Raw genomic sequence first — 48199 nt, forward strand, 5'->3', positions numbered from 1 at the left:
GCGAGGGGTCACTGGTTCGAACCCAGTACCGCCCACCTGGTAAAACGGCCCTCACGGGGAGATCGCGGAGACGGTTGCGGGGACGAGACGGGGACGATCTTCAGAAAGGATCTTCCTCGCGGGCGCCAGAAGCTCATCCAGAAGCGGCACCGGAGAACGGCCGCCGCCGATCTTCGCCCGCTCCACGAGAGACGCCTCCCACAACCGCTGTAGCCCCTCCGTGGTCTGAGCCACCATCGCCGGGGACGTGTGCGAGTACTGGCCGACGATCCCCGGCAGCCGATGCCCCAGCCGCTCCTCGCTCGCCACCGCGGGCACGCCGAGCTCGTCCATCCAGACCTTGTGCCCGTGCCGCAACCCATGGATCTTCAAGCCGGGCTTGACCGGCAGCCACGACACCACGTGATGCCGCTCCTCGTCGTAGCGCCAGAACCCACGCCTCCGAGGAGGCTCGAACTCCTCGCCGGGGACGGCGGCAGGCCACGAGCGGCGCACCACGCCCGGCCACGGCACGCCCGCCAGGTCGGCCAGCACCGGATAGCCGGGTCGGTCCTTCGCGTCGCCGTGCCGCCCGTCCGCCGCAGGCCGCCACCGCCTGCGCCCGAAGTTGCTGCGCCGCTCGTGCGCTCCGTCCTCGCCGAGGAACACATACCGTCCGCCGCCGCACCCCGCGAGGCCCCGGCACGAGCAGTGGCCCGGCTCGGAGTGCTGCAGCTGCCGGGAGAGCAGGTCCGCCAGGAAAGGCGGCAGGTGGATGTCGCGGTAGCTGTTGTCCTTCGGCGGCTTCTTCACCCACGAGCCCTTCCGCTCGTACACCTGCTGGTCGATTCGGACCTTCGACAGGTGGAAGTGCTGCCGTTCCAGGCCGACACTCTCGCCCCAGCGCATCCCCGTGTAGGCGATCGTGACCGCGCGGATGAAGTCGTCCGGCCGGCCGGACAGCAGGGCGAGGCGTTCGGCGATCAGCAGCGCCTCCAAGGGTGACGCCCACACCTCTTCTATACGGCGGCGCGTGCGGCCCGTCTTCCGCCCGCGATTGCGCCGCCTCTCGGCGGGGTTGGCGGCGATGAGGCCGGCGTCCACGGCGTCGGCGAGGATCGTGTGCAGCAGGGTCCGGGCGGAGGCGGCGGAGGTCTCGCCGCACACGCCGTCACGGTGAAGGCCGAGCTCCCACGCGTTGATGTCGAGGGTGTTCAGGCGCCGCAGCGGCTCCTGGCCGAAGGCGGGCAGGATGTGCGTCTCGATGTGCCAGCTATAGCCGTCGCGGGTGGTGTCCTCGATGTCCTGTGCCGGATACCAGCGGTTGACCCAGTCGAGGAGGAGGATGTCGCCGGACTTGGGGTCCTTCCACAGGTCGCGGCGGATGTCGGCTTCGATCTCCTCGGCGAACTTCAGCGCCGCGGTCTTGGTGGTGAACCGCCTGCCGTCTGCCCCGTGCCGGAAGCTGCCCTTGCTGCCGTCCGCGAGGACGGGGCGGGCGCGATAGTAGGTGGTGTTTCCCAGCTTGTACGGTTCGGTGGACGCCATGCGGGGACCTCGGGGGGTTGCGGGGGTCGGTGGTTCGACAGCATAGGCGGGAGCGGCGTTGGGTGCCCGCGATCCCGCGAGTGCTGCGTGGGCCGCACGGCCGGTACCTGCTCCTGGGGGGACGCGGTTTCCGGCCGTGCGGCGACTTGGCGGCCCGTGCACAGGCGATATGCCTGATCGTAAGCGATCGCATGCGGGCCGTTAAGGGGCGCGTGAGGGTCGCACCACTACTTTGTGTAAGGGCTTGCTTGCGGAAGTGATGGACGTTGCGCAAGTTCACGTCACATCCGCACCAATTCGGACAATTGCGTGTCACGCACGGGGCATATCGGACACGAACACACCCGAAAGAGGTGACACAAAGTAGCCGAAAATAGATGTATCAGATCAGTAAAGAATCCGGTCATGCAAAGTCAGGTGATAAGGGTATTCCCCAATCGGCCATCCCTGCCTAGAGTGCAAGAACCTGTCTGCCTGGGGGGCATACCGGACCGGAATTGGCCGTCACCGAGACGACGGCTACACAGGGAGGTCAATATATGGGTCACCAAGCGCGGCAGCCCGCGTCCACACTGACCCGGGGGGCGTCCGAACCCAAGCACCACCCCGCCACTATCACGCTCACGGCCAGCGCGATCTTCGCCTGGCTGGCCGTAGGCCACACCCTCGCCACGGGAGCCGAAGACCGCTGGGTCATCGCAGCGGTCGGAGCCGCGTCCAGCCTGCTCCTCGCCGCCGCCGTCGTCTTCGGAACCACACGCCTGGAGGCAGCTACCCGCGCCCACTGCGAAGACATGCGCCAGCAGGTCATCGACCTCAACTGGCTGATGCAAGCGAAATACGCCGGCGAAACGCGGGCGAAAATAGAAGCCCGACGCGCCTATGGCGTGCTCGACATCGACCCGTCCGACTCCGGCCCGTTCACCGCGCTGCGCAAATTCGGCTGACCGAAACTTAAGGGCACCGCGAAACTGTCAGTTTCGCGGTGTCCTTTTTTGTTTCTCCGTGGCCTCGAAGATCTGCCGCCGCATCGTCGAATACGACGACAGCCAGTGGTCCTTGAAGTCCTCATCGAACGCCGTGGATGAGAGCAGCTCCTCCACCAGTGGATCCACCACGTCGTCGCTGAGTACCAGTTCGTCGGGGCGGCGCAGGCCGCGCGCCACCAGGACGTCGCCGAGGGTCTTGCGTACCGGCGTTGGAGGGTGTGGCTCCTCGGGCGGGAGCTGGCCGGCCGGCAGGGGGGTTGGGTCGCCTCCCCGGAGTATCGCGTCCACGCTTCCGCGTTCCCATCCGAGGGCATCCTCCAACTGGGTGAAGGTGCTTCCGCGGTATCGCTCTGCGGTGGCGGCTTCGATGTTCCGGACAGTCGCCACGGAGGGACCGCCGCGTACCGTCACCGCGTGCTGGGTGAGGCGGAGTTGCTCGCGGCGCTCCTTTACGTAGCGTCCCAGGCGCTGCCAGTCACCTGTCTTGGTGTCCACGACGGACAGCATGCCTGACAGCAGGAGACAGGTCTACCTTCCTAGCGCAGTTGTAGCGCTTGTAAAGGTGCACGTCGGCGCAGCTTTCTCCTTGACACCATCAGCAACAAGCGCCAACTTAGCGATTATTTAGCGCTAAGCCCTTGTGTGCTGTCATCCGCCGTCATAAGTTAGCGCCATGACAGCGCCAGATCCGAAAGGGCCGTACGTCCAGATCCGAGACCTTCGCAAGGCGTACGGACTCAGCATCCCCGGGCTTGTCGCCCGCATCCGCAAGTTCGGCGTGAGCGTCCACAAGGACCACATCAGCAACGTCGAACGCGGCGAGCGCCGCGCCAGCAACGAGTTGATGACCGCCTGGGCGAAGGCCCTCGGCGTCCACCCTCTCGACGTCTACCAGCCGCCCGCCGGCGACCAGGCCAGCGACAAGGACGAGGCTGGCGACGCGGAGACGGACGCGGCATGAACGCTCTCGTCTTCACTGCCGCCCAGGTCGCCGCCATGTTCCCGCCCGAGCTCAAGGTGACCGAGCACTGGGTGAACAAGACCGCACGCAGGCATGGCATCGGCACGCTGATCCGCCGCAAGCGCGTCTTCACGCAGGCGCAGGTGGATCGGCTGATCGAACTTCAGGCAGTCGAGGCGTCCACACCCAAGCCCGCCCGCAAGACTGCGGCCCCGGCGGCACGGCAGACGGCGCAGGCAAAGAAGCCCAAGCAGAAGCGCCCTGACGCGACCGTGACTCCCCTCCAGGCGAGGCCGGATCGCGCCCGCTCCTACGGGAGGTCAGCATCATGAGCCTGCCCCAAGCCGTCCCTCATTCCCTGGTCCTGCTCGCCCGTGACGGAGATCGCGCCCCGTACTGGAGCAAAGGCATGCTCGTACGCCCAGTCGCCTCCGAGACCGGGATCGCAGCCTCGCGTAGCCGCATGATCCCCCACATGGTCGCCCGCGCCGGCGTCGCCGGGGACGACGACAAGCCGATCCTCGTCGCGCGGTGGGTGTGCGGCGACGGCGCTCAGGACGCAGTGTTCCTGGCCTCGGCAGAGGAGTACGGCGGCGTGTGCGAGCGGTGCGCGTCCGTCGCGGCAGGCCCGTGCGTGTATCGCGCCTTCGACTCCGATGGGGCGCTGCTCTACGTCGGCAGCACCGACCATCGGCACACGCGCTTCAAGGGCCACGAGAAGAGGTCCGCATGGTGGCCCCTGATGGCCGAGATCAGGTGCGAGGACTTGCCCACGATCGACCAGGCGCGCGCTGCAGAGATGACGGCCATTCGCACCGAGCACCCGATGCACAACCGGATCGGCCGACGCTCGCGCAGGGTCGGTGAGGCGGCATGACCGAGATCCAGCGCCTCGCCGCCGCCTACGCCATCTGCGGCTTCTCCCAGCGCATCAGCGAGCTGCACAAGCTCGACCGCGAGGACTTTTTCGACGCGTTCGTCCCGCCGCAGCGCCGCCCCTCCTGACACGGGTGGGGCTCCAGCCGAGCCAACGACTGGAGCCCGCGAACACCCGCTCACGACCGACTGATTCAGACAAGAGAGCAGGAGTCCCTGTGGACAAGAGTACGACGCTCGCCCCCGAGGCGACGACCGAGCAGCCCGTTCTGGGCGTGATCGAGTACCGGGTCCGGTACACGTGCCGCGACGAAGGCGGCGACCAGCAGCGCACCGAGGACTGGGCGGACGGCATCCACGACGCCCACCTGATGCTGGCGGAGAGGCTCGCCTATCAGGAGCGGTGGGATCTGCCGGAGGACGCGCACATCGTGTTCCGGATCGGCGGTCAGGGTCCGTGGCTGCGGTGGGGCGGTGAGTCCCGATGAACACTCCCCCCGTCACGGCGTTCGCTGAGACCGCCGCGCTCTACTACCTCATCACCGAGGACCTGGACGAGGCTCGCCGCGTCATCGGCGACATGCTCCCCGGCGAGCGGCGAATGTACGCCGAGCAGCTTGAGCGGCTGCGGGCGATGGTCGGCGAGTCGTGCGAGGAGTGCGGGGAGCTGACCACGGCGGCCGAGAGCGTGATGGTTCGGCCCCTCGGACCGGATCGGCTCTACTTCTGCCGAGCGTGCGCGAACGTGCCCGCCAAGGGCGGTGAGTCCCGATGACCGGCCTCGACACCCTCGCCGCTGCCGCCCACCTGTTCGGGCTGGAGATCGGCGGCCCCCGCTGGAAGACCGGCCTCGTCGCTGTCCTGCTGACCGAGCGGTACGCGGTGCCGCCGCAGGAGGCGCTGGAGCGCGCCATGTACGGCTACGACCCGGAGGTTGAGGCGGCGAGCGACGAAGCGGACCGGCTGATCAAGCAGGCCGAGCGTGCCGCTCTCGCCCGCGACTACCAGACGACAGGAGACGCGGCATGAGCGACTACCGCTACACCGACCTGAACGGCTCTGGCCTCTACGCCGGCGCGTCTAGCAACCCCGGCGCTGACGTTTACCTCGACGCGGACGTGCACATCCTCGCCGCCGATCTGCCCGAGGTCGTCGCAGGGCTGTACCGGGCCGCCGGGCAGGAGCCGCCAATCCTGCTGCCCCGCTACGCGCCCGAGCCGCAGATGACGCGGGACGGCAAGGTGCAGGCGGGAATCCGGCCGTCCGGCGAGGACATGACGCCCGCCGACGCGCTCGACATGGCGTCCTGGTACGCGACCGCTGCCGGGATCGCCGCCGCCGAGGCGCTCTCTCAGCCGGACCCCGCACAGGTCGAGGACCTCGCCACGCTGATCTACGAAGCCGATGTCTTCACCGACAGCATCTCGGACGCGGGCAAGGGTGAGGCGCTCGCCCGCGCCATCCTCGCCGCCGGATACGCCCGGATGGAGGACAAGGCGTGAGCGACCTGCCCGACTACGACCAGACCCGCGTCTCGCTGGAAGCCCTCCACCACTACGGCTTCACCGTCACCATCCACTCCCCGAAAACCTCCCGCGCCGGTCTGTACGACGTGACCGCGTACGGGCTGCGGGACGAGCAGTACACCGGGAAGGCCGTCCATCTGACGGACGCGATCCAGAAGGTAGCCGCCCAGCTCGGGACGGACCGGCTGGCCCGGTTCATGTACGACCGCAACCTGGTCGCCCGGATCGTCGCCGCGGGCGGTGGCCTGTGACCGCGCCCGCCCTGCACACCGAGAACGGCGGCTACTTCCAGGTGGCCAAGATCCTGCCCCGTCCGGGCGGCGCCGTGGATCTGGTCGTCGCCTACCGCAAGCGGGGCATCTCGCCCCGCTACTCGGCCTACCGCCGCGAACTCGACGGCCTTTGGAAGTGCCTGCACGGGGCGTGGTCCGACCTGGACGAGGCCATCGCCGACACACCCCGCACCGATCGGTACGCGCTCCTCGGCTACGACCCGCTGCAGCGGTTCCTCAACCGGGCCGTCGCGGGAGCGTGCGGCATCCCCGTAGGCGAAGGGCCCGAGATCGGGCCGGACGCCGAGCGCGAGTTCCGGCACAGCCAAGCCGACTACGACGACACCCCCAACGACGAGGGAGACGAGCACTGATGGGCTTCACCAGAGCGCAGGTCGAACAGCTTCTACAGCCGATCAACACCGTGCGGGTCCTCCGCGACGGCAAGGGCCACTCGCACGTCTCCCAACAAGATGTGCTCGCCCACCTGATCAGGGTGTTCGGGTTCGGCAACTGGGACATCGACATCGTCCGCGTCGAGTGCGTCTTCGAGACCGAGCGCGTCAAGGACGACAAGCCGGCCAACCGGTGGGACGTCTGCTACCGGGCGATGGCGCGGCTGACGATCCGCGACCCAGAAGGCAACGAGATCTGCCACTACGAGGACGGCTCGACCGCCACGGCACAGAACCAGACTCGCGGCGATGGCCATGACCTCGCCTACAAGTCGGCGATCAGCCTGGCCAAGAAGCGGGCGGCGATCCACTTGGGCGACCAGTTCGGCTTGTCCCTCTACAACAAGGGCCAGACGTCGGCCCTGGTGCGCGGCACGTACGTCATGCCCGAGGGCGAGTCCGCCGGAAAGGACGTGCAAGAGGGCGTCGAGAGGCAGGTGTCGTTGGGCAACGACGAGATCGAGCGCGACCTGGACGCTTCCGTACCGGAGCCCGAGCGACCCGTTCCGACCGTCAAGGTCGACCCCAACTGGGTGGCCAACTTCGAGCGACGCATCGACGACGCGAGCGCCGACCAGATCAACGCCTTGAGGCAGGAGGTGCTCAACGGGTTCAAGCATCAGCGTCTGGACTCGGACACCGGCAACCGGCTGATGGAGGCCATCCAGCAGCGGCAGGCCGAGCTCGGCGGGCAGGAGGCGGCGTGAACGCCAAGACTCACGCCCTCAAGGTCGCCGCCGCCAAGGTGCTGTCCGAGATCGTCAATGACGGCTACGAGCAGCTCCGCAAGGACGCCGAGCCCGAGTTCGCCGAGCTGCGGATCGAGACGGACTGCAAGTCGCTGGCGGTGAAACTGCCGGACGGCACCGAGCTGGGCACCATCGCCATCTTCGACGGGCCGCCGCACACGCAGGTCAACATGAAGACGATCGCCGCGATCGTCGCCAACGACGACCCGGACATGTTCGTCGAGGAACTCGTCCCGGAGGCGCTGGAAGACGAGAACCTGCTGGCGTTCGTCCGCGACCAGATGCCGCACCTGCTGAAGAAAAAGATCCGCGACGACTACCTGAAGAAGCTGTACAAGCGGATCGACGCCAACGGCTACCTGAAGGACCGCGCCGGCACTCGCATCAAGGTGGCGGAGGTGACCCGCGGGGAGCCGACCGGGAAGTTCGCGTTCACCGCGGGTCCGGGGGCGCGGGAACTGGTGTGGGAGGCGTGGCAGCGGGACGAGCTGAAACCGCTGCTGGGTGACCTGCTGAAGCCCGCGATCGAGGCGGGTGAGCAGTCGTGAGCGAGCAGACAGAGTCAGGCTTCCGGATCCTCGACGAGGACGCCGCCCTCACCCCTCCCGAGGCGGAGCGGTACCTGAAGCAGGTCAGCAACGAGCTGGCCCGCGCCCAGGTGTCGCTGCGCCGCCTCAGGTACGAGGAGTTGCGGCTGAAGAAGCAGTACACCGAGGCGAGGACGGAGCTGCTGTTCTCGGAGGACTGCCCGCAGGCTGGCCGCGGCGAGGGTCAGGTGACGGTCGCCGAGCGGGATGCGTGGATCGATGCGCGTATCGCCTGCCATTGGCAGTACGAGTCGCTGCAGGTGCAGGTGAAGAACGCCGAGGACTACCTGCGGACGGTCGGCAAGCAGGTGTCAATCGCCCAGTCGCTGAACAACACAGCGAAAGAGCTGTACGGCTCGTTCAAGGGTGACGGCCGATGAAGAGGTCGCCGATGCCTCCACGCCGTGCCCCGCTGAAGCAGGGCAAGCCGCCCGAGCGGAGGACGCCCCTCAAGCAGGGGCAGCCTCCCGCCCGCCAGTCGCCCATCCAGCAGCGCAAGCCGCTGACGCCGGGCAAGAGCGCCGGGCAGCCGAACCCGCCGGCGCGTAAGTCGTCCCGGCCGAAGCCCGTCCCCGCCGAGGTGAAGGACCTGCTGAAGGCGCGCAGCAGCGGCGTGTGCGAGGTCGGCCTGACGTGCGGAGGATTCGCCGCTGGCACTGACCCGGCGCACCGGGAGGGCAAGAAGGCGGGCGGCACCCGTAAGCCGTGGTCGAACACGGCCAGCAATCTGCTCTGGTCGTGCCGCCCGTGTCATGACCTGATCGATCAGAAGCAGCCCGCCAACGCCGAAAAGCTCGGGCTGAAGGTGCGGGAGGGCGTGGCCCGGCCGTGGGAGGTCCCCGGTTTGCACGCCCATCTCGGGTGGGTGCTGCTGGACGACCGGGGCGGGTATCGGCCCGCCCCGGCGGGCTCCCACCAGAACGGGAAGCGACCCGTCCCCGTGGTGCCGGTCGCCGCGCTGGACGAGGCGGCGGCCCGGTACGGGCACGGCTCCTGCCCTCCTGGCGGGGTGCAGGCGGGACCTTACGTGTGCGGGTGCGGCGACATCCCGTTCTGGCTGGAGGCGGCGTCATGACCGTCACCCTGTTCTGCCTGACGTGCCAGCGCCGCCGCCCTCACGCCGTCGTCTCCGACTCCTCGGCCGCCTGTGAGACGTGCCGGACAGTGCGCCCGGTGGAGGGGGATCTCCTCCCCGCCGAGCCGCACCTGCCGCCCGTCGAGGACATCCAGCGCTGCGACTGGTGCCGCGCTTGGCTCCCCGCGGACCACGTGTGCCCGGCCGGCGCGGTCGGGTGCACCGAGCGCCCGCCCGATCAGACGCCGTGTGGCGCGTGCGGCTCCTGCCTCGACGCGATGACGGCGGATCTGAGGCGGCGAGAGCACCCCTTCACGGATGACCCGTACGGGTCGCCGACCGACCTCGATTGGGACCCCCGATGAAGCATCTCGTGCAGTACTCGACCGGCGCGGCATCCGCCGAGGTCGCTTGGCGAGTCGTGGAAGAGCACGGCCCGGAGAACGTGGTCCTGCTCACCGCTGACACCAAGAAGGAGCACGCCGACAACTGGCGGTTCGCCCGCCAGGTGCAGGAACGACTGGGCTGCGAATGGGTCGTCGTGGCGGATGGCCGAACCCCGATGCAGGTTGGCCGTGATGCGCGGGTGGTGCCGAACAATCGGATGGCCGTCTGCTCTCGCGTGCTCAAGCGCGAGCTGCTCGACAAGTACCGTGCCGAGCACTTCGACCCGGCCGACACGATCGTCTACCTCGGTTATGACTGGACCGAGCCGCACCGGGTGGAAGCTGCGCGCGAGCACTGGGCTCCGTGGACAGTGGACTGTCCACTCACCCGGCCGCCCTACCTGTTCAAGCAGCAGATCTTCGAGCTGTTCCGCGAGCGCGGCATCGAACCGCCGCTGCTCTACAAGCAGGGCTTCCAGCACGCCAACTGCTCTGGCGGATGCGTGCGCGGAGGCCAGGCGCAATGGTCACTCCTGCTCCAGGTGAACCGTGGCGAGTACCTGGATTGGGAGCGCGAGGAGAACGAGACCCGCGCCCTGCTCGGCAAGGACGTGTCGATCCTGCGTGACCGCACGGGCGGCGGTGTTCGGGCGTTGACGTTGACCGAGTTTCGCGAGCGGTTAGAGCGCCAGCCTGCACTCTTCGACGCCGACGACTGGGGCGCCTGCGGGTGCTTCATGGACGGCTCTCCGTCCGATCTCGACTACCCCCGAACCCCCTGAGAGGGGCAACCGATGCCTGTTTCCAAGACCGTCGTCCGCGTGGCCGCCGCCGTGCTGTTCGGGGTGGCCTCCGCCGTCCTGGTCGCCGCCGCTGTCGTCGCTGTCTTCGCCTAACCCCCAGCTTCCCGTCCTGTGCTCGACCACCGGGGGCGAGCACAGGACGGGACACCCCCCCTAGCCCTTCACAGACAGACAGGGAGGAGGACCGGTGTCAGTCTTTGACTCGCTTGCGGATCTCCGCCAGAAGGTCATCGATCGGGATCGACGACAGATCGGCCGCGACCTCCCGGACGCCGGCCTCTTCCGCCGTGACCACACCGGCCGCGATCAGCGCTTCAATGACGGGCCGACCATAGGCGCGGGCGAACGCTGCGGCGGTCTCAGGCTTGGGTGTCGAGATCTGCCATCGGGTGACGCTCGACGGCGTAAGGCCGACTCGCCGAGCGATCTCGCTCGGCGTGGCCGTCGCTCCGGCTACTCGCGACACGTAATCCCACCAACGCACAGAGCACAGCCTATGCGCACAAGCTACGTGACTCCAATGACTGTTGCTTGTGGTGCTTGTGAGGCCGAAGAAACGATTGCATGGCTTAGCCCGTACGCATAGACTGTGCGTGCGGGCTAAACGCTTTGAAGCCCAGAGTCAACGAGAAGTGGAAGGGAGGACACGTTGATTGCGACCCTGAAGCTCCGCCGCGACGAGCTGGCCAAGCACCGCGAACGGGCCGCGCTCCGCACTGACAGCGACCTCGCGAAAGCGATGAACGTCAACCCCGTCACGGTGTCGAAGTTCCTCAACGGTCACCGGCAGCCGAGCGCCGACCTCATCGCCAGCCTGCTCGCCGCCCTCAGCGAGGACGTGACGTTCCACGACCTGTTCGAGGTCGTGCGTGAGGAGACAGCGGCGTGAACGAACTGGCCCTCACCGAGTCGAGCGCTCTTCGACGGGAGTACGTGGATCGCACGGACGCCCTCGACAAGGTCAAGTTCCTGCGCATGATGCCGGACGACCTCCACGTCACCACCGAGATGGTTGCCGCCTACTTCGAGGTGGGGGTCAAGACCATTGAATCCCTCGCCCTCGACCACCGCGAAGAGCTTGAGGGCAACGAGCACCGCGTGATCAGCGGAGACGAACTGACCTCCTTCAAGAAGGTCTGTGGGATCCACTCCCGCGCGCGTTCCCTCGCCCTCTTCACGCGCCGCACGGTGCTCAACGTCGGCATGCTGCTGCGCGACTCCAAGGTGGCGAAAGACGTCCGCACCTACCTACTGAACGCCGAGCGGCAGCAGATCGCGATCCCCCAGGACTACCCGTCTGCGCTCCGTGCGCTCGCCGACGAGGTCGACGCCCGCAAGGTCGCCGAGCAGCAGCGGGACGCCCTGAAGCCGCTCGCCGAGGCGTACGCCGACCTGATGGAAGCGGACGGCACCTTCGACTGGGCCGCCGTCGCGCAGATCTTCTCCCGCATCACGGGCGGTCTGGGCCGCAACAACTTCCTGGACCTGCTGCGCTCCGACGACCTGAAGATCCTCAAGGCGAACAACACGCCCTACCAGGTCAAGCCCCTGGACCGCTACTTCAAGGTCATCCCGACCAAGGCGGGCAACGACTCGACGCCCACCACCCGCGTCACCCCCGAAGGTCTCGACTGGCTGCGCAAGCGCCTGGTCAAGCACTTCAACCACCAGTCCGCCCTCTTCGTCATCGGGGAGATCGCATGAGCACCTTCGAGCCCTTCAAGACCAAGACCCACGCGGGTGGCCCCCAGCGCCTCTACCGCTTCGAGAACGGCTACGGCGCATCCGTCGTGCAGAACATGTACAGCCGTGGCACGGAGATGGCCGTCATCAAGTGGAGCGGCAACGACTTCCGCCTGGTCTACGACACGCCGATCACGGACGACGTCATCAACTGGATGGACGAGGACGAGGTGGAGGAGACGCTCCGCCGCATCTCCTCGCTGACGGCTGACGGACAGGAGCCCTCCTCGATCCCCTCCGGAGGTGAGTCGTGAGCGCCGGACCCATCCAGGTGATCATGCCTGCCGAGATCCAGTCACGCATGGCGAACTGGCTCGCCACTGCAGGGATGCGCCTCTATCGCGTCCCGGTCAAGGACGACGTGCCCACCTACATGGTCGGCGTCGACATGTCGGAGTACAGCCAGCCCGGCCCTCACGGCGTGTGGCCGGTGCATGAGGTGGTCGAAGCGTACGGCGATGCCATCGCCTACCTCGAAGAGCAGAAGGCCGCCCCGAAGCCCAGCAGGAAGAAGCGGAGTCGTAAGGCGACTCCCGCCGCCCCCTCTTCCCCGTAACCCCCGCCTTGCCGCCCCCTCGTGGCGGGCGGCACGGCTCAAGCAGACCACTTCAGACCCAGGAGATCACCAATGGCTCACCCGTACACCACCGCCGCCGACAACCCGAACCTGCGCACCCTCACCGACGCCGGTATCGCCCACCTGAGGAAGCTGAACGAACGCGACCAGCAGGAACTCGAACTGCTGCGCGCCGAGCGGGCCCGCCACCAGGCCGAGATCAACAGCATCGACGATGTGATGGCCGACCTGTACGACTCGATCGGCCGGCGCGAGGCGAAGATGCGCGGGGATCACATCTCGCTGCTGCCGCCCGTGCCGCCGCCCGCCTCGGAGCCGTTCCCGGTGGCGAGCATGTTCGAGCCCGGCCTGACCCCGGAGCGGGAGGCGGCTGCGGAGCGGTTCAACGCCGCCCATGACGAGCTGACGAGGCAGGGCGACTCGTGACCCGCCGCCACCTGAAGAGGAAGCCGCCCGCGCCTTTCGCCCGTCACGAGGGCCGCCACCGCCGCCGCTGGCTGGACGAGCTGCGCAAGCGCAAGCCGGAGCCTGCCGCCGCGCCCGTGGATGACTTCTCCCGCCCCCGCACCGTCCCGCTCGGCATGTGGCCTCTCGCCGGGACCGACCCGTTCTTCACCGACAACCCCCTGAAGGAAGCCTCATGAGCATCCCCGAGACGACGACGAACCCGTACAAGCTCCGCGCCCTGGCGATCGACCGCGCCGTCAAGGCGTGGCAGGAGCAGGACAAGACGGAAGTTCCGCTCCCGGACGGCAGCCGTCTGGTGCCCTCCACGCTGGAGGACTGCCTGAACGGCGAAGGGTTGATCCTGCTGCCGCGTTCGACCGGCCACGGCAAGTGGCGGGTCCTCGTGGACGGCCAGCCCGCCCCTTACCCCGGCCAGGAAGGGCCGTCGCACCCGATGGGCGCCGAGGAGGCGGCCGACGTGTTCTTGACCGTCACGGCGGCCGACCACTACGGCGAGCGGCAGATCGTGGTCCGGCCGGCGACGAGCGACGAGATGGTGACGTCGGCCGTCATCGGCGACACCACGGTCCGGGAGGAGCCCGTGAAGATCGCGCCCACGGTGTTCGACATGGAGACCGACGAGATCACCGGCGCGACCCTCATCCGGATGCTCGACAAGGACGGGCGAGCGGTGCATGTCGGGCTCGACGACAACATGCGGAACCTGCTCGCGTCGATGCTCGACACCGAGGACGGTGTCGCGTGAAGACCTGGATCGAGCCCACCCCGGAGAACGTCGCCGACCTGCTGGCGTCGGCGGCCAAAAGTGGTGGCCGCTACCACCACGGCAACGACTGGGAGTTGACCGTGGCCGCCAACAGCGGCGCGGTCCGCCTCGACGTCACCCCGTGCGACCTGGACACAGGCAAGGCGCTGCCCGTGAGGCACTTCCGGGCGGTCGTCGTCGAGGGCGAGCGGGCCCCGATCGTGCTGGAGCGCCCCGAGGAGCTTGACATCCAGTGGGACGACGGCGGAGACCTGCTCACGCTCACCTCTGACGGCATCCTGTTCAACCCGCGCGGCGTGGATGAGTGGGACCTGGATCCGGAAGGCGCGCGGGAGCTTGCCGCACACCTGGCCGCGATGGCGGACGCCTACGAGGCCGCCCGGAACGGCGGTGCGGCATGACCGACATCTCCCCGGAGAGGATCGCCGCCCACCTGTACGGCAGCGAGGTCCGCGACGAGGTCCGGCGCATCGGCTGGGTGGACGTGGCCAGCGAGGGCAACGTCCTGCGGATCGAGTTCACGCCGAAGGGCAAGCCCGGCCACACCCAGCACTTCCGCGCGGTCGTGGTCCCGGCTGACGCTGGCCCGGTCGTCGTCGCCTCCCCGACCCTGCTGGCCGCCGCACGAGCCCTGTACCGGGTGCACGTGATCAGCGCAGCCCTCCCCGCCGAGGAGTCCGTCCAGCTCATCCACGAGCTGGGGGACGCGCTGGAGGCCCTGACGCCCGAGCAGGTGGCGGTACTCGCCGGAGACGAGCAGGACGGAGACGGCGATGTCTGAGCCGCTGAAGGTGACCGTCCACGACCCGAACACCGGCGAGACGGCAACGACTGAGATCCCGCCCGGCTCCTACCTGCTGCTGTGCGCGGAGCCATGCCACAGGACCGCACTGAACGCGTGGGCGTCCGGAACCCACCAGATCACCGTCAAGGGCGTCACCGACCCGATGGCGGGCGTGTACAGGACCGGGAGGGACGATGCCTGAGCCGCTTACCCCCGAGCAACCGATCGAGCTGCCCTCGCACGACGAGCTTGACGAGCTCGTGGACACGGACCCGATCCGGCTGCGAGACGTGGCCTTCGAACTGCGGGCCGAGGTCGAGCGGCTGCGCCGCGAACTCTCCGACCTTGAAGGGCAGAACGCCCTCACGGAATCCCACTTCAGCAGCCACGTGGCCGAGACGATCATCGAGCAGGACGCCCTCAAGAAGCGCGCTGAGAAGGCGGAGGCCGAACTCGCCGCGCTGCGAGAGAAGGCCGAGACCCGCCTCGCCGAGCTGGCCGAGGCGGAGCACGCCTACCGCAAGGTCGGCAACAAGGCGGGGGCGGCACGCCAGGACTACGCCGCCGGAGAGATCCGCGCCCTGTTCGGCATCGAGTGGAAGCCGGGCGGGGGTGAGCCCGGTGACTGACCAGACCGCCATCGCGCTCGTGTGCTGCGCCGCCATCCTCATTGTCGTCGCAGGCGGCGCCGCCCTGTGGATCTCCGAGCTGAAGGACACCATCCGCCGGCTGCGTGCCGATAAGGCCGACCTGATGGAGACCGCCACCTCCCTGCAGGCGGACAACTCCCGCCTGGCCGTCGAGCTCGACCAGGCCAAGCGGAGCGGCACCACCGCCCTGCTGCACGAGCGGATGGGGGACAGGCCGTGACGTTCTTCGAGCAGCTGACGTTCTGGATCCTGCTGATCAACGGCAAGTGGAACGGTCTGTTCCTGCCCGCCGTCGCGGTCGTGGCCATCGTCCTCGCCGTGTGCGCCCACCTGGCGGTGTGGGACCGGATACGAGGCCGGCGTGATTGACGTGATCGTGCGGGCGCTGGCCGTCGTCGGCGCCCTCGTCATGGCCGCCCTCGCCTGGTTCTCGGCGATGTGGGCGCTGTCGCGCCGCGCCGACCGGAAGGCGCGTGCGGCTCTCACGGAGGTGCCGCCGCTCGACAGTCCCGTCTGGGACCGCCTGATCGCCGCCCTGATCGAGGAAGAGCGGAGGGACGGGTCATGAACCTCCCTGCTGGCCCGCGCCGCCGTCTGGGGCGCTGTGAGCCTCGCCGAGATCCCTTTCCGAGTCCTGCGGGCCGCCGCTCTTGCGGTGTGCCCGCCCGACACCCACGACGTGTTCCCCGAGGAGCGTGACTGATGGCCCGAGACCACGGCTACGCCCGCTACAAGCTCGACGGCTGCCGCTGCTACACCTGCGGCTACGCCAACGCCACCTACCACGAGCGGCGGACACTCGCCATGCGCCGCGGACAGTGGCAGCCGTTCGTCGACGCCGAACCCGTCCGCCAGCACATCCGCGACCTTCAGGCGTGCGATCTCGGACTGCGCACGATCGCAGCCGCCGCCGGCATCGACCGGAAGCGGCTGCAGGCCATCCTGCACGGGCGCACCGAGCGCGGCACCCAGCCCCAGACGAAGATCCGGCCCGCGCTGGCCGCCGCCATCCTGGCCGTCGAGCCCTCCCTCGACATCCTGCCTGGCAGGACCATCATCGACGGGGCGGGCACCCGTCGCCGCCTCCAAGCGCTCGTCACGATCGGCTGGTCACAGGCGAAGCTCGCCGACCGGATCGGCTGGACGCGCAGCAACTTCAGCAACCTCATCGGCGACGGGCCGGTCACCGCAGCCTCGGCCCGCCTGGTGCGGGACCTGTACGACCAGCTGTGGGACCAGGCGCCCCCCGAAGACGACCACCACGACCGGATCGCCGCCAGTCGTGCCCGCCGTTACGCCGCGGACCGCGGCTGGTTGCCGCCGATGGCTTGGGATGACGACCTGATCGACGTGCCGGACTCGCAGCTCGACGCCGTGATCGCCGAGCGCGTCGCCGCGATGGACGACGACGAGGTGAACGCCTGCTGGAACGCCCACTACCGGGCCGGGGATCGTTCGCCGCTGATCGTGGCAGGCATGCGCGAAGCCCGGCGCAGGAGGCAAGCGCGGGCGGTGGCGTCGTGACCGGCCTCCCGTACTGCTGCACCCTCGCCGAGTTCGACGGCTTCACCCCGGAGGAGCACGCCCGGTGGTGCCGTGAGCCGAGACCCGGCACCGCCCCCCTTCCCGCCCCTGAGCCTGAGACAGGAGAGCGCCCGTGAGCGCCTACCCTCGCGCCGAGTGCCGCGTCTGCGGACGCGACTCGGCTCTGAACGCCGACGAGCAGGTGCGACCCCACAAGGGCCGCACAGGGACCGGCCTGCTCGTGTCGGGCCGCTGCCCCGGCTCTGGCCGCCCGCCGAAGGGCGAGCCTCCGTGTGATGAGGACTGCGGGCGCAAGGCGGGCCGGATGTGCTGGCCGGAGGTGTACGACCCGGCCCTGCCGCACGCCTCCGCCTACGTGTGCTACGACCCCGAGCATCAGGCCGAGGCCGCCGCCTGGGTGAAGTCCAAGACCGGGCACGAGGGCGTGTTCGTCGGACGTCAGGCGGTGGCCCGTGTCTAGCGCCTCGGAGTGGACGGAGATCCGCCTGATCGGCTCCGAGAAGGCCGTAGAGGGCGCGGTACGCATCCTGCGGGAGTGCGGCGCCGAGATCGGCGTCGACTCCGGCACGCAGAAGGCCAGGAAGGGCGGCGACGGGAAGGTTCGGCGCCACCTGACCGCCCGCCTGGCCGACGAGCCCGGCAGCGGTAACACGATGGGGCAGGCCGGCTGTGCCTGAGACGACCACTACCGACCCCGTCCTGCGCCTCCCCGAGGACCTTCCACGAGTGCAGGAGATCGTGGCCGACGAGTTCCGCCTCCACGAGGCCCACGCCCACTCCCGAGCCCGTGAGGCCGCCGCGGAGATGCTGCGGGATCGCGCCCGGCACCTGCGCGCCACCCACGGGCCGGACCCGCTCACAGACGCTCTCACCCGCCGCTGCCACACACAGGCAGGACTGATCCACGCCGCGCCCTCGGTGGTGGCGGCAGTCGCCCTGGAAGAGATCGCCCGCCAGCTCGACCCGAGAGAGGAGACCCCTGATGCGTGACTGGTCCTGGCAGGACTCCGCCGCGTGCCAAGGCCAAGACGTCCGCCTGTTCGTCGGCCGTGACGGAGAGCGCTCCACCGAGAAGAGCTATCGCGAGCAGGCGGTCAAGCAGGAGTTCTGCTCCTGGTGCCCGATCGTCAACGCCTGCCTCGATCACGCCATCTCCGTCGGCGAGCACGGCGTGTGGGGCGGCATGACCGACGAAGAACGCGCCAAGGAGCGTCGGCGGCGGATGCGCCGCGCCGCCCACACCGAGCAGCCCACCCCTGTTGCCGCCGACGACAAGCGCTGCCGGTGCTGCGACGAGGTCAAGCCCGCCACCGACTTCCATAAGGACCGCCGCAACAGTGACGGCCTGAACCCCTACTGCAAGCCCTGCACCAACACCCAGAAGCGCATCTTCCGCGACCGCAAGCGCCGCACCCGGAAGAAGGTGGCGTAGATGGCGGGCAGCAAAATCACCCCCGACCGGGACCGGGACGCCTCCCACCTGCTGCAGCAGACCCTCGTCGCCAACGACCGGGCCGTGGAGCGCAGCCGCCGCGACAAGCAGCCCACCGGATTGGAACTGCGCACCCTCACCGTGGGCGCCGCTTACGACGCCGACGCCGCCGAGCAGGACGCCGCCCGCCGCTTCGTCCAGCGGACCGCGGCCGAGCTCGGCGACGACGCGATAGCGGAACTGCTCGACATCCTCGGGTTGGGGGCGTGATGGCCCGCCGCAAGCCGCAGCACGGCGACTACGGCCGCTACACCGCGGGCTGCCGCTGCACCGCATGCACGGCCGCGTGCAGCCGCTACGTCAAGCGCCGGCTGCTGCTCATCGAGCGAGGCGAGTGGCAGCCGTGGCAGGACGCCGCCCCGGTGCGCGAGCATCTCCTGCGGCTGCGGGCGGCGGGCATGTCGTGGAAGGCGATAGCGGAGCAGACCGGCGTCGGCACCCCCAACCTGGTCAGGGCCACCAGACCGGACCGGGTGCGCGTGCGTGCCGCGTTCGCCCGCAAGGTCCTGGCGGCGCGGATCACCACCGACGACCTGCCCGACCGCAGGAGGGTCGACAGCACCGGCACCCGCCGGCGCCTCCAAGCCCTCATCTATGCCGGGTGGAGCGTCCAGCACGTCGCCGAGTGTGCGGGCTTGGGCCGGGCGACCGTCTTCGAGGTGCTGCGCCGGCCGAAGGTGCAGGCGTCCACGGCGCGGGCGATACGCGGCGCGTTCGAGCAACTCGCCCGCCAGTTGCCTCCCGAGGCGACCCGGTACGAGCGGGTGACGGCAGCCCGGAGCCGGCGCAACGCGATCGAGCGGGGCTGGGTTCCGGCGATGGCGTGGGACGACATCGACGACCCGGACGAGAAGCCCAAGGGTGTGCGTCGGGAGGCGTCATGACCTGCCGGCCCGGGTCGGTGAACCCGTCAGGAGTCGGAGGAGGCCGCTTCCTTGGCCTTCGTGATTCGGGCGCGGCGAATCCACTCGCGGTCGAACCCGATCTCGCGGGCGACCTCGCCGACAGGTTCATTGCGCTCGTCCACGGCCTTGAGAGCGGCGTCAGCGAGCGCCTTACGCGCCTTCTCTTCCGCAGCCATGGCCGCCCTGTAGGCACGGCCGAGCCGTCGCAGATGCCGTCGCAGCTCGTCGTCCATGCCCACATGGTGCCACAGGGCATGCGGCATTACCTGGTGGCCTATGTCCATGGCGACCAGTCTCGCACATTGCGCGCCTCAGCGCATGCCCCATAGTGTGCCTCAGGGTGAGGCATAATGAGAATCGAACACCTGAGTGACCAGGGGGACTGAAGTGGAACGACCCCGAAGACAGGTCCCGCTCCGCACCTGACCAAGAACTACTCACCAACTGGAGCAAGGCACGTGGCAATCGGGGTCATGGAGTGGGTCTGGACTCACTCGAAGGCGAAGAAGGGCTCCCGCCTGACGCTGCTCGCTATCGCGGACTGCGCCAGCGCTGACGGGTCCAACGCCTTCCCCAGCATGGCTGAGCTGATGCGCAAGACCGGGCTGTCGGAGCGGGGCGTACAGGCCGCGGTTTCCGACCTCGAACGGCTGGGAGAACTGGCCGTCGAACGGATCTCCGGCAAGGGCAACCGCTACCGCGTCGTGATGACCTCGGAAGTCAGCCGACCCCCCCAGAATCCGACCCCCGCAGAATCTGCACCCCCGCAGAATCTGCGGGGGGCAGAAGATGCACCCCCGCAGAATTCGCACCCCGCAGAATCTGCCCCGACCCCCGCAGAATCTGCGGGCGTAACCGTCACAGAACCGTCAGGTTGTTCTCTTCCTACGGAAGAGAACAAAGACGCGCGTACGCGTGATAGCACCTCCGGCGACTCCTCGAAGCCGAAACGCAAAAGAGCGACCAAGTCCGAGATGGACGAGCGGGAGCGGCAAGCGCAAGACCTCACGACGAAGTTCTTCGAGCGCTACGAGACCGCTCAGCAGTTCATCGCGATCCGGCAGGTGCTCCGCGGCGCGCTCGGCAACGGCATCAGCCGCGACAACCTAGCCCGCGCCATCGACCGTCTCGGACGCGAAGGCAAGCCCATCTCCGGCGCGAGCATCCAGTTCGTGCTCGGCCAATTCGCCGAAGAACAGCAGCGGCGCAACGGGCACCCGCGCGGCGCATCCCACGGTCAACGCGTCACCACACCCCCCAGGACCAGCCCCCGTAACCGATGGATGGAGCGAGAATGATCGACGACGAAAGCCAGCTCGAACCGCACGACATCCAAGCCGAGATGTCGGTCCTCGGTGCCATGCTGTGGTCGCAGGCCGCCACCGAGAAGTGCCTGGCTACCCTGTCGACGGGCGACTTCTACCGCGGCGGACACAAGGTCATCCACGAGGCGATCCTGGCGATCGTCCGCGACGGCAGGCCGGTCGACGCCACGACGGTGCTGGCCCACCTCATGGACAGCGGCCTGCTGGACAAGGCGGGAGGCGCCGCCTACCTGCACACCGTCATGGCCGCCTGCCCCACCCCGGCCAACGTCACCCACTACGCGCGGATCGTCCGCGGCCACGCCGTCCGCCGCCGCCTCATGACCGCCGGCAGGCGGATCGTGCAGCGCGCGATGGGCACGAATGGCGAGGACGCCCACGGCTTGACCGAGGCCGCTCTGCGAGAGCTCGAAGAGGTCCGCGACTTCGAGCTCGGCGAAGACGACATCGACACGCAGACGATCGGCCAGTTCCTCGCCGTTGAGGATGAGGCGTACGACTGGATCGTGCCCGGCCTGCTGGAGCGCGGCGACCGCATGATCCTTACTGGGACGGAAGGGCTCGGCAAGTCGACCCTGTTCAGGCAGCTCGCTGTCACGATTTCCGCGGGCATCCACCCGTTCAAGCACACGCCGATCCAGCCTCACCGAGTGCTGGTCCTTGACGTCGAGAACACCGCCACCCAGGTCCGGCGCAAACTGCGCCCGATGGTCGCCCAGGCGAACCTTCAAGGGCACCCCATCGAAGAGACGAACCTGTGGCTGGAGATCCGCCCGGAAGGTCTCGACCTCGCCAACGACCGGGACCTGTCGTGGCTGATGCGCCGTATCGCGCTCATCCAGCCCGACGTGGTGTTCCTCGGCCCGCTCTACCGGCTCGCCCCGCGGGCGCTCAACAGCGACGACGAGGTGGCGCCGATCCTCGCCGCCTTGAACATGATCCGCGCCCGCGGCGCCTGCGTCCTCCTCGAAGCTCACGCCGGCCACGCGCTCGGCGCGGGCGGTCGGCGCGACCTGCGCCCCCGCGGCTCGTCGGCACTGCTCGGCTGGCCCGAGTTCGGCTACGGCATCCGGCGCGCGGACCTGAAGGACGCGACCGCGAGCCGGGTGGTGGATGTCGAGTCGTGGCGCGGCGACCGTGACGAGCGTGACTGGCCGGAGCGGCTGACCGCGGGCGGGGCGTGGCCGTGGACGGAAGCGCTCATCGGTTTCGACGAGCAGAAGAACTGGACCCCGACCAGCGCATTGGAGAAGACGGCATGAGCATCTACCCGCCCGAGACCACGGCCGCGCTGCTGAAAATGCGGGAGGAGTGGCTCCGAGTCGTCGCCATCCCGAGTAAGCACGGCGGCTTCGACATCGCCGTGGTGATCGACGGCTCCTATGACGCCACCTACTACGACCCGACCGACGTGGCGAAGGGCTGGCTGAATCGAATCGGCGAAGCGCTGGCCAGGGACGGCCTGCCACTCGGCGTGCCGATCAACGCCTGCTCTGGCCGGGCCACGGTGTTCGGCGGCGACGAGGCGGAGGCGGCGTTGTGACTATCAAACCGATCGAGACTCATTACGCCGGCTGCCGCTTCAGGTCTCGCCTGGAGGCCCGATGGGCGGTGTTCTTCGACAAACTCGGTATCGCCTGGGAGTACGAACCTCAAGGGTTCATGATCGATGCCGTTCTGTACTTGCCTGACTTCTACCTCCCAGAACAGAAGCTCTGGATCGAAGTGAAGGGTGCCGACCCGGCCAAATCCGACCCAGAAGGCTATGAGCGGTGGTACGCCTTCGCCGAGAAGATCGTTCATTTCGGCGATCGGGCGGCCCTGTTCTCGGGCAGCATCCCCACAGCTCACAGCCTTGAGAGGCTCGTCGACAACCCCGGCAATCGGGGGCTGAAGATCGAAGTCTTCGGCGATGAGGGTTACGAGTGGTGTGTGTGTAGCTCTGGGCGCCACTTCGACATTCAGCACGGGGGGCGTAACGAGCGGATCGAATGCGGATGCCCTGGATTTGTCCAGGGGGGCCGCTGGCTGCCAGGGACGGATCGCTATGAGCCCGTGATCGAAGAGGCCTACCGCGCCGCCCGCTCTGCCCGTTTCGAGCATGGCGAGTCCGGATGACCTCGCCGGCTTCCCCTCCACCCCCTGACTCCCGACCCGAGGAGGACCCCGTGCCCGTCCCTGTCCTGTCCGACACCACCGAAGAGACCGACACCACCGAGGAGAAGATCCGTGACTGACACCAAGATCGCCACCGCTGTGGACGTGATCCGCCGCGCCATCGCCGACCCCGGCACGCACACCCCGCGCGGAGACAACTACAGCGAGCCGCTGCCGTCGTGGCAGGCGCGAGAGATCCTCGCCGCGCTGGAAGCGCACGGCCTGGCCGTCGTGAACCGCGCCGCCGCCGACGATGCCCACGCGGCGGAACGCGCCCAGTCCATGGCCGAACTGCGCGCCATGGTCGCCGAGGTGCGCGACATCCACACCGAGTTCAAGATCTACGAGGAGTGCAGGCACGCCGAGCACGACGACGGCACGCCCACGGTCGTGGTGAACGACCTGGGCGAGGTGTGCGCGTCCGGCTACCTGTACTCGATCTGCCGGGCGTGCTGCGCTCCGGGCGACTCCCAGACCGAGGACTGCGCCGACAACCACGACCACGCCGAGTGCTGGCCGTGCGTGACCCGGCAGGCCGTGGACGAGCCCGTGACCGGCTCCGGGCGTGGGGGCGAGGTGTTCGCCCGATGAGCACCGAAGACGTATGCGGAGCGGTTAGCGAGCACGGGGACGTGTGCGGGCTCCCACCCCACGACGCGGGCCTGTGCCGGTCCAAAGAGCCCCGCAAGCACGTGTCCTCCCCGGAGAAGGAGGGCAGGTCGTGGCGCTGGTACCGGAACGCCGCCGTCGCCTGGAACGCCGCCCACCCGGTCGGCACACCGGTCCTGGCGTGGCCTGGGACCCGAGACGACGAGCCGCTGGTGACTCGTACCCGCACCCCGGCGTGGACGCTCGGCCATGGTGCCGCCGTGGTGTCGGTCGAAGGCCGGACGGGTGGCATCGCCCTGACCCACATCGAGCCCGTCGAGGAGGTGCCCCGTGCCTGACCTGATCGGCTACGTGGTGATCGAGTACAACCAGGCTTCCCGCCTGCCGGGCCTGACCGACGCCCCGACCTTGCACACGAGCGAGGAGTCCGCAGCGGTCGAGATGCGGGGCCTCGCCGGTGAGGCCGCCGCGACGGGCCGCCGGGAGCGGTACGCGCTGGCCGAGGTCCACCTGATCGAACGGGAGGGCGACGGCGATGTGGCGTAGGTCGAGCTTCTGTAATGGGGCGTCCTCCTGCGTGGAGGTGAAGACCCTCCCGGACGGCAGCGTCCTGATGCGGGACGGCAAAGACCCTGACGGGCCGACGCTGCGATTCACGTACGGCGAGTGGTGCGCGTTCGTGGCGGGAGTGGTGGCCGGCGAATTCGACCTCGACGCGCTCTTCCCGGATGGGGCTGGAGAGCGCCCAGCGTCCACGGTGGCGGGAGAGAAGCCCGTCCGGCTCCCCGGCTAAGGGGCGGGCTCTCTGGACTCGTTAGCGGCTCTCTGGGCCTCTCGGGTCGCTCTGGAGTTCGGGGAACCCGCCTGTAACACCCCATGAAGATCCATCACCGACAGGAAAGGCAAACCAGTGTTCGACCTTCGCATGGCAGATCTACGCAAGATCAACTCGCTGACGAAGTACCCGTCCATCCCCACCCACCACGCTCTCGATCCGAAGAACGGCGGGCTCTTCGAAGAGCCCGCCGCCTACACCGGGACCGTGATCGGCACCGAGAAGGTCGACGGCACCAACGGGCGGATCATCCTCCTGCCGGACGGAGAATGGCTGATCGGCTCCCGCGAAGACCTGCTCACCGCTTCCGGCGACATCGTCCACAACCCGGCCCTCGGGATTGTGGACGCGCTCCGTCCCGTCGCCGAGAAGGCGGCCACGATCGGCGTAGGCGGATTCGGCGAGATGCTGGTGTTCTACCTGGAGGTGTACGGCTCCAAGCAGCTCCCGGCATGGAAGCACTACGGCGCCGGCGAGCCCGCCCACCGGCTGTTCGATGTGGCGTCCATCCCGGACGACATGTTCGCGTGGGACATCGACCGCATCGCCTCTTGGCGGCAGCATGGCGGACAGGACTTCGCCTCGGAGCGGGTCCTCAACGAACTCGCCGAGCGGATCGGCGTGGACGTGACGCCCCGCCTGTTCGAGATTGACGGCGCCGACCTGCCCGCCGACATCGAGGGCATGCGCCGCTTCATGGACGGCTACCGGTCCACGCTGGTTGCCACCTCGGGAGAGCCGGGCCTCAACGAGGGCATCGTCCTGCGCGCCCCCGACCGAAGTGTGATCTCCAAGGCCCGCTTCCAGGACTACGACCGCACCCTGAAGCGGCGCAGCCAGGCGGCGAAGCGGCCCGAGAAGGTGTCCCGGTGAGCGGTCCCATCGTGCCCGGCCCTACACGCCAAACAAGATCGATTCTCGAAGGAGTCTCCACCATGCACAAGATCGTCATCCTCCGCTGGGACGGCCGCATCACCACCGCCAGCGGCAGCGCCCTCCCTGACGCCGCCGCCCGGATCGTCGACCACGCCGTCAACGCCGACGACCACGCGGAGGGCGAGACCGAGACCGTGTGGATCGCCCACGGCGAGCTCGACGTCGAGCCCTACGAGGTGGCGCGCGAGGACGCCGACCACCTGATCAGGATGCTGTGGGACGCCGACAAGGAAGCCCACGGGGCGGGCCAGGAGTGAGCGGGGTGGTGCCGTCCGGGCGGGCTACTCGGCGGAGGGTTGGCCTTTCTTGAACGCCGGGATCTTGTGCTCCTCGCGGATGCGCCTGATGTATGCGCCCTTGAACGGCGAATCCTCTTCGGCCTCCGCTGGGCGTACGCCGCCGCGCAATCCCGTGACGATGGCCTCGATCAGCTCGTCTCGGGCTTGTTTGTGCGCCCGCTCGGTGCGCCGGTACTTGCGCGTGGCTGCGCGGATCTCCTCGCGCAGCGCCTCAGTTGCGTCGTCGTTCATACGCACCAATGTAGCGCAAACCCCTTGCGCTACACCAGAGATAGCGCTAGTGTGTAGCGCATAAGGAAAGCGCAACGCAGGGAGACGAAATGACCGCCACCGACACGATCACCGTCGAGGACCGGATCCGCTCCGCCTACCGGATCATGAGCGACTACACCCCCGGCACCTACGTCTCCCTGGTCAACATCCGCCTCTGGCTGCAGGACCTGCCCGTCGAGGAGCAGGACGCGGCGCTGCGCCGGCTGGAGCGCTGCCCGGACGTGGACCTGGTCCCGGAGTCGAACCAGAAGACCCTCACCCCGGCCCGGCGGGCGGCGGCGGTGGTGATCGGGATGCAGGACAAGCACCTGATCTGGATCGCCGCCTAGCAGTCCCCAGGGCCCCCGATAAGGGGCCCAGCCCCACCCCCCCTCTCGATGACCAGGAGTCACCGATGAACATCCCCGTACGTAGAGCGCGCCTCGCGTTGATCGCCCGCGCCGTCGCCTGGCTTGACGGCACGCCCAGAGATGAGGTTGCCCGTCAACTCGTCTCCGACCCGTCCATCAGGCTCCGCAACGAGTGGCGCACCGACCCTGCCGCACTGGCGGACCACCTGCGGGCGTGCGACATGGATTCGGAGCCCGCCGCCTTCTTTGGCGCGTTCAAGGCTGCCCAGAACGTCCTCCTGACCGCCGGTCTGCCGTACATGCCCGACGACGACACCTGACCCTCCCGGCCCCGGCCCACCACGCCGGGGCCACCCCTCTCCCCAGCCCGACCGGCAGTCACCCGGGTTCGAGACCCGGGACGGGCGCGAGCAACAACCCGACCCCCTGTGAACGGAGCACACGATGCCGAACACCTCCGACACCCAGCACCCCGAGCCTGTCGTGCCCCTGCCCGGCGAGGACTTCGCCGACTGGGCTGCGTCCCTGTCCGACGCCCAGCGTGGCCGTGTGACTTCCGCCGAGCGTGCGGAGCGGTTGATCGAGTCGGCGCGGCACCAGCGGCAGCGCGAGCGGGAGTTGGCCGACCGGTTCGGCTGGCGCTGACCCACCCCGACCTCCCGAACGGAGCACACGATGAGCCACCTGATCCCCCGCACGCCCCGCCAGTTCGTGGCCGCGTTCTTCGAGGGCCTTCGGGTCATCGCCGCCACGGTCCGACCCGCCTGACCCCCGCCGACCCCCGAACGGAGAACACCCGAGATGAAGGCCAAGGACATCAAGCCCGGCACGGTCTACGCCTACCGCCGCAGCCAGTACCAGGAGTTCAAGCCGATCGTCTTCCTCGCCCCGCTCGACTCCGAACACCTCTACACCAGCGCGGCGGACCGGGACGCGACCCGGTTCAAGCCCGTACCGAACGCTGGCAAGCCCAGCAAGGGTTCCTGGAGTATGCCCGCGACCGGGTACGCCGCCGTGTCCACGGCAACGCGGCGCATCGGTGAGGACGCCGCAGGCGCGGATGTCTTCGACGGCGTGACGCTGGACGACTTCCTCCTCGCCGAGTCGAGCACGGACTACGAGCGCGGCCTGGAGTTTGTCGTGGTGTTCAACCTTGGCCACGTCCACGGCCTGTACGCCGACATCATGGCCGCAGAGGAGGAGGAGCGAGCGCGCGATAAAGCCGCCCGCGATGAGATGGACCGCCGTAGGCGCGCCGCCCAGAAGCGCGCGACCGCTCTGGTATCGGCCCTGAAAAGCCACGGTGCGACCGCCCACTGGAACGACCCCGAGCAGCCCGCCTCGCTGGTGCTTTCGTTCGACGAGGTGGACAAGCTTCTCGCCCTGCTGAACCGCTGACCTTCCCTTCCCGGCCCGGTTCTCACCGGGCCGGACCAAACCCCCGAACCGCAAGACCTCAACGACAAGGAGAAGCCCGATGGCCCGCCCTCCCGACGACTACGACCCCGCCGCCGACTTCGCCGCCACCGGGAGCGTCCTGTGCGGCGACTGCGGGACGCGGGTTCGCCCCCGCACTCTGGAATCACTCCCGCCGCACCGATGCGCGGAACGGCAGCGACAGAACCGCGCCGACGCCCCCGAGGAGGACTGACCGATGCCCGAGACCCCCAACGTCCGCCCCGGCCAGGTGTGGATGGACAACGACAAGCGCAGCGAAGGCCGTCGCGTCCGCGTGATCGAGGTGGACGACACCCACGCCACCGTCGTGGGCGTGGACATCCGGGGACTGCCCGACAGCAGGAACCGGGTCGCCGCGCGCCGGACCCGGATCCGGCTCGACCGCTTCCGCCCCACGTCCACCGGCTACCGGCTGGTGGCCGACGCCCCCGAGGAGGACTGACCCATGGGCGACGTGGAAGTCCCCGACTGGCTGCTGCGCACCGCCGTCCGGACATGGCAGAACAACCCGACCCGCGACCTCTCCGAGCGGATGCGCGCCGTCCTGGTCGAGACGCTCACCGAGTACCGCATCGCCTACTGGCCCGAGAAGGACTGACCGATGCCGAAGATCGAAGCGCCGCCCGTCAAGGTAGGCCAAGTGTGGGCCTGCAACAGCATCCGCGAGCAGGGCCGCTCCGTCGAAGTGGTCGCCATCCGCGATGACTGCGCCGTCGTCAAGACCCTCACCGACTCTGAAACCGTCCGGCGCGAGCTGGACGCCAACGAACGGTGCCGGCTCGCGGGCTCTGAGGCGCTGCCGTTCCCGAACGCCCGCAGCAGGGTCGGCCAGGTGACGCACATCCGCCTGAGCCGGATGCGGCCCACCATGAACGGCTACCGGCTTGCAGCGGACGCGGCAGTGGTGACGGACGACGCTCTCGCGAACCTGATCGCCTCACAAGCCGAGGAGGGCTGAGCTGTGGCTGACACCCCGAAGCGCATCCAGAGGCGCCGCACGAAGGGCTACCGCCTCCCCGAGGGTGCGGTGATCGAGCAACCTCACCTGATACTCAACCTCGGCGAGCTGGCCGGTAAGGACCTGGCGTGCTTCTGCCCGCTTCCCGCCGAGGGGGAGCCGGACCGTTGCCACGCCGCTCTACTGCTGAGCCTCGCGAACGGAGACCCCGATGCCTGACCAGGAGCACCCCCTCACCTGCCAGTGGTGCCGCAACCAGCCCGCCGCTCAGGTCATCGTCGCGGACTGGCCTGCCATCGGACGGCACACGTCTCTCGTCTGTGATCCGTGCGGAGACAAGGCTGCGTCCGACGTTCGGGGCTCTGCCGTGCTGCTGTTCCGCTACCGCCTCGCCCCGATCAAGGAGAAGGCCGATGCCCGACCTTCCTCCTGAGGCTCTACAGGCTGCCGATGCCGCCTACGGGTGCGCGTACATGTCAGGTGTCCCTCACGAGGAGATGGCCCGCGTGGTGGCCGAAGCCGCTGCACCGTTCATCGCCGCACAGGCATTGATCCAAGAGCGTCGCCGGGCGATCCGCCTCGTCCGCCTCACTCTGGTCCCGTCCGGCTGTGAGCCGACGAAGGACGCCGCCGACCTCATCGACGCCATCAAGGGAGACCTCGATGTCTGAGCCCATGACCCCCGAGGAGTTCGCCTCCTGGCAGGACGACATGAGGTCCTGTCGTGGCCCATCCGAGGAGGAGATCCGCGCCGACGAACGCCGCAAGGTAGCCGAGGAGATCGCCGCCGCGCTGGAAGAGAAGGCCGCCAAGGTCCGGGACGAAGCGCTCGCCTTCTCCGAGGTGCGCGGCATCTCAGAGACGCTGCTCACCCGTTCCGGAGCCCTCACGAACGCAGCCGTGATCGCCCGCGAGATCGGAGAAGCCCGTGACCCCCGCTGAGCTGATCGAGACCGCCCTCCGGGAGCACCTCCGCATCCACCCCCAGGAGCGCGCCACCGCCGCACTCAAGGCCGGAGACCCCATCCCCCCGTCCGGAGGAGAGGCCGCGTACGCCGCCCAGATCGTCCTGGACACGCTGGCCGGCGCAGGCATGGTCGTCCTGCCTGCCCAACTCCTTGACGACCTCACCGACGCCGATCCCTGCTGGTTCGACTTTCGCGGAATCTGCCGGGCTCACGAATTTGCGTCGCTAGAGCCAGGGGAGCGCTGCCCCCATGCTGTGGCTCAAGAGATGCTCGCCGCCCTACCCGAGAGGACCGACCATGCCGACCGTGACTAGCGATCTCCGGGCAGCGCTCCGGACGCATCGCCGCCGCCGGATGGCGAACGTCAGGCGGCTCGAAGCTCTACGGGACCGCCTCGCTCTGGTGGTCGCGGAGCGTCGCGCGACTTTGCTGGACATCCTCTATGGGCGAGACGAGGCCGAGGAGGACGACCATGACTGATCTGACCTCTTGCGTGTTCTGCGACATCCTCGCAGGGGAAGCGCCCGCGACGATCGTCCGCTCCTGGTCTACCGCCATCGCCATCAAGCCGCTCAACCCGGTGACCGAAGGCCACACGCTGGTGATCCCCGCCACCCACGTACGGGACGTGACGGAGGACCCGGAAGTGTCGGCGATGACGATGGAGGTCGCCGCCGAGTACGCCGCTGGGGTCGGCCCCTGCAACGTGATCACCTCTGTAGGGCGTGAGGCCACCCAAACCGTGTTCCACCTGCACATTCACGTGGTCCCCAGAAGGGCAGAAGACGGGCTGGCGCTGCCGTGGAGCCCTTCCGTCCCTTCCGGCATGCTGCCGGTCCCCAGGTGGGCCGTGAAGATCCTCACTGGCCCCGCGACGATCCAGGAGAAGTGCTTAGCCCAAGACGCGCTGAGAGACGCCCTCAACGCCCAGGAGGCGGGCCGTGGCTGACGCTCCCGCCCCCTGCCCTCGCGCGGACCTCCACACCGCCGCCCCATCCGGCTACCTGGCGTGGCACGAGTGGGCTGAGGCAATGTCCCGCACCCACCGTCAGCGCCCCTGCCCCGGCTGCCATCGGGTGTCCGTCTGGGTTCCGACCATGCCCACGTGCGCTCTGCCTCCCACGGAGCGGGCGTGCGTGGCGGTTCGGGGGATGGTCGTATGAGCGACGACCTCCGCGCCGCCCTAGACGTCCACACGGGACACGAGCCGGCGCGACCGCGCCACACTGGACCAGAGGAGGTCCCCCATGTCGAACCCTGACGGTGTGCTGGAAGCGATCGACGCCTGCCTGAACGACTCGCTCTCACCGGACGCGATGAGGTGGGCGCCAGACGAGCCGGACCCGACACCGGAAGACCGGATGCCGGATGACGTCGCGCTGGCGCATCTCCTCTCGCGCGGGTGGCCCATCCTCGACCCGCGCCCCGTCCACGTCGTTCCTGCTGATGGGGAGAGCTATTGGAGCCCGATCACCGGCGAGACGGCGGTGTGGCCCGAGGGTGCGTGCCCGCGCTGTGGGCGCTGCATGCCGGAGAGCCTCTATCAGTCGCTTCACGAGGGTGAGCCGATCGGCCCCGCCAGGGTCACCTACATGTGCGGGTACGAGGAGCGCGTGTGGAGGAACCGCCGATGACGTGGGTGACCTACCTCGACTTGTTCATGATCGCCCTGTGGGTGCTGGTCGGCTTCCCGGTGCTGGCGTGGGGCTTCTGCTCCCTCCGCACCTACAACCGCGACCTGAAGAGGCTCGAAGCACTCCTGGATGCGCGCCGGGAGCGGTCGTGAACCTGCTCATCCTCGCCGACCCCGCCCCCGACCCCTCCGCAGGGGAGACGCCCACGACGGGCCGCTGCCGCTGCTGCCGTCACAAGCTGGAAGATCCCGTCTCTCTCGCCTACGGGATAGGCCCGGACTGCCGGAAGCGTCTCGGCATCGTCCCGCGCAGGCCCGTACGGGTGACCGGGGTGGAGATGTGGCGGGACTGTGAAGGACAGACTGACCTACTGGAGACCCCTGATGATGAATGAACTGGTGGCGTTCTGCGAGGGGAGACTTGCCGAGGCCGAGCGGTGGGCGCTCGAATCGATCGAGACAATGCCCGGCAGGGCTACGACCTGGCGGGCCATCAAGGTGCGCGACGACGCGGAAGACCACCTCGGCGGCTGGATGCTCTGTTCGACTAACGGGATAGCCCACGTGCTGGGAGCGGGCTCCTACGACGACGACGGCAAGCCCCTCGGCTTCGATCGCGGCACGGTTGAGCACATCGCCGCAAACGATCCCGCGAGCGTGCTCCGCGACATCGAGACCGACCGGAAGCTGATCGCCCGCTACAAGGCAGCCGTAAAGAGCCACGAGGAAGCCCTGAAGGCGCTCCAGGACGCCCGGAAGGCCGGAGCCGAGCCGGGCGAACTTGGGGTCGCAGGAGAGGATCTGGCCGCCGCTCACGCCCGCGCGAGCGCCTACCTGACCGTGCTCGAAGACCGCGCCGCGCGCTTCTTCGACCACCCCGACTACCAGCCCCACTGGAGGCAGCCGTGACCGATGCCCGCGCGCAACTCCAGTACCGCCCCGAAGCGTTCGTCAGGATGCGCCTGGACGAGGCCGAGACGGTCGCTCGCGAGCTGCTGGCCGAGAACCAGGAGGCACGAAGCGGCCTCTCCTCGACGCTCTGGGACGAGGAAGACGCCGAAGCCCGCGCCACCCTCGCCGACGTCGCTTCGAAGCGCAGGGTGCTCGACATCATCCAGCCCGACCTGGACACGGGCGTGCAGGTGTTCAGCCCCGAGCGCGACGGGTTCGAGCAGTGGGGCAAGGCGTACCTGATCGCGTGCGCTCTCGCGTCCAGATGGGCCGACCACGAGGACTACAGCCACAAGTGGGAGAGCCCATGACCCACGCCTACCTGTCGTCCGCCTGCCACCATGAGCAGGCGGACGACGACCCTGCCCTGCACGGCGCATGTCGGGCCACGTGCAAGCACTGTTCGGCGCGATGCTCGTGTCCGCGCCACCCGGACGCTGACGACGCCCCGGCCGTCTCCTGGGTCGACCAGGCCCGCGAGATAGCCGGCGCACTGCACGCCGCGATCCGGCCGGGGGATATGCCGCCTGTGCTCGCTGAGCGGATCACCACCGACCCTGCCCTGTTCTGGCTGCGCGGAGAGGTGCAGCCGCCCGGACAGTGGACTCCTGACCCCCTGGAGGAGACGTGACCGACCCCGTAGACGAGCTTCTCGAACAGGCGCGGCAAGCCGGCGTGACCCTGGACCCGCCCCAGCTCGAATGGCTCGACCGGATGCGGCGAGAGCATGGCGAGGAAGTCCAGTTCGAACTGTGGAAGCTCCCGAAGGAGGGCCAGTGACCATGGACATGCTGTCCTGGCTACGGCAGCAGATCGAGACCAGAAAGGCGCTCGCCGAGTCCGCCTCGCCGTGGCCCTGGTCCGCCAACGCTGAGCATGACGAGGTGCTGGCCGTGGACGGCGAGCGGGTCGCTGACGGATTCGCGTTGAGCGGCAACCAGCTCCGCAACACCGTGGACCACATCGTGTTCAACGACCCGCAGCAGATCATCGCCGACTGCAAAGCGGCCATGGCGATCTTGGAGGAGTGTGCGAAGTACTTCGGCGGCGAGCACCACGAACTGATGTGGCGCGCCTCCAACCTCGCGCGCCGGGTGGTCGCCGATCTCGCCAAGGCGTACGGGTGGACTCCCGAGAGGACCGCGTCATGCCCTTCGTAGCGCCGATCCGCATTTACACGCTCGATGATGGCTCGACAGACGCCCTGCTCGTCCTCGAAGATCCGGGCGTGTGCGTGGTGGATGGGGAGACCGGCACCTACCGTCCAGCGGGACCGGACGACTACCCCCTGATCATGCTCGACCTTGGCGAGCCCTACGAGACCCCGGACGGGCCATGACCCAGATTGCTAAGCGAGAGCCCGAGCCGCTCACGGGCCGCATCATGGCTGCCGGTGACCACTACCGGGGCAGGTTCGCCGCCTACGAAGCGCCGGCCGACGCGATCCCGATCCGCTGCCCCATCCTCGAAGAGGACAACTACTGCCAGTGGGCGCAAGCGTGGGATACGCCAGACGAGTGCCGAGACGCTCAGGTGACACACGCCCGCGATGGGCACAACCACCCGAACCCGGAAGCGGTCGCGCATGATCAGTGGGGCCGCTGGTGAAAGCGCAGGTGGCTAGAATGCGACCTGCGACGATAGAGATAGATCGGTCTTGAATGCGAGAGCGGCCTCCCGCACCACCGGGAGACCGTCCCTGCCACCGCAAACCCTCCGCCACCACCAGCCTCAGGTCTCCCGACCAGCGTAGTCCTCGGGGGAGGCCGACATGTCCAGGTATTGGGTACATTCCGATCCGACCAGCGGCAGCATCGACGAAGGCCAGCGGGAGTGCGCCCGCGCCGAAAGGTGCTCTGACCCTCGCCTCGCCACCGAGAGCGGCAAGACGGTCCGCCGCCCGGCTCTCACCTACCAGCCGTTCTGCCCCGTAGACCGCCAAGCCGTCGCCAAGGCCCTCCACGACCTTCCCGAACTGTGGGTGCGCGTCCACCAGCGCCTCGACAAGTCGTTCGCCACCGCCATGGGCGGCCCCGTCGTCGCCGTCTCCAAGACCGCGCCCGTCCCCATCCACCTCGGTGCCGACGAGCTCCTGCGGCTCGTCCTGGCCGTGCTCGTCTCGTGGGAGGAGCGGGTGAGGGACGTGGCCCGCCTCGCCCCGCTCGACACCCACAAGAGCCGCTACCGCCGCGACGGGGCGGTCCTCACGCAGGCGTGGACGATCCTCGCCGCCCACCTCGACGCCCTGTTGGCGTTGCCGGCCGACATGATGGCCCGCGGCGACACCCTCGAAGAACTCGACGGCGCGGGTGCCGGCCTGGAACTGCTCGACCTGGCGCACCGCTGTCGCCGTCTGCTGACCGATAACCGCCAGCCTGCCCGTCACTTGTCCGGGGTGTACTGCGACTGCGGCTTCCCGGAGCTGTATGAGGCGCTGGACGACGACGGGCAGATGTCGGGGGCGGAGTGCCGCCAGTGCCGCAGCGGCTACGACATGGACGCCTACAGGGCTCTGCTCGCTGACCGGGCCGAGCCGGTCAAGTCGTACCGGCGGCGGACGTTGCAGCCCGCCGTAGGGGACGACTGGACGGCCCGCAGGGCGTGATCGTGGGGGAGACTGGGAGGGTCATGTGCGCCACTGTCCCTCCCGCTCCTGTCCACGTGTACCCGAGAGAGGGAGGCGTGGACGTGGTGCCGCATGTCCTGCCGCTGTGGGTGCCCGAAGAGGCGTACGGGCTCACCGTGGGGGAGTGGCTGGGGATCGATCGCCGCGACGGTGACGACTTCCGGAGTGTCTGAGTGGACAAACCGCTGACCAGCGTGTATCAAATGAGGTGATCGTGGTACTTCCAGCCCTCGAACGCGTCTGCGTCGGGGGCTTTCGCGTGTCCGGGAGGTGTTCCGGCGTGCGGTATGAGCCCATCACGATCGACGAGGCGGCCGAACGCCTTGACCGGCTGCCGCGAACCGTTCGGACGTGGGCATCCCGCTACCGCGCTCGCCATCTGCGGAAGGTCGGGAAGACGTCGTACTACGACTGGCTCGACCTCGCGACCATCGCCCGCCACCTCCATGTCGGCGAGTCTGTGCCGCCGACTCCTGAGGCTCGTGACGCGATGCGCCGGCGAACCGCGGCCTAGACACCGCTAGACATCCCAAGAGCGGCGCACCCCTGTGCCCCCGTGTGGGGGTGCGCCTCGGCTCCGCAGGCGTCCCCTGTCGCCGCGTCGAGCCCCACCCTGGTCCGGCTGGTGGCTGGCGAGGTTGCCAGCCGGACCTCAAAATCGTGCGCGCCTCGCGCTGAAGCTGGGGGGTTGCAGCGTGAGGCGCGCACATTCAACCCCCTGCAACCCCCTTGGAGATCCCGTGTCGATCAGAACTGAGACCCGCTTCTTCGTCGCCTGCGACGGAGTGTGCGGGATGGAGTACCACGTCCAGACTGATGACTCCGCCCTCGCTGCCCGCATTTCCGCTGGGATGGCAGGCTGGCGTCACATCTCAGCGAGGCCCGGCGGCAAGAGCGGCAAGGGCAAGCGCCTTGCGTCCGATCTGTGCCCGGACTGCGCCGAAGCCAAGGGGCAGGGCTGATGGTCAGCGACGACGCCTACGAGGCGCTACGCAGGGACGTGCAGGCCATGTACGCCAGGGTCGGGGAGGCGCTCGCCGCGCTACGCCCCACCTCCCCGGACCCGCGAGACGAGCAGATCGACGCCCAACGCTTGGAGATCGCCCGCTTGCGCGCGATCGTCACCCGCATCATCTACATCCCGCGAGAGCCTCACGCCAGCGAGCAGGAAGGCGAGCTAGGGCGGGCGTACCTGCGTGGCTGGCAGTCGGTGAGGGCTCTCATCGACAAGGCGCTGCTGCCGGAAGAGGAGCAGGGCTGATGGGCGGCGAGACGAGACCGAAGTGGGTCACCGTCCTGCACGGCTTCTGGCTGATCTTCGCTCTCCCGGCGCAGAGCTACGCGGCGAAGTTCTGCAAGTTCTGGATCGTGGCCGGGTGCGTGTTCCTTGTCCTGGAGGCTGCGGCTCCCGGAGTTGGCGAATCGTACCTGTCGCGGGCGTATCTGGCGGACGTCGCCGATGCGGTCGTGGACGTCATGGTCTGGTATCTGGCGCTGTGGTTCGTGCGAGAGCGGGACGAGGCTCGCGCTGAGGTGAAGGCGCTAGACGCCGCCCACCGCTGATCAAGACTTCCGCGTAACGCGGATTGCCCTGCTGCCGGGATGGCAGCAACCGAGCCGCTGACCGCCTGGTCGGCGGCTTTCGCATGTCCCCTGATCTCGCGGTCGGCACCCAGACGGCCACCGCGACCCTAGTCCCGGCCTGGCGCGTTTCCGCGTCTGGGGAGATGGGGGGGACGGGTCAGGCCGGGCTGTCCCATCTCCCCAAGAGAAAGGCTGCTTCGGCATGCCCGAAGACAAGCACGTCCAGTCCCTTCCGGTCGGGAAGCTCGTCAACCACCCGGACAACCCGCGCCTGCAACTCCGCGAAGACGTGATCGAACGTCTCGTGGCAGAGATGAAGGCGAGCGGGTTCGGCCCCGAGCACGCGATCCTCGTCCGGCCGCACAGCGGCGAGTACCAGATCATCAGCGGCCACCACCGCGCCGAGGCGGCGAAGCGGGCAGGGCTCGCCGAGGTGCCCGCGTGGGTCAAGGACATGGACGACGACGAAGCGTTCATGCAGCTTGTGCTGTCCAACGCCCAGGGTGAACTGACGCCGCTGGAGATCGGCATGCACGCGCGGATGGCGAAGCGTTGGAGCAGCGCCGAGCATTCGCTGAAGGCATACGCCGAGCGGGTCGGCATGACGGGTGCCTACCTTGGCCAACTCCGCAACGCCGCCGAAGTCCTCTCCAAGATCGATAACACTAAACTCAAGTTTAGTGTTATCGATCTTGGAGACAAGGCGAAGCACCTCTACGAGATCTCCAAGTCCCCCCGCGAGTGCTGGCCGACGCTCGTTAGCGAACTCGTGGCGAACGGCTGGACTGTCGCGGACACCGCCGACTCGGTGAAGCGTCTCGCCGAGTTCGTCATCCCCGACCAGTGGGCCGAATGGCTCCCGCTCGGGAAGGTCATCGAGCGCTACCTCGCCACCCGCGAGTTCTCCCCGAGGACCGTCGCCCGCCTCGTCGCTGCCGCCGACCAGACGGCGGAGTGGATCGACTCCCACGCGGTCGATCCCGAGCTTCAGCACGCCCGCTTCCGCGAGTGGCTCATCGCCGGATCTGCCGGTCCCGAGCACCGCTCGTGGCAGCCCCGCGCGGTTGCCGAGTACCTGCAGAAGCTCATCGCCTCCCAGTTCGTCGTCGAGGGCTGGCATCACGGCAACTGGCGGGAGCACCTGGACACCCTCGACGACGGATCGGTGGGTCTGCTGCTCACGGATCCGCCGTACGGGCAGGGTTTCCAGTCGGACAGGCGCATAGACCGCAGGCAGCCGCGCAAGCACGACACGATCGCGTCGGACGGCTCCGCCGAAGACGCCGAGGCCGAAGTGCTCGCCGCGCTCGAAGCGTTCGCGCCCAAGCTGGCCGACAACGCACACGTCCTGATCTTCTGCTCATGGTCCGGCGAGCCCGGCATGCGCGAGATCGTCGCCAAGGCGGGCTACACGCTGCGCGGGTCGCTGATCTGGGACAAGCAGACCCGAGGCATGGGCGACCCCGAAACCACGTTCGCCCCGTCCCATGAGCGCATCCTCCATGCGGTCAAGGGCTCCCCGCTCCTGTACCGCAGGGCACCGGACCTGCTCAGTCACGCCCGGTGCGACTCGACCCGGCATCCCACCGAAAAGCCCGTGTCGCTGCTACGGGAACTGATCGAAGCCACCACCGCCGAGGGCCAACTCGTAGCCGACCCGTTCGGAGGGGTCGCCTCCGTCCCCGTCGCAGCGAAAGACTCCGGTCGCCGCTGGTGGGGCAGCGAACTCGAAGAGAAGTACTGGCAGGCAGGCGAGGAACGCCTGTCGTGACCGTCTACGACTTCGCCGAGCGCCTCGCCTTCAGCAAGGCGCTCCGCCAGCAGTCCGACGAGGCCACGCTAAAAGTCCTGTTCCCGCAGAGCGTGAGCGTCGCCAAGACGGACACCGACACTGACCGCATGGGCGTCGATTACGTGGTGACCTTGCGGCGAGGGGCTCGCCTCCTGGTCGATGCGAAGGCTCGCGACTCCGGTTGCTGCCGCTACTGGCGGTCAGGGCCAGAAGTCGCACTCGAAACGTGGTCGGTGAGGCCAGGCGGCAAGTACGCGATGCCCCAGCACAAGGCGAAAGTCGGCTGGACACTGGACGAGTCCAAGGACGTGGACCTGATCCTCTTCACCTTCCACCCGGACGACCACAAGTTCGCCTACGTGCGCCCCCTGCCGCTGCTACGTCAGGCGTTCCACCACAACTACCTCCCGTGGCTGGAGCGCTTCAAGGCGGACGTGCAGGACTCCCGTGAATGGGAAAGCGCCTGCGTGTTCGTCCCGCTCCGCGTTGTCGATCAGGCGATAGCTGACGTGTCGAAGACACAACTCGTCATCCCAGCCTGACCCCCTAGACCTCCGGGCGGCCGGTTTCGTCTGCACGTCGGCCGACCGCCCGGACACCCAACCCCCTCGCCCTAAGGTGCCCTCATGGAGTTCTGCAACCACGACGGCGTGACGATCGAGTCTGACGAGTACGGCCCGCCCCGCGTCGTCGACGCCGCGCCCCTTGCGGCGTTCCCCCGTGACTGGCTGGACTCGCCGGATCCCGAAGTGCTGGTGGTGGACGGCGACAGGATCACCGTGTGCGGCACCACCGTCTACGAGGTCATGGACTGGCACCACCGGTGCTCCACCTATGGCAGCGACGCCGTGTACGCCTACGCGAGGCTCGTGTCCCGCCCGCCACAGGCAGGCGACGCCGAGAAGCTGCTGAATCAAGCGCTGACGCGAGACGAGGAACTGGAACGCCTTCGGGCTCTCGTCGCCCACTACGAGAACACGCGAGGCGAATAGCCGTAGCCTCGCCCACCTCAAGGCCCGCTCTCGCGCGGGCCTTTCGTCATGTCCGGGGGTGAGCGTGAGCGAGCCTTACGACCCGGACAAGCACGGCACCTACGGCGAGTGGCTGCGCTCGAAGAACATCCACACCCGCACCCAGGGCTGGACCCACGCCACCCGAGACCAGGTCCGCGAGTACGTCGGACGCGATGGCCGGCGCGTGAAGGACACCACCGACCAGCTCGGCAACCGGGTGGTGCAGCACGGCATGGACAGCCAGTCCGTCATAGCGAGCCCCCAGACCGTCGCAGCAAAGATCCCGATAAAGGAGGGCTCCCGTGAGCCTCGAACTGGCTGAGGAGCTTGAGGCTCGCGCCGCAGCGCTGCGCGACGAAGAGCGCCTCAAGGACGACCTCAAGGCGGCCAAGCAGGCGTACGCCGACAACCCCACGGACGAGACCAAAACCGCCAAGCAGGCCGCCATGGAGGCGCTCAGGGATTGCCGTTCCCGCGCCCGCACCGAAGGCGTGACGGTCGGCGGCGACGCCTACGTGGACAAGGAGGTCTGACCGTGGCTCTCGCCGGTAGCGGCCTTTTCGTCGCCACGTTCGTCGACATGCTCGACGACACCGCCCTGGACATCGACTGGACCAGCGACACCGACCTGAAGGCGGCGCTGTACACGGACTCGATCACGACCCCGAACCTGACCACGAACGTCGGCTATGGAGCCGCGCCGTTCAACGCCAACGAGGTCAGCGGCACGGGCTACACCGCTGGCGGCGTGGTGCTGACCGGCACAACCCTGACGGGCTCGTCGGGCAACATGGTGTTCGACGCGAGCGACGCCCAGTGGACGTCCTCTACCATCACGGGCGCTGAGGGCGTGCTCATCTACGACGACAGTCAGACGAACAACAACGGCCTGGTCCTGATCGACCTAGGCAGCCCCTACTCCACGTCGAACGGAACCCTGCTAATTTCCTGGTCGGCATCCGGAATAGCCGTGATCGATTTGGTTGCATAGCCGCCTTTGAGGCAATTCGCTTGATAGAATTTCCCCATGAAACTCGTCGATCTCACAGGTCAGCGCTTCGGCCGTCTCACGGTCACCGGCCCGTATGCCAATAGGAGATGGACGTGTCGTTGCGATTGCGGCAACGTCAAAGCGATGCTTCAGTATTCGCTTCGGAATGGACGTGCGAAAAGCTGCGGCTGCCTCAGGAGCGAGAAGACGGCCGAACGTAATCGCATCCACGGCATGACCAGGCGCAATGAGAAGCCCTCCGAGTTCACCATCTGGGTCAGCATGCGCGCCCGCTGCGAGGACCCCAACAGCCAGGGCTATCCCAGGTATGGCGGGCGCGGCATCGCGGTCTGCGAGCGGTGGTCTTCCTCGTTTGCGGCGTTCTATGAGGACATGGGGCCCCGCCCGTCGTCGGACCATCAGTTAGACCGCATCGACAACGACGGGCCGTACAGCCCCGAGAACTGTCGCTGGCTTGACCGGGTGGGGCAGGCGAACAACCGCCGCGACAACGAAGTCCTGACCATCAACGGCGAGACGAAGACGATCGCCGAGTGGGCGCGTGAGACCGGGCTCAAGTACCACACGCTCTTTCAGCGGATCTTCAAGCTGGGGTGGAGTGTGGAGCGCGCGTTGACGCAGCCCACGCGCCCATTGCGTCGCCGCGTGAAGGCGTAGCCCTCAAGCCCTCCGGTTTCTGATCGGAGGGCTTTCGTTTGCCCCCCTGACGTCGCCGCCCTTGTGGCGGCTTTCGCATGTCCGGGGGGCTGGTCGTGGTCGCCGCTTACCGCTCCCACACCACCGCCCAGGTCGGCACCGGCTCGTACACGATCGCCCGCCCCGCCGGGGTGGTGGCGGGCGACGTGCTCGTCTTGTGCGCGGTCACCGACACCGGTAACGCCACCGACGTCACGGTGACAACCGGCGGCTGGACGACGGTCCTCACGCAGAACTCGGCGCAGACGTACACGCGCGGCAGGACGTTCGTCAAGGTCGCCACCGGCAGCGAGCCGTCCACGTACCAGATCGACGACGAGGGCTCGTCGTCGGTGGCGATCCTCATCTGCGTGCAGGGCGGCTCCCTGCCTGGCGTGTACGCGGCGGCGAGCGCCGGAACCGGTAACAACGTCTCCAGCCCGACTCTCACCCCGTCGTCGGCGTCCGGCATCGAGATCCGGTTCGCGGCGGCTGACGGCGACGGCCAGAACCGGACGTTCACCCCGCCGTCCACCTACACCGAGCCTTCGGGCGCGGACCTGCGCAACCAGACGTACACGCACTTGAGCGCCGCCTACAAGGTGCTGTCCTCCAGCGCGGCGACGGGCGCCCAGAACCACCTCGCCAGCGGCGCGATCGTCTCCCGGCTCGGCTTCACGGTGTTCGTGCCGTCCGCTGGCGGCACGGACGCGACCGCCACGCCCAGCGTGGTCTCCGCTACCGCCTCCATCCCCAGCCCCACGGTGCAGGCGGACACCTCGGCCACCGCCACCCCCGCTGTAGTCGCCGCCACTGCCGCGATCCCCGCCCCGGACGTGGACGACGGCACCACCCCGGCAGGTCCGGCCACGATCCGAGACACCACCGCGACAAGCGCGGCAGGGGCCACCGTCGACGCCACCCGACCGGACGGCGTCGAATCGGGCGACGTCCTGATCGCCTTGCACGCCGCCGACGTCGGCACCCTCGAAACGATGACTGGCCCGGACGGCTGGTCTCTGCTGCACGCCGAGACGCAGGGCGACCACGTCCTGCAAGCCACCCTCTGGCAGAAGGTCGCAGGCTCGTCCGAGCCGTCCACGTACCTGTTCGGGCAGTCGTCGTCCGCTGACGGCGTCGTCCTCATCGCCGCCCTCGCCGACGCGGACCCCGACATCGTCTCCGCCGTCTACCGCGAGACCTTGTCCGAGGCCACCACCCCCGGCATCACCCCGGCCACCGGCCAGGACGTCGAACTCCGCTTCCTCGCCGCCATGCCCTCGCTCGGCTCCGGCGTCATGGCGTTCACCCCGCCTTCCGGATACGACGAGAACGAGGACCTCCAGTCCAACGTCTACACCGCCGCCACCCTGGCGTCCAAGACGCTCGACTCCGACGACCCGACCGGCCCGCTGGACTTCGGCGTCTCGACCAGCAACTTGGGCTTCAGCATCGGCTTCACGGTCGCCGTGGCAGGAGCGGGCGGCGGCGGGCCGGTCGACGACACCGCCACCCCGGCTGTGGTCGAGGCGGTCGCGTCGGTCCCTGCGCCCACGGCGAGCGCTGGCGCTACCGCTTCACCCGCCGCGGTATCGGCTACGGCCTCGGTTCCGGCTCCTGCCGTGTCCGCCGGCGCGCGGCCCGCTCCGGCTGCGGTCCAGGCATCCGCGTCTGTCCCGGCCCCCGCACTCTCGGCGGGTTCGGCTGCCTCTCCTGCCGTCGTGCAGGCGTCGGCGTCCATCCCCGCCCCAACACCTCGTACGGGCTCCACTGCGAGCCCTGCGGCGGTGCAGGCGAGCGCCAGCATCCCCGCACCGTCAGCCTCGGCCGGCGCGTCCGCTTCGCCTTCCACGGTGCAGGCGTCCGCGACGGTCCCGAGCGCGTCGGTGTCCGCGTCCTCGACCGCTTCCCTGGGCGTCGTCTCCGCTACGTCGTCGATCCCCGGCCCGGTGGTCACGGCGGTCACGGCCGCGTCCCCGGCGACCGTCCAAGCCGCGGCGTCGACCCCCGGCCCGAGCCCCACCGCGGGCGCTACGCCTACCCCTGACGTCGTTGAGGCTGCTGCCGAGATCCCTGAGCCCACCGCCGCCGCCGGGGCTACAGCGGCTCCTGGCGTGGTCTCGGCGACCACCACCATCCCGGCCCCGGACGTGGCGGCGGGCGCGACGGCGAGCCCTGTTGTGGTCGCCGCGACCGCGGACGTGCCCGCCCCGGACGTCACCACAGGAGCCACAGCCCAGCCATCAACGGTCCAAGCCGCGGCGTCCATCCCTGAGCCCACCGTGGCCACGGGGCAGGTCGCCCAGCCCACCACCGTCACCGCGGCAGCTGAGATCCCGGCGCCCAGCGTCGAGTACGGCCAGACCGCCACACCCGCGGCGGTACAGGCCGCAGCGTCGATCCCGGCCCCCGCGGTCCAGTCGGGCTCGTCCACGACCGCGGCGCCGTCCACCGTCGCAGCGTCCGCCTCCATCCCGGAGCCAGACGTCTCGGCGGGAGCCGCCGCGCAGGCGGCTGTGATCGCCGCAGAAGCGTCCATACCGACTCCTGGCACCTCGGGTGGCTCTACGGCCTCTCCGGGCGTTGTGGAAGCGCTGGCGTCCATCCCCGGCCCGTCTACGGCTACGGGAGCGACCGCCACACCGGCCACCGTGACGGCCACGGCGGACATCCCGGCACCGAGCGTGGAAGCCGGCGGCAACGCCACCGCACAGCCAGCCTCGGTGAGCGCCGCGGCGAACATCCCGGCACCCAGCACGGGAACGGGCTCCACCGCCGCGCCGACCGTCGTCCTGGCCACGGCTGCCATACCGACCCCGACGACGACCGTCCTCGTCGCTGCTACTCCTGCTGCGGTGGAGGCGTACGCGTCCATCCCGGCGGCTCTGGTGTCGACCAGCGCCCGCCCGCCCACCGTCCAGGCGGTCGCGTCCATCCCGACGCCGGCCGTGTCGACGGGAGACCTGCCGCAGGAGATCGACATCACCATCGGCCCGCCGTCGCGGCACTGGACCGCGGCCACGCCCGACAGGGCATGGCAGGCAGCCGAGCCGGCATCCCGAAGATGGTCGGCCACCACGCCGATACGACGCTGAGCGGGGGGTGGTCGTGAGCATCCCCTGCTACCCGTCCGGCACGAAGGAATGGATGTACTCGGGCGTGGTGACCGGCACCTACACGACGTCCACGCCGGTGTACATGGCGGTCATGCCGTACGACATCGAGCCCGAGCGGGACAGCGACGTATGGCACGAGGCCGAGTGGCACACCGCCACCGGCACAGTCCGCGCCATGTACGGCGGCGACACCGGGATCGGCACCCTCGACGAAGGCAAGTACGTCATCTGGGTCAAGCCGGTCACCGCTCAGGAGGAGCCGCTGATCCGTAGCGGCCCCATCAAGATCACGTGAGGGGGTTTGGTTGAGCGACCTGCTCGTGATCGTCCCCTCGCGTGGACGCCCACACAACATCGCCGACTTGTACAACGCATGGCAGGCCACGACCACCGGAGGCACGGCACTGCTCGTGGCCGCCGACGAAGACGACCCGACACTCGGCGACTACCGCCAGGTGTGCGCGTCGCGCGGGATCGAACTCGTAGTGGGGCCGCGGCTGCGCATGTGCCCGACCCTGAACAAGGTGGCCGTCGAGCGCGCCCCGCACCACTTCGCGATCGGGTTTCTCGGCGACGACCACCGGCCCCGCACCCGCGGCTGGGACGTGCGATACGTCGAGGCCTTGCGCGAGCTCGGAACGGGATTCGTCTACGGCAATGACCTGCTGGCCGGCGAGCGCCTGCCCACCCAGGTGGCTGTCACGTCCGACATCGTGATGGCGCTCGGCTGGATGGTGCCGGACGGCATCCTGCACCTGTGGGCCGACAACGTATGGCTGGACCTCGGGCGGGCGATCGGCCGGATCCGCTACCTGCCGCGGGTGGTGGTGGAGCACCAGCACTACCTGAACGGCAAAGCTGTCGAGGACGACCGCTACCGCGAGGTCAACGACGCGGCCGCTGCGGAGGCTGACCGGCTGGCCTACGCCGCCTGGCTGGAACACCGCATGGCGGGCGATGTTGACAAGCTGAAGGCGCTCCTCGGGTGAACGTCATCGCGTTCAGCCTGTTCGGCCCTGACGAGCTGTACCTGGTGGGCGCGGCGGAGAACGTCCGCTTGTGCGCCGGTCTGTATCCGGGATTCGTGTGCCGGTTCTATGTCGGCGACTCCATCCCGTCCCTTGTTGTCGGCGAGCTCTCGCGTATGGGCGCAGAGGTCGTCCCGATGGCGGGGGTGCCGGAGAATTGGTGGTCGACGTTCTGGCGGTTCCACGCTCTACGTGACGGCAACGAGGTGACCCTGTTCCGGGACGCAGACTCCCGCCCGTGTGAGCGTGAGCGCGCCGCCGTCGAGGAGTGGCTGGCCTCCGGCAAGCAGTTCCACGTCATGCGGGACCATCCGGAGCACGGCATGCCGATCCTTGCAGGCATGTGGGGCGCGAAACGGGACGGCGCCGCCGCCGCGGCCCGGCTCCTGCCGGACAGGCACGCCGGCTCGGAGCGGTGGCAGGCCGACCAGCTTTGGCTAGCCCACCAGGTGTATCCGCTGGCGAGAAAGTCGCTGATGGTCCACACCAGCACACAGAGTCCCCAGTTCGAGCCTGACGGGTTCGACGACAAACGCGACTTCCCGACACCGCGCACGCCAGGCCGCTTCGTCGGCCAGGGCTTCAACGGCGATGGCACGCTCCGTATCCCCGCAGACGCTTCAAGGGTGTGATCCGTGAAGGCGCTCGTCACTGGCTCGGCAGGGTTCATCGGCCGCCACCTCACCGCCGCCCTGTCCGACCTCGGCCACGACGTGACCGGCGTCGACATCGTGGACGGGCGGGACGCTCTCAACGTGTTCCGGCACGGTGGCGCCCGATTCGACCTGGTGGCGCACTGCGCCGCGGTCGAGCCTCATCGTTCCGCGATCGACGCCTCACCGCTGACCGTGGGCGCCGGCTGTCTTGAGCTGGACGCCGCCATGTTCCAGTGGGCGCTGCGCACCCGGCCGGGCCGGGTCGTCTACTTCTCGTCGTCAGCCGCCTACCCTGTCGCGCTGCAGCAGCCAGGGCTGGCGGTGAAGCTCGAAGAAGGCCACATCGACCTGGACCGTCCCGAGCAGCCGGACGCCATCTACGGGTGGCTGAAGCTGACCGGCGAGCATCTCGCCAGCAGCTACCGGCGGCAGGGCGGCGTTGTGACGGTGCTGCGCCCGTTCTCCGGCTACGGCGAGGACCAGGGCGAGCGGTTCCCGTTCGGAGCCTTCCAGGCTCGCGCGAAGCGACAGGAGGATCCGTTCACGATCTGGGGCGACGGCACCCAGACGCGCGACTGGATCCACGTGTCCGACATCGTGGGCGCCGTCTTGGCCGCCTGGGAGCACGGCGTAGATGGGCCGGTCAACCTCGGCACTGGCCGGGCAATGTCGATGACCGACCTGGCGAAGCTGTTCACCGCCGAGGCCGGCTACAGCCCGTCCTTCGACTACCAGCCGGACGCCCCCTCGGGTGTCGCCTACCGGGTGTGTGACCCGTCCCGACTGCTCGGCTTCTACGAGCCGCGGGTGAGCGTTGAGGAGGGTGTGAGGCGCGCGTGCCGGTCCCGCTGATCCTGCTCGGCAACGGGCGCAAGGACTGCATCACGCAGGCTGTCGCCTCGATCGGCACAAACCTGCTCGGTGTCGGGCCGGTGCTGATCGTGGACGACTCCGGCGATCCCGCCTACCGGGCGTGGCTGCAAGCTGAGTTCCGGGTCGAGGTCGTCCCAGTCGCCGAAGAACGGGCCGGGTACTGGCGGGCGATGCGCGCCGTGTGGCAGGCCGCCGCAGACTGCCACCAGCTGGTGTTCTGGGAAGAAGACTTCATCCTCAACCAGCGCCTGGACGTGGCCGACCTCGCCGAGGCGCTGGACGGGCATCCGTACCTGACGCAGATCGCCCTGGTGCGGCAGCCATGGTTCGGCAACGAGCACCACCACGGCGGCGTGATCGAGGCACTCGAAGCGCAGCGCAACCACTTCCAGCAGCGCACTGACGGCACCCACTCGTGGATCGAGCACCGGGCCTGCTTCACTGGCAACCCGTCTCTCCTCCCCGCTTCGACGCTGCGCCGGCCGTGGCCTGAGGGCGACTGGTCGGAGTCAAGGTTCGGCCGCGAGATGTTCCGGGACCCGAAGGCGCGCGGTGCGTACTGGGGCCGTCGCGGTGACTCGCCCCTGGTGACGCACATCGGGCACGAGAGGGCGGGCCATGACTACTGACGTGCGGGCGCTGGTGGCGATCCCGTGGAGGCATCAGCCGTCCCGGATGGTCGCGCACGAGGCGACGGTGGCCCGCTACCGGGAGCTGCTGCCGGGCGTCGAGATCGTGGAGGTTGACACCGGGCACGAGCCGTTCTGCCTGGCGGGCTGCCGCAACCGTGGCGTCCGGCTGGCGGAGGAACGCGGCGCGGACGTGGTGGTGCTGGGGGACGCGGACACGCTGCCTGAGCGGGAGCCGCTGCTGGCGGCGATCGAAGGCGCGGCGACGAGCGGCCTGGTGCATCTGCCGTACACCGCCTACCACTCGCTACGCGCGGACGGCACCGCCCAGTACCGGCGCGGGGTGCCACTTGACCGTTGCAACCACCTGGTGGTGCCCGCAGCCACCTCGGGCGTGTACGTGACCTCGCCGGAGACATGGTGGGCGTGCGGCGGGCAAGACGAACGTTTCCTCGGCTGGGCTCCGGAGGACGTGGCGTGGCTGATCTGCCACCGCACACTCCTCGGCTCCGAGCCGGTACGGCATGAGGGGCGCGTGTACGCCCTTCACCACCAGTCAGCAACGAAGACAGGGCCGGCGTACGAGCAGGCCGTCGCTCTCTATCAGCGGTATATGGACGCCGCAGGGGACGAGACGGCCATGAGAGCGCTCATCTCGGAGCGCGCTGCGACGCTGGGCGTCGACTGATGGCGTACTCGCAATGGAGAGGCCACGACCGAGGTTCGCGCCTTCCCTCGGACTGGCAGGAGCGGCGCATTGCGGTGTTCGCCCGCGACGGCCGCATCTGCCACGTGTGCAAGAGGGACGGCGCTGACGCCGTGGATCACCTGACAGCAGGCGACGATCATGAGCTGGCGAACCTGGCACCCATTCATCAGGACGTGCCGCCGTACTGCCACCGGTTCAAGTCGTCGTCCGAGGGCGGCAGAGCGAAGGCGGACAAGCAAGGACGGATGCGGCGCCCGCCTGAGAAGCATCCAGGGTTGCGCTAGCTCTCGCGCTTGGACGTCGCCTCCTGGCGGATGGACAGGCCGAGGAAGGTGAGGGCGGTGAGGGTCAGGACGCTCCCGGTGACTGCCCGGTTCCAGGTGACCACCGCGACGACGTTCTGCCACATCGCCTCAACGCGCTCCTGAGTTGCGAGGATGTCCAGCTCGCCGAGCCATGCCGCCGCGATGAGGTTGAGGACGATGCCGATGAGCAGGCCGATGGCGATGTTCTTCATGACTTCTCCTGGCTGTTGTGGTTGAGGGCTTGTTCGGCTATGTGGCGGGGCACGATGGCGGCGATTCGTCGGCCGTTGTAG

The 48199-nt window shown here is 68.7% G+C and carries 97 protein-coding genes (1 of these 97 cut by a window edge); 90 read left to right on the plus strand and 7 right to left on the minus strand.

What is annotated here, in order from left to right; genetic code table 11:
* Positions 1-51: 51 nt before the first annotated feature.
* Positions 52-1527 carry a tyrosine-type recombinase/integrase gene (locus ACQEUU_RS36880; protein WP_433075177.1) on the minus strand — a complete coding sequence of 492 codons (1476 nt, stop codon included), beginning with the start codon at positions 1525-1527 and terminating at the stop codon, positions 52-54.
* A 539-nt stretch (positions 1528-2066) separates the two neighbouring features.
* Here ACQEUU_RS36880 and ACQEUU_RS36885 point away from each other — a divergent pair.
* Positions 2067-2474 (plus strand): hypothetical protein, encoded by a 408-nt coding sequence (locus ACQEUU_RS36885; protein WP_433075180.1) that lies wholly within the window; start codon positions 2067-2069, stop codon positions 2472-2474.
* Positions 2475-2501: 27 nt separating this feature from the next.
* On the opposite strand, the gene ACQEUU_RS36890 is transcribed toward ACQEUU_RS36885, so the two are convergent.
* Positions 2502-3011 (minus strand): helix-turn-helix domain-containing protein, encoded by a 510-nt coding sequence (locus ACQEUU_RS36890; protein WP_433075183.1) that lies wholly within the window; start codon positions 3009-3011, stop codon positions 2502-2504.
* 178 nt (positions 3012-3189) lie between these two features.
* On the opposite strand from ACQEUU_RS36890, the gene ACQEUU_RS36895 reads away from it, so the two are divergent.
* The 15 genes from ACQEUU_RS36895 to ACQEUU_RS36965 all read left to right on the plus strand — a co-directional run bounded on the left by ACQEUU_RS36895 (position 3190) and on the right by ACQEUU_RS36965 (position 10185).
* Positions 3190-3477, plus strand: coding sequence for a helix-turn-helix domain-containing protein (locus tag ACQEUU_RS36895; protein ID WP_433075186.1), 288 nt, complete (start codon positions 3190-3192; stop codon positions 3475-3477).
* Positions 3474-3809, plus strand: a complete 336-nt coding sequence (locus ACQEUU_RS36900) for a hypothetical protein (protein WP_433075189.1) — start codon at positions 3474-3476, stop codon at positions 3807-3809. The genes ACQEUU_RS36895 and ACQEUU_RS36900 overlap by 4 nt, the downstream gene beginning before the upstream one ends.
* Before the next feature lie 143 nt (positions 3810-3952).
* A complete protein-coding gene (locus ACQEUU_RS36905; protein ID WP_433075191.1) occupies positions 3953-4354 on the plus strand; it encodes a GIY-YIG nuclease family protein in 402 nt (133 codons plus the stop codon).
* Positions 4351-4482 (plus strand): hypothetical protein, encoded by a 132-nt coding sequence (locus tag ACQEUU_RS36910; RefSeq protein WP_433075194.1) that lies wholly within the window; start codon positions 4351-4353, stop codon positions 4480-4482. The genes ACQEUU_RS36905 and ACQEUU_RS36910 overlap by 4 nt, the downstream gene beginning before the upstream one ends.
* An 89-nt stretch (positions 4483-4571) precedes the next feature.
* Positions 4572-4841, plus strand: coding sequence for a hypothetical protein (locus ACQEUU_RS36915; RefSeq protein WP_433075197.1), 270 nt, complete (start codon positions 4572-4574; stop codon positions 4839-4841).
* Entirely contained in the window at positions 4838-5128 is a 291-nt protein-coding gene (locus tag ACQEUU_RS36920) for a hypothetical protein (RefSeq protein WP_433075199.1), read from the plus strand. Before ACQEUU_RS36915 ends, ACQEUU_RS36920 begins: the two co-directional genes overlap by 4 nt.
* The gene (locus ACQEUU_RS36925) at positions 5125-5382 is read left to right on the plus strand and encodes a hypothetical protein (RefSeq protein ID WP_433075201.1); all 258 of its coding nucleotides are present in this window, start codon (positions 5125-5127) and stop codon (positions 5380-5382) included. The genes ACQEUU_RS36920 and ACQEUU_RS36925 overlap by 4 nt, the downstream gene beginning before the upstream one ends.
* Positions 5379-5855 (plus strand): hypothetical protein, encoded by a 477-nt coding sequence (locus ACQEUU_RS36930; RefSeq protein WP_433075203.1) that lies wholly within the window; start codon positions 5379-5381, stop codon positions 5853-5855. The genes ACQEUU_RS36925 and ACQEUU_RS36930 overlap by 4 nt, the downstream gene beginning before the upstream one ends.
* Positions 5852-6130 (plus strand): hypothetical protein, encoded by a 279-nt coding sequence (locus tag ACQEUU_RS36935; protein ID WP_433075205.1) that lies wholly within the window; start codon positions 5852-5854, stop codon positions 6128-6130. The genes ACQEUU_RS36930 and ACQEUU_RS36935 overlap by 4 nt, the downstream gene beginning before the upstream one ends.
* On the plus strand, positions 6127-6525 hold the full coding sequence (locus tag ACQEUU_RS36940) for a hypothetical protein (RefSeq protein ID WP_433075207.1): 399 nt from the start codon (positions 6127-6129) through the stop codon (positions 6523-6525). The genes ACQEUU_RS36935 and ACQEUU_RS36940 overlap by 4 nt, the downstream gene beginning before the upstream one ends.
* Positions 6525-7313: a Rad52/Rad22 family DNA repair protein gene (locus ACQEUU_RS36945; RefSeq protein WP_433075209.1), complete on the plus strand. Its 789-nt coding sequence runs from the start codon at positions 6525-6527 to the stop codon at positions 7311-7313. The genes ACQEUU_RS36940 and ACQEUU_RS36945 overlap by 1 nt, the downstream gene beginning before the upstream one ends.
* Complete coding sequence (locus tag ACQEUU_RS36950) at positions 7310-7903, plus strand: hypothetical protein (RefSeq protein WP_433075211.1); 594 nt, start codon at positions 7310-7312, stop codon at positions 7901-7903. The genes ACQEUU_RS36945 and ACQEUU_RS36950 overlap by 4 nt, the downstream gene beginning before the upstream one ends.
* On the plus strand, positions 7900-8322 hold the full coding sequence (locus tag ACQEUU_RS36955) for a hypothetical protein (protein ID WP_433075213.1): 423 nt from the start codon (positions 7900-7902) through the stop codon (positions 8320-8322). The genes ACQEUU_RS36950 and ACQEUU_RS36955 overlap by 4 nt, the downstream gene beginning before the upstream one ends.
* Before the next feature lie 11 nt (positions 8323-8333).
* A complete protein-coding gene (locus ACQEUU_RS36960) occupies positions 8334-9017 on the plus strand; it encodes an HNH endonuclease (RefSeq protein WP_433075216.1) in 684 nt (227 codons plus the stop codon).
* 361 nt (positions 9018-9378) lie between these two features.
* Positions 9379-10185: a hypothetical protein gene (locus ACQEUU_RS36965; RefSeq protein ID WP_433075218.1), complete on the plus strand. Its 807-nt coding sequence runs from the start codon at positions 9379-9381 to the stop codon at positions 10183-10185.
* A 211-nt stretch (positions 10186-10396) separates the two neighbouring features.
* Here the strand turns inward: ACQEUU_RS36965 and ACQEUU_RS36970 are convergent, their stop codons facing one another.
* Positions 10397-10690, minus strand: a complete 294-nt coding sequence (locus ACQEUU_RS36970) for a helix-turn-helix domain-containing protein (protein ID WP_433075221.1) — start codon at positions 10688-10690, stop codon at positions 10397-10399.
* Between the two features lie 165 nt (positions 10691-10855).
* Between ACQEUU_RS36970 and ACQEUU_RS36975 the strand changes: the two genes are divergently transcribed.
* The 21 genes from ACQEUU_RS36975 to ACQEUU_RS37075 all read left to right on the plus strand — a co-directional run bounded on the left by ACQEUU_RS36975 (position 10856) and on the right by ACQEUU_RS37075 (position 19115).
* Positions 10856-11095 carry a helix-turn-helix domain-containing protein gene (locus ACQEUU_RS36975; RefSeq protein WP_433075223.1) on the plus strand — a complete coding sequence of 80 codons (240 nt, stop codon included), beginning with the start codon at positions 10856-10858 and terminating at the stop codon, positions 11093-11095.
* Entirely contained in the window at positions 11092-11910 is an 819-nt protein-coding gene (locus ACQEUU_RS36980) for a phage antirepressor KilAC domain-containing protein (RefSeq protein ID WP_433075226.1), read from the plus strand. The genes ACQEUU_RS36975 and ACQEUU_RS36980 overlap by 4 nt, the downstream gene beginning before the upstream one ends.
* Positions 11907-12203, plus strand: a complete 297-nt coding sequence (locus ACQEUU_RS36985; protein ID WP_433075229.1) for a hypothetical protein — start codon at positions 11907-11909, stop codon at positions 12201-12203. The genes ACQEUU_RS36980 and ACQEUU_RS36985 overlap by 4 nt, the downstream gene beginning before the upstream one ends.
* Positions 12200-12505 carry a hypothetical protein gene (locus ACQEUU_RS36990; RefSeq protein WP_433075232.1) on the plus strand — a complete coding sequence of 102 codons (306 nt, stop codon included), beginning with the start codon at positions 12200-12202 and terminating at the stop codon, positions 12503-12505. Before ACQEUU_RS36985 ends, ACQEUU_RS36990 begins: the two co-directional genes overlap by 4 nt.
* A 72-nt stretch (positions 12506-12577) precedes the next feature.
* Complete coding sequence (locus ACQEUU_RS36995; protein ID WP_433075234.1) at positions 12578-12952, plus strand: hypothetical protein; 375 nt, start codon at positions 12578-12580, stop codon at positions 12950-12952.
* Positions 12949-13170 carry a hypothetical protein gene (locus tag ACQEUU_RS37000; RefSeq protein ID WP_433075237.1) on the plus strand — a complete coding sequence of 74 codons (222 nt, stop codon included), beginning with the start codon at positions 12949-12951 and terminating at the stop codon, positions 13168-13170. Before ACQEUU_RS36995 ends, ACQEUU_RS37000 begins: the two co-directional genes overlap by 4 nt.
* The gene (locus ACQEUU_RS37005; RefSeq protein ID WP_433075240.1) at positions 13167-13739 is read left to right on the plus strand and encodes a hypothetical protein; all 573 of its coding nucleotides are present in this window, start codon (positions 13167-13169) and stop codon (positions 13737-13739) included. Before ACQEUU_RS37000 ends, ACQEUU_RS37005 begins: the two co-directional genes overlap by 4 nt.
* Positions 13736-14161 carry a hypothetical protein gene (locus ACQEUU_RS37010; RefSeq protein ID WP_433075243.1) on the plus strand — a complete coding sequence of 142 codons (426 nt, stop codon included), beginning with the start codon at positions 13736-13738 and terminating at the stop codon, positions 14159-14161. The genes ACQEUU_RS37005 and ACQEUU_RS37010 overlap by 4 nt, the downstream gene beginning before the upstream one ends.
* Positions 14158-14541: a hypothetical protein gene (locus ACQEUU_RS37015; RefSeq protein ID WP_433075246.1), complete on the plus strand. Its 384-nt coding sequence runs from the start codon at positions 14158-14160 to the stop codon at positions 14539-14541. Before ACQEUU_RS37010 ends, ACQEUU_RS37015 begins: the two co-directional genes overlap by 4 nt.
* On the plus strand, positions 14534-14746 hold the full coding sequence (locus tag ACQEUU_RS37020; protein ID WP_433075249.1) for a hypothetical protein: 213 nt from the start codon (positions 14534-14536) through the stop codon (positions 14744-14746). The genes ACQEUU_RS37015 and ACQEUU_RS37020 overlap by 8 nt, the downstream gene beginning before the upstream one ends.
* Positions 14739-15173 carry a hypothetical protein gene (locus ACQEUU_RS37025; protein ID WP_433075252.1) on the plus strand — a complete coding sequence of 145 codons (435 nt, stop codon included), beginning with the start codon at positions 14739-14741 and terminating at the stop codon, positions 15171-15173. The genes ACQEUU_RS37020 and ACQEUU_RS37025 overlap by 8 nt, the downstream gene beginning before the upstream one ends.
* Entirely contained in the window at positions 15166-15414 is a 249-nt protein-coding gene (locus ACQEUU_RS37030; RefSeq protein ID WP_433075255.1) for a hypothetical protein, read from the plus strand. Before ACQEUU_RS37025 ends, ACQEUU_RS37030 begins: the two co-directional genes overlap by 8 nt.
* Complete coding sequence (locus tag ACQEUU_RS37035) at positions 15411-15563, plus strand: hypothetical protein (RefSeq protein WP_433075258.1); 153 nt, start codon at positions 15411-15413, stop codon at positions 15561-15563. Before ACQEUU_RS37030 ends, ACQEUU_RS37035 begins: the two co-directional genes overlap by 4 nt.
* Entirely contained in the window at positions 15556-15762 is a 207-nt protein-coding gene (locus ACQEUU_RS37040; RefSeq protein WP_433075261.1) for a hypothetical protein, read from the plus strand. Before ACQEUU_RS37035 ends, ACQEUU_RS37040 begins: the two co-directional genes overlap by 8 nt.
* Positions 15763-15896: 134 nt before the next feature.
* The gene (locus tag ACQEUU_RS37045) at positions 15897-16718 is read left to right on the plus strand and encodes a hypothetical protein (RefSeq protein WP_433075264.1); all 822 of its coding nucleotides are present in this window, start codon (positions 15897-15899) and stop codon (positions 16716-16718) included.
* Positions 16719-16851: 133 nt separating this feature from the next.
* The gene (locus ACQEUU_RS37050) at positions 16852-17199 is read left to right on the plus strand and encodes a hypothetical protein (protein WP_433075267.1); all 348 of its coding nucleotides are present in this window, start codon (positions 16852-16854) and stop codon (positions 17197-17199) included.
* On the plus strand, positions 17192-17416 hold the full coding sequence (locus ACQEUU_RS37055) for a hypothetical protein (RefSeq protein ID WP_433075270.1): 225 nt from the start codon (positions 17192-17194) through the stop codon (positions 17414-17416). Before ACQEUU_RS37050 ends, ACQEUU_RS37055 begins: the two co-directional genes overlap by 8 nt.
* Positions 17409-17729 (plus strand): hypothetical protein, encoded by a 321-nt coding sequence (locus ACQEUU_RS37060; protein WP_433075273.1) that lies wholly within the window; start codon positions 17409-17411, stop codon positions 17727-17729. Before ACQEUU_RS37055 ends, ACQEUU_RS37060 begins: the two co-directional genes overlap by 8 nt.
* Positions 17722-18171 carry a WhiB family transcriptional regulator gene (locus ACQEUU_RS37065; protein ID WP_433075276.1) on the plus strand — a complete coding sequence of 150 codons (450 nt, stop codon included), beginning with the start codon at positions 17722-17724 and terminating at the stop codon, positions 18169-18171. Before ACQEUU_RS37060 ends, ACQEUU_RS37065 begins: the two co-directional genes overlap by 8 nt.
* On the plus strand, positions 18172-18441 hold the full coding sequence (locus ACQEUU_RS37070) for a hypothetical protein (RefSeq protein WP_433075279.1): 270 nt from the start codon (positions 18172-18174) through the stop codon (positions 18439-18441). It abuts the gene before it with no gap.
* The gene (locus ACQEUU_RS37075; RefSeq protein ID WP_433075282.1) at positions 18441-19115 is read left to right on the plus strand and encodes a hypothetical protein; all 675 of its coding nucleotides are present in this window, start codon (positions 18441-18443) and stop codon (positions 19113-19115) included. The genes ACQEUU_RS37070 and ACQEUU_RS37075 overlap by 1 nt, the downstream gene beginning before the upstream one ends.
* Positions 19116-19141: 26 nt before the next feature.
* On the opposite strand, the gene ACQEUU_RS37080 is transcribed toward ACQEUU_RS37075, so the two are convergent.
* Positions 19142-19369 carry a hypothetical protein gene (locus ACQEUU_RS37080; protein WP_433075285.1) on the minus strand — a complete coding sequence of 76 codons (228 nt, stop codon included), beginning with the start codon at positions 19367-19369 and terminating at the stop codon, positions 19142-19144.
* Positions 19370-19609: 240 nt separating this feature from the next.
* Here ACQEUU_RS37080 and ACQEUU_RS37085 point away from each other — a divergent pair, with 240 nt between their 5' ends.
* From ACQEUU_RS37085 to ACQEUU_RS37130, 10 genes are all read left to right on the plus strand, one after another.
* Positions 19610-20434: a helix-turn-helix domain-containing protein gene (locus ACQEUU_RS37085; RefSeq protein WP_433075288.1), complete on the plus strand. Its 825-nt coding sequence runs from the start codon at positions 19610-19612 to the stop codon at positions 20432-20434.
* Positions 20431-21723, plus strand: coding sequence for a DnaB-like helicase N-terminal domain-containing protein (locus tag ACQEUU_RS37090; protein WP_433075291.1), 1293 nt, complete (start codon positions 20431-20433; stop codon positions 21721-21723). Before ACQEUU_RS37085 ends, ACQEUU_RS37090 begins: the two co-directional genes overlap by 4 nt.
* Positions 21720-22004 carry a hypothetical protein gene (locus tag ACQEUU_RS37095; protein WP_433075294.1) on the plus strand — a complete coding sequence of 95 codons (285 nt, stop codon included), beginning with the start codon at positions 21720-21722 and terminating at the stop codon, positions 22002-22004. Before ACQEUU_RS37090 ends, ACQEUU_RS37095 begins: the two co-directional genes overlap by 4 nt.
* The gene (locus ACQEUU_RS37100) at positions 22001-22579 is read left to right on the plus strand and encodes a hypothetical protein (protein WP_433075297.1); all 579 of its coding nucleotides are present in this window, start codon (positions 22001-22003) and stop codon (positions 22577-22579) included. Before ACQEUU_RS37095 ends, ACQEUU_RS37100 begins: the two co-directional genes overlap by 4 nt.
* A gap of 111 nt (positions 22580-22690) precedes the next feature.
* The gene (locus tag ACQEUU_RS37105; protein WP_433075300.1) at positions 22691-23209 is read left to right on the plus strand and encodes a hypothetical protein; all 519 of its coding nucleotides are present in this window, start codon (positions 22691-22693) and stop codon (positions 23207-23209) included.
* Positions 23206-23565, plus strand: coding sequence for a hypothetical protein (locus tag ACQEUU_RS37110; RefSeq protein WP_433075303.1), 360 nt, complete (start codon positions 23206-23208; stop codon positions 23563-23565). The genes ACQEUU_RS37105 and ACQEUU_RS37110 overlap by 4 nt, the downstream gene beginning before the upstream one ends.
* Entirely contained in the window at positions 23558-23773 is a 216-nt protein-coding gene (locus ACQEUU_RS37115; RefSeq protein WP_433075306.1) for a hypothetical protein, read from the plus strand. The genes ACQEUU_RS37110 and ACQEUU_RS37115 overlap by 8 nt, the downstream gene beginning before the upstream one ends.
* 37 nt (positions 23774-23810) lie before the next feature.
* Positions 23811-24020 carry a DUF397 domain-containing protein gene (locus ACQEUU_RS37120; protein ID WP_433075309.1) on the plus strand — a complete coding sequence of 70 codons (210 nt, stop codon included), beginning with the start codon at positions 23811-23813 and terminating at the stop codon, positions 24018-24020.
* Positions 24021-24152: 132 nt separating this feature from the next.
* Positions 24153-24935, plus strand: coding sequence for an RNA ligase family protein (locus tag ACQEUU_RS37125; protein WP_433075312.1), 783 nt, complete (start codon positions 24153-24155; stop codon positions 24933-24935).
* 62 nt (positions 24936-24997) lie between these two features.
* Positions 24998-25255, plus strand: coding sequence for a hypothetical protein (locus tag ACQEUU_RS37130; protein WP_433075315.1), 258 nt, complete (start codon positions 24998-25000; stop codon positions 25253-25255).
* A 24-nt stretch (positions 25256-25279) separates the two neighbouring features.
* Here the strand turns inward: ACQEUU_RS37130 and ACQEUU_RS37135 are convergent, their stop codons facing one another.
* A complete protein-coding gene (locus ACQEUU_RS37135) occupies positions 25280-25528 on the minus strand; it encodes a hypothetical protein (protein ID WP_433075317.1) in 249 nt (82 codons plus the stop codon).
* Between the two features lie 89 nt (positions 25529-25617).
* Between ACQEUU_RS37135 and ACQEUU_RS37140 the strand changes: the two genes are divergently transcribed.
* From ACQEUU_RS37140 to ACQEUU_RS37350, 43 genes are all read left to right on the plus strand, one after another.
* Positions 25618-25899, plus strand: coding sequence for a hypothetical protein (locus ACQEUU_RS37140; protein WP_433075320.1), 282 nt, complete (start codon positions 25618-25620; stop codon positions 25897-25899).
* A gap of 65 nt (positions 25900-25964) precedes the next feature.
* Positions 25965-26240 carry a hypothetical protein gene (locus ACQEUU_RS37145; RefSeq protein ID WP_433075323.1) on the plus strand — a complete coding sequence of 92 codons (276 nt, stop codon included), beginning with the start codon at positions 25965-25967 and terminating at the stop codon, positions 26238-26240.
* A 124-nt stretch (positions 26241-26364) separates the two neighbouring features.
* Positions 26365-26565 carry a hypothetical protein gene (locus tag ACQEUU_RS37150; RefSeq protein WP_433075325.1) on the plus strand — a complete coding sequence of 67 codons (201 nt, stop codon included), beginning with the start codon at positions 26365-26367 and terminating at the stop codon, positions 26563-26565.
* A gap of 156 nt (positions 26566-26721) precedes the next feature.
* Positions 26722-27318 (plus strand): hypothetical protein, encoded by a 597-nt coding sequence (locus ACQEUU_RS37155; RefSeq protein WP_433075328.1) that lies wholly within the window; start codon positions 26722-26724, stop codon positions 27316-27318.
* A gap of 79 nt (positions 27319-27397) precedes the next feature.
* Positions 27398-27571, plus strand: a complete 174-nt coding sequence (locus ACQEUU_RS37160) for a hypothetical protein (RefSeq protein ID WP_433075331.1) — start codon at positions 27398-27400, stop codon at positions 27569-27571.
* Between the two features lie 3 nt (positions 27572-27574).
* Positions 27575-27820, plus strand: a complete 246-nt coding sequence (locus ACQEUU_RS37165; protein ID WP_433075334.1) for a DUF6354 family protein — start codon at positions 27575-27577, stop codon at positions 27818-27820.
* Between the two features lie 3 nt (positions 27821-27823).
* Positions 27824-27976 (plus strand): hypothetical protein, encoded by a 153-nt coding sequence (locus tag ACQEUU_RS37170; protein WP_433075337.1) that lies wholly within the window; start codon positions 27824-27826, stop codon positions 27974-27976.
* 3 nt (positions 27977-27979) lie between these two features.
* Positions 27980-28336, plus strand: a complete 357-nt coding sequence (locus ACQEUU_RS37175; protein WP_433075340.1) for a hypothetical protein — start codon at positions 27980-27982, stop codon at positions 28334-28336.
* Between the two features lie 3 nt (positions 28337-28339).
* Positions 28340-28555, plus strand: a complete 216-nt coding sequence (locus tag ACQEUU_RS37180; RefSeq protein WP_433075343.1) for a DUF4326 domain-containing protein — start codon at positions 28340-28342, stop codon at positions 28553-28555.
* Positions 28548-28769, plus strand: a complete 222-nt coding sequence (locus tag ACQEUU_RS37185) for a hypothetical protein (protein ID WP_433075346.1) — start codon at positions 28548-28550, stop codon at positions 28767-28769. The genes ACQEUU_RS37180 and ACQEUU_RS37185 overlap by 8 nt, the downstream gene beginning before the upstream one ends.
* Complete coding sequence (locus ACQEUU_RS37190) at positions 28750-29007, plus strand: hypothetical protein (protein WP_433075349.1); 258 nt, start codon at positions 28750-28752, stop codon at positions 29005-29007. Before ACQEUU_RS37185 ends, ACQEUU_RS37190 begins: the two co-directional genes overlap by 20 nt.
* Positions 29000-29278: a hypothetical protein gene (locus tag ACQEUU_RS37195; RefSeq protein WP_433075352.1), complete on the plus strand. Its 279-nt coding sequence runs from the start codon at positions 29000-29002 to the stop codon at positions 29276-29278. The genes ACQEUU_RS37190 and ACQEUU_RS37195 overlap by 8 nt, the downstream gene beginning before the upstream one ends.
* Entirely contained in the window at positions 29265-29618 is a 354-nt protein-coding gene (locus ACQEUU_RS37200; protein WP_433075355.1) for a hypothetical protein, read from the plus strand. Before ACQEUU_RS37195 ends, ACQEUU_RS37200 begins: the two co-directional genes overlap by 14 nt.
* A gap of 158 nt (positions 29619-29776) precedes the next feature.
* A complete protein-coding gene (locus ACQEUU_RS37205) occupies positions 29777-30253 on the plus strand; it encodes an HIT family protein (protein ID WP_433075358.1) in 477 nt (158 codons plus the stop codon).
* 316 nt (positions 30254-30569) lie between these two features.
* The gene (locus ACQEUU_RS37210; protein ID WP_433075361.1) at positions 30570-30938 is read left to right on the plus strand and encodes a hypothetical protein; all 369 of its coding nucleotides are present in this window, start codon (positions 30570-30572) and stop codon (positions 30936-30938) included.
* A complete protein-coding gene (locus ACQEUU_RS37215) occupies positions 30935-31090 on the plus strand; it encodes a hypothetical protein (RefSeq protein WP_433075364.1) in 156 nt (51 codons plus the stop codon). Before ACQEUU_RS37210 ends, ACQEUU_RS37215 begins: the two co-directional genes overlap by 4 nt.
* Entirely contained in the window at positions 31087-31332 is a 246-nt protein-coding gene (locus ACQEUU_RS37220; RefSeq protein ID WP_433075367.1) for a DUF6011 domain-containing protein, read from the plus strand. The genes ACQEUU_RS37215 and ACQEUU_RS37220 overlap by 4 nt, the downstream gene beginning before the upstream one ends.
* Positions 31289-31846 carry a DUF6221 family protein gene (locus tag ACQEUU_RS37225; RefSeq protein ID WP_433075370.1) on the plus strand — a complete coding sequence of 186 codons (558 nt, stop codon included), beginning with the start codon at positions 31289-31291 and terminating at the stop codon, positions 31844-31846. The genes ACQEUU_RS37220 and ACQEUU_RS37225 overlap by 44 nt, the downstream gene beginning before the upstream one ends.
* Positions 31843-32199 carry a DUF6221 family protein gene (locus ACQEUU_RS37230; protein WP_433075373.1) on the plus strand — a complete coding sequence of 119 codons (357 nt, stop codon included), beginning with the start codon at positions 31843-31845 and terminating at the stop codon, positions 32197-32199. Before ACQEUU_RS37225 ends, ACQEUU_RS37230 begins: the two co-directional genes overlap by 4 nt.
* Positions 32196-32519, plus strand: a complete 324-nt coding sequence (locus tag ACQEUU_RS37235; RefSeq protein ID WP_433075376.1) for a hypothetical protein — start codon at positions 32196-32198, stop codon at positions 32517-32519. The genes ACQEUU_RS37230 and ACQEUU_RS37235 overlap by 4 nt, the downstream gene beginning before the upstream one ends.
* On the plus strand, positions 32516-32668 hold the full coding sequence (locus tag ACQEUU_RS37240; RefSeq protein WP_433075379.1) for a hypothetical protein: 153 nt from the start codon (positions 32516-32518) through the stop codon (positions 32666-32668). Before ACQEUU_RS37235 ends, ACQEUU_RS37240 begins: the two co-directional genes overlap by 4 nt.
* Before the next feature lie 2 nt (positions 32669-32670).
* Entirely contained in the window at positions 32671-33048 is a 378-nt protein-coding gene (locus tag ACQEUU_RS37245) for a DUF6221 family protein (RefSeq protein WP_433075467.1), read from the plus strand.
* Entirely contained in the window at positions 33036-33227 is a 192-nt protein-coding gene (locus ACQEUU_RS37250; protein ID WP_433075382.1) for a hypothetical protein, read from the plus strand. The genes ACQEUU_RS37245 and ACQEUU_RS37250 overlap by 13 nt, the downstream gene beginning before the upstream one ends.
* Positions 33224-33496 carry a hypothetical protein gene (locus ACQEUU_RS37255; RefSeq protein WP_433075385.1) on the plus strand — a complete coding sequence of 91 codons (273 nt, stop codon included), beginning with the start codon at positions 33224-33226 and terminating at the stop codon, positions 33494-33496. Before ACQEUU_RS37250 ends, ACQEUU_RS37255 begins: the two co-directional genes overlap by 4 nt.
* A 163-nt stretch (positions 33497-33659) precedes the next feature.
* A complete protein-coding gene (locus ACQEUU_RS37260; protein WP_433075387.1) occupies positions 33660-34493 on the plus strand; it encodes a hypothetical protein in 834 nt (277 codons plus the stop codon).
* Between the two features lie 301 nt (positions 34494-34794).
* Positions 34795-35028 carry a hypothetical protein gene (locus tag ACQEUU_RS37265; protein ID WP_433075390.1) on the plus strand — a complete coding sequence of 78 codons (234 nt, stop codon included), beginning with the start codon at positions 34795-34797 and terminating at the stop codon, positions 35026-35028.
* A gap of 226 nt (positions 35029-35254) precedes the next feature.
* Positions 35255-35476 (plus strand): hypothetical protein, encoded by a 222-nt coding sequence (locus ACQEUU_RS37270; RefSeq protein WP_433075393.1) that lies wholly within the window; start codon positions 35255-35257, stop codon positions 35474-35476.
* The gene (locus ACQEUU_RS37275) at positions 35476-35775 is read left to right on the plus strand and encodes a hypothetical protein (protein WP_433075396.1); all 300 of its coding nucleotides are present in this window, start codon (positions 35476-35478) and stop codon (positions 35773-35775) included. Before ACQEUU_RS37270 ends, ACQEUU_RS37275 begins: the two co-directional genes overlap by 1 nt.
* Positions 35775-36077 (plus strand): hypothetical protein, encoded by a 303-nt coding sequence (locus tag ACQEUU_RS37280; RefSeq protein ID WP_433075399.1) that lies wholly within the window; start codon positions 35775-35777, stop codon positions 36075-36077. Before ACQEUU_RS37275 ends, ACQEUU_RS37280 begins: the two co-directional genes overlap by 1 nt.
* Before the next feature lie 223 nt (positions 36078-36300).
* A complete protein-coding gene (locus ACQEUU_RS37285) occupies positions 36301-37869 on the plus strand; it encodes a DNA methyltransferase (protein ID WP_433075402.1) in 1569 nt (522 codons plus the stop codon).
* Entirely contained in the window at positions 37866-38432 is a 567-nt protein-coding gene (locus ACQEUU_RS37290) for a hypothetical protein (RefSeq protein WP_433075405.1), read from the plus strand. Before ACQEUU_RS37285 ends, ACQEUU_RS37290 begins: the two co-directional genes overlap by 4 nt.
* An 84-nt stretch (positions 38433-38516) precedes the next feature.
* A complete protein-coding gene (locus ACQEUU_RS37295; RefSeq protein WP_433075408.1) occupies positions 38517-38882 on the plus strand; it encodes a hypothetical protein in 366 nt (121 codons plus the stop codon).
* Between the two features lie 64 nt (positions 38883-38946).
* On the plus strand, positions 38947-39225 hold the full coding sequence (locus ACQEUU_RS37300) for a hypothetical protein (protein ID WP_433075411.1): 279 nt from the start codon (positions 38947-38949) through the stop codon (positions 39223-39225).
* Positions 39206-39436, plus strand: coding sequence for a hypothetical protein (locus tag ACQEUU_RS37305; protein WP_433075414.1), 231 nt, complete (start codon positions 39206-39208; stop codon positions 39434-39436). Before ACQEUU_RS37300 ends, ACQEUU_RS37305 begins: the two co-directional genes overlap by 20 nt.
* 2 nt (positions 39437-39438) lie before the next feature.
* On the plus strand, positions 39439-39894 hold the full coding sequence (locus tag ACQEUU_RS37310; protein ID WP_433075417.1) for a hypothetical protein: 456 nt from the start codon (positions 39439-39441) through the stop codon (positions 39892-39894).
* Between the two features lie 36 nt (positions 39895-39930).
* Positions 39931-40572, plus strand: coding sequence for a hypothetical protein (locus ACQEUU_RS37315; protein WP_433075420.1), 642 nt, complete (start codon positions 39931-39933; stop codon positions 40570-40572).
* 77 nt (positions 40573-40649) lie between these two features.
* Positions 40650-43685, plus strand: coding sequence for a hypothetical protein (locus ACQEUU_RS37320; RefSeq protein ID WP_433075423.1), 3036 nt, complete (start codon positions 40650-40652; stop codon positions 43683-43685).
* 13 nt (positions 43686-43698) lie between these two features.
* The gene (locus ACQEUU_RS37325) at positions 43699-44001 is read left to right on the plus strand and encodes a hypothetical protein (RefSeq protein ID WP_433075425.1); all 303 of its coding nucleotides are present in this window, start codon (positions 43699-43701) and stop codon (positions 43999-44001) included.
* A gap of 10 nt (positions 44002-44011) precedes the next feature.
* Positions 44012-44695: a hypothetical protein gene (locus ACQEUU_RS37330; protein WP_433075428.1), complete on the plus strand. Its 684-nt coding sequence runs from the start codon at positions 44012-44014 to the stop codon at positions 44693-44695.
* Positions 44692-45366: a hypothetical protein gene (locus ACQEUU_RS37335; protein ID WP_433075431.1), complete on the plus strand. Its 675-nt coding sequence runs from the start codon at positions 44692-44694 to the stop codon at positions 45364-45366. Before ACQEUU_RS37330 ends, ACQEUU_RS37335 begins: the two co-directional genes overlap by 4 nt.
* A 3-nt stretch (positions 45367-45369) precedes the next feature.
* Positions 45370-46242, plus strand: a complete 873-nt coding sequence (locus ACQEUU_RS37340; protein ID WP_433075434.1) for an NAD-dependent epimerase/dehydratase family protein — start codon at positions 45370-45372, stop codon at positions 46240-46242.
* Positions 46227-46892 carry a hypothetical protein gene (locus tag ACQEUU_RS37345; protein WP_433075437.1) on the plus strand — a complete coding sequence of 222 codons (666 nt, stop codon included), beginning with the start codon at positions 46227-46229 and terminating at the stop codon, positions 46890-46892. Before ACQEUU_RS37340 ends, ACQEUU_RS37345 begins: the two co-directional genes overlap by 16 nt.
* A complete protein-coding gene (locus tag ACQEUU_RS37350) occupies positions 46882-47580 on the plus strand; it encodes a glycosyltransferase family 2 protein (protein ID WP_433075440.1) in 699 nt (232 codons plus the stop codon). The genes ACQEUU_RS37345 and ACQEUU_RS37350 overlap by 11 nt, the downstream gene beginning before the upstream one ends.
* A 301-nt stretch (positions 47581-47881) precedes the next feature.
* On the opposite strand, the gene ACQEUU_RS37355 is transcribed toward ACQEUU_RS37350, so the two are convergent.
* Together ACQEUU_RS37355 and ACQEUU_RS37360 are read right to left on the minus strand one after the other, a co-directional pair.
* On the minus strand, positions 47882-48118 hold the full coding sequence (locus ACQEUU_RS37355; RefSeq protein WP_433075443.1) for a hypothetical protein: 237 nt from the start codon (positions 48116-48118) through the stop codon (positions 47882-47884).
* On the minus strand, positions 48115-48199 hold the 3' end of the coding sequence (locus ACQEUU_RS37360) for a hypothetical protein (protein WP_433075473.1). Its footprint extends 95 nt past the window's final position; only the last 85 of its 180 coding nucleotides appear in the window; its start codon lies beyond the right edge, outside the window; the stop codon is at positions 48115-48117. The genes ACQEUU_RS37355 and ACQEUU_RS37360 overlap by 4 nt, the downstream gene beginning before the upstream one ends.

Source organism: Nonomuraea sp. CA-218870, from assembly GCF_050936535.1.
GTDB lineage: Bacteria > Actinomycetota > Actinomycetes > Streptosporangiales > Streptosporangiaceae > Nonomuraea > Nonomuraea corallina.

Coding starts and splice junctions, on each gene's coding strand:
- ACQEUU_RS36880 (WP_433075177.1), bottom strand. CDS start 1,527: ATGGCGTCCACCGAACCGTACAAGCTGGGAAACACCACCTACTATCGC.
- ACQEUU_RS36885 (WP_433075180.1), top strand. CDS start 2,067: ATGGGTCACCAAGCGCGGCAGCCCGCGTCCACACTGACCCGGGGGGCG.
- ACQEUU_RS36895 (WP_433075186.1), top strand. CDS start 3,190: ATGACAGCGCCAGATCCGAAAGGGCCGTACGTCCAGATCCGAGACCTT.
- ACQEUU_RS36900 (WP_433075189.1), top strand. CDS start 3,474: ATGAACGCTCTCGTCTTCACTGCCGCCCAGGTCGCCGCCATGTTCCCG.
- ACQEUU_RS36905 (WP_433075191.1), top strand. CDS start 3,953: ATGGTCGCCCGCGCCGGCGTCGCCGGGGACGACGACAAGCCGATCCTC.
- ACQEUU_RS36910 (WP_433075194.1), top strand. CDS start 4,351: ATGACCGAGATCCAGCGCCTCGCCGCCGCCTACGCCATCTGCGGCTTC.
- ACQEUU_RS36920 (WP_433075199.1), top strand. CDS start 4,838: ATGAACACTCCCCCCGTCACGGCGTTCGCTGAGACCGCCGCGCTCTAC.
- ACQEUU_RS36925 (WP_433075201.1), top strand. CDS start 5,125: ATGACCGGCCTCGACACCCTCGCCGCTGCCGCCCACCTGTTCGGGCTG.
- ACQEUU_RS36930 (WP_433075203.1), top strand. CDS start 5,379: ATGAGCGACTACCGCTACACCGACCTGAACGGCTCTGGCCTCTACGCC.
- ACQEUU_RS36945 (WP_433075209.1), top strand. CDS start 6,525: ATGGGCTTCACCAGAGCGCAGGTCGAACAGCTTCTACAGCCGATCAAC.
- ACQEUU_RS36960 (WP_433075216.1), top strand. CDS start 8,334: ATGCCTCCACGCCGTGCCCCGCTGAAGCAGGGCAAGCCGCCCGAGCGG.
- ACQEUU_RS36965 (WP_433075218.1), top strand. CDS start 9,379: ATGAAGCATCTCGTGCAGTACTCGACCGGCGCGGCATCCGCCGAGGTC.
- ACQEUU_RS36985 (WP_433075229.1), top strand. CDS start 11,907: ATGAGCACCTTCGAGCCCTTCAAGACCAAGACCCACGCGGGTGGCCCC.
- ACQEUU_RS36995 (WP_433075234.1), top strand. CDS start 12,578: ATGGCTCACCCGTACACCACCGCCGCCGACAACCCGAACCTGCGCACC.
- ACQEUU_RS37005 (WP_433075240.1), top strand. CDS start 13,167: ATGAGCATCCCCGAGACGACGACGAACCCGTACAAGCTCCGCGCCCTG.
- ACQEUU_RS37015 (WP_433075246.1), top strand. CDS start 14,158: ATGACCGACATCTCCCCGGAGAGGATCGCCGCCCACCTGTACGGCAGC.
- ACQEUU_RS37020 (WP_433075249.1), top strand. CDS start 14,534: ATGTCTGAGCCGCTGAAGGTGACCGTCCACGACCCGAACACCGGCGAG.
- ACQEUU_RS37025 (WP_433075252.1), top strand. CDS start 14,739: ATGCCTGAGCCGCTTACCCCCGAGCAACCGATCGAGCTGCCCTCGCAC.
- ACQEUU_RS37045 (WP_433075264.1), top strand. CDS start 15,897: ATGGCCCGAGACCACGGCTACGCCCGCTACAAGCTCGACGGCTGCCGC.
- ACQEUU_RS37065 (WP_433075276.1), top strand. CDS start 17,722: ATGCGTGACTGGTCCTGGCAGGACTCCGCCGCGTGCCAAGGCCAAGAC.
- ACQEUU_RS37070 (WP_433075279.1), top strand. CDS start 18,172: ATGGCGGGCAGCAAAATCACCCCCGACCGGGACCGGGACGCCTCCCAC.
- ACQEUU_RS37075 (WP_433075282.1), top strand. CDS start 18,441: ATGGCCCGCCGCAAGCCGCAGCACGGCGACTACGGCCGCTACACCGCG.
- ACQEUU_RS37080 (WP_433075285.1), bottom strand. CDS start 19,369: ATGGACGACGAGCTGCGACGGCATCTGCGACGGCTCGGCCGTGCCTAC.
- ACQEUU_RS37085 (WP_433075288.1), top strand. CDS start 19,610: ATGGAGTGGGTCTGGACTCACTCGAAGGCGAAGAAGGGCTCCCGCCTG.
- ACQEUU_RS37090 (WP_433075291.1), top strand. CDS start 20,431: ATGATCGACGACGAAAGCCAGCTCGAACCGCACGACATCCAAGCCGAG.
- ACQEUU_RS37095 (WP_433075294.1), top strand. CDS start 21,720: ATGAGCATCTACCCGCCCGAGACCACGGCCGCGCTGCTGAAAATGCGG.
- ACQEUU_RS37110 (WP_433075303.1), top strand. CDS start 23,206: ATGAGCACCGAAGACGTATGCGGAGCGGTTAGCGAGCACGGGGACGTG.
- ACQEUU_RS37125 (WP_433075312.1), top strand. CDS start 24,153: ATGGCAGATCTACGCAAGATCAACTCGCTGACGAAGTACCCGTCCATC.
- ACQEUU_RS37130 (WP_433075315.1), top strand. CDS start 24,998: ATGCACAAGATCGTCATCCTCCGCTGGGACGGCCGCATCACCACCGCC.
- ACQEUU_RS37135 (WP_433075317.1), bottom strand. CDS start 25,528: ATGAACGACGACGCAACTGAGGCGCTGCGCGAGGAGATCCGCGCAGCC.
- ACQEUU_RS37140 (WP_433075320.1), top strand. CDS start 25,618: ATGACCGCCACCGACACGATCACCGTCGAGGACCGGATCCGCTCCGCC.
- ACQEUU_RS37145 (WP_433075323.1), top strand. CDS start 25,965: ATGAACATCCCCGTACGTAGAGCGCGCCTCGCGTTGATCGCCCGCGCC.
- ACQEUU_RS37150 (WP_433075325.1), top strand. CDS start 26,365: ATGCCGAACACCTCCGACACCCAGCACCCCGAGCCTGTCGTGCCCCTG.
- ACQEUU_RS37155 (WP_433075328.1), top strand. CDS start 26,722: ATGAAGGCCAAGGACATCAAGCCCGGCACGGTCTACGCCTACCGCCGC.
- ACQEUU_RS37160 (WP_433075331.1), top strand. CDS start 27,398: ATGGCCCGCCCTCCCGACGACTACGACCCCGCCGCCGACTTCGCCGCC.
- ACQEUU_RS37165 (WP_433075334.1), top strand. CDS start 27,575: ATGCCCGAGACCCCCAACGTCCGCCCCGGCCAGGTGTGGATGGACAAC.
- ACQEUU_RS37170 (WP_433075337.1), top strand. CDS start 27,824: ATGGGCGACGTGGAAGTCCCCGACTGGCTGCTGCGCACCGCCGTCCGG.
- ACQEUU_RS37175 (WP_433075340.1), top strand. CDS start 27,980: ATGCCGAAGATCGAAGCGCCGCCCGTCAAGGTAGGCCAAGTGTGGGCC.
- ACQEUU_RS37185 (WP_433075346.1), top strand. CDS start 28,548: ATGCCTGACCAGGAGCACCCCCTCACCTGCCAGTGGTGCCGCAACCAG.
- ACQEUU_RS37190 (WP_433075349.1), top strand. CDS start 28,750: ATGCCCGACCTTCCTCCTGAGGCTCTACAGGCTGCCGATGCCGCCTAC.
- ACQEUU_RS37195 (WP_433075352.1), top strand. CDS start 29,000: ATGTCTGAGCCCATGACCCCCGAGGAGTTCGCCTCCTGGCAGGACGAC.
- ACQEUU_RS37205 (WP_433075358.1), top strand. CDS start 29,777: ATGACTGATCTGACCTCTTGCGTGTTCTGCGACATCCTCGCAGGGGAA.
- ACQEUU_RS37215 (WP_433075364.1), top strand. CDS start 30,935: ATGACGTGGGTGACCTACCTCGACTTGTTCATGATCGCCCTGTGGGTG.
- ACQEUU_RS37235 (WP_433075376.1), top strand. CDS start 32,196: ATGACCCACGCCTACCTGTCGTCCGCCTGCCACCATGAGCAGGCGGAC.
- ACQEUU_RS37245 (WP_433075467.1), top strand. CDS start 32,671: ATGGACATGCTGTCCTGGCTACGGCAGCAGATCGAGACCAGAAAGGCG.
- ACQEUU_RS37250 (WP_433075382.1), top strand. CDS start 33,036: ATGCCCTTCGTAGCGCCGATCCGCATTTACACGCTCGATGATGGCTCG.
- ACQEUU_RS37255 (WP_433075385.1), top strand. CDS start 33,224: ATGACCCAGATTGCTAAGCGAGAGCCCGAGCCGCTCACGGGCCGCATC.
- ACQEUU_RS37260 (WP_433075387.1), top strand. CDS start 33,660: ATGTCCAGGTATTGGGTACATTCCGATCCGACCAGCGGCAGCATCGAC.
- ACQEUU_RS37275 (WP_433075396.1), top strand. CDS start 35,476: ATGGTCAGCGACGACGCCTACGAGGCGCTACGCAGGGACGTGCAGGCC.
- ACQEUU_RS37280 (WP_433075399.1), top strand. CDS start 35,775: ATGGGCGGCGAGACGAGACCGAAGTGGGTCACCGTCCTGCACGGCTTC.
- ACQEUU_RS37285 (WP_433075402.1), top strand. CDS start 36,301: ATGCCCGAAGACAAGCACGTCCAGTCCCTTCCGGTCGGGAAGCTCGTC.
- ACQEUU_RS37295 (WP_433075408.1), top strand. CDS start 38,517: ATGGAGTTCTGCAACCACGACGGCGTGACGATCGAGTCTGACGAGTAC.
- ACQEUU_RS37315 (WP_433075420.1), top strand. CDS start 39,931: ATGAAACTCGTCGATCTCACAGGTCAGCGCTTCGGCCGTCTCACGGTC.
- ACQEUU_RS37320 (WP_433075423.1), top strand. CDS start 40,650: ATGTCCGGGGGGCTGGTCGTGGTCGCCGCTTACCGCTCCCACACCACC.
- ACQEUU_RS37350 (WP_433075440.1), top strand. CDS start 46,882: ATGACTACTGACGTGCGGGCGCTGGTGGCGATCCCGTGGAGGCATCAG.
- ACQEUU_RS37355 (WP_433075443.1), bottom strand. CDS start 48,118: ATGAAGAACATCGCCATCGGCCTGCTCATCGGCATCGTCCTCAACCTC.